Source organism: Steroidobacter sp. (assembly GCF_036402275.1).
Taxonomy (GTDB): domain Bacteria; phylum Pseudomonadota; class Gammaproteobacteria; order Steroidobacterales; family Steroidobacteraceae; genus Steroidobacter.
Map to the genome: position 1 here is coordinate 57,672 of NZ_DASWTF010000055.1, position 57,276 is coordinate 114,947.

Annotated in this window: 50 protein-coding genes and 4 tRNA genes (1 of these 54 cut by a window edge); 27 read left to right on the forward strand and 27 right to left on the reverse strand. The window is 61.5% G+C overall.

Annotated elements, in window-relative coordinates; all coding sequences use genetic code 11:
- Positions 1-673: 673 nt before the first annotated feature.
- The gene (locus tag VGD45_RS33375) at positions 674-1,048 is read right to left on the reverse strand and encodes a hypothetical protein (protein ID WP_331159744.1); all 375 of its coding nucleotides are present in this window, start codon (positions 1,046-1,048) and stop codon (positions 674-676) included.
- Positions 1,041-2,579, reverse strand: coding sequence for a sensor histidine kinase (locus tag VGD45_RS33380; protein ID WP_331159745.1), 1,539 nt, complete (start codon positions 2,577-2,579; stop codon positions 1,041-1,043). The genes VGD45_RS33375 and VGD45_RS33380 overlap by 8 nt, the downstream gene beginning before the upstream one ends.
- Before the next feature lie 744 nt (positions 2,580-3,323).
- Here VGD45_RS33380 and VGD45_RS33385 point away from each other — a divergent pair.
- Both VGD45_RS33385 and VGD45_RS33390 read left to right on the forward strand, forming a co-directional pair.
- Positions 3,324-3,665, forward strand: a complete 342-nt coding sequence (locus VGD45_RS33385; RefSeq protein WP_331159746.1) for a hypothetical protein — start codon at positions 3,324-3,326, stop codon at positions 3,663-3,665.
- A 40-nt stretch (positions 3,666-3,705) separates the two neighbouring features.
- The gene (locus tag VGD45_RS33390; RefSeq protein ID WP_331159747.1) at positions 3,706-3,933 is read left to right on the forward strand and encodes a hypothetical protein; all 228 of its coding nucleotides are present in this window, start codon (positions 3,706-3,708) and stop codon (positions 3,931-3,933) included.
- A gap of 32 nt (positions 3,934-3,965) precedes the next feature.
- On the opposite strand, the gene VGD45_RS33395 is transcribed toward VGD45_RS33390, so the two are convergent.
- A tRNA-Pro gene (locus tag VGD45_RS33395) sits at positions 3,966-4,042 on the reverse strand.
- A gap of 286 nt (positions 4,043-4,328) precedes the next feature.
- On the reverse strand, positions 4,329-5,078 hold the full coding sequence (locus VGD45_RS33400; protein ID WP_331159748.1) for a sulfite exporter TauE/SafE family protein: 750 nt from the start codon (positions 5,076-5,078) through the stop codon (positions 4,329-4,331).
- 195 nt (positions 5,079-5,273) lie between these two features.
- Here VGD45_RS33400 and VGD45_RS33405 point away from each other — a divergent pair, with 195 nt between their 5' ends.
- From VGD45_RS33405 to VGD45_RS33415, 3 genes are all read left to right on the forward strand, one after another.
- On the forward strand, positions 5,274-5,900 hold the full coding sequence (locus VGD45_RS33405; protein WP_331159749.1) for a PadR family transcriptional regulator: 627 nt from the start codon (positions 5,274-5,276) through the stop codon (positions 5,898-5,900).
- Positions 5,893-6,684, forward strand: a complete 792-nt coding sequence (locus tag VGD45_RS33410; RefSeq protein ID WP_331159750.1) for a siderophore-interacting protein — start codon at positions 5,893-5,895, stop codon at positions 6,682-6,684. Before VGD45_RS33405 ends, VGD45_RS33410 begins: the two co-directional genes overlap by 8 nt.
- A gap of 107 nt (positions 6,685-6,791) precedes the next feature.
- Positions 6,792-7,022 (forward strand): hypothetical protein, encoded by a 231-nt coding sequence (locus tag VGD45_RS33415; protein WP_331159751.1) that lies wholly within the window; start codon positions 6,792-6,794, stop codon positions 7,020-7,022.
- Here the strand turns inward: VGD45_RS33415 and VGD45_RS33420 are convergent.
- The 6 genes from VGD45_RS33420 to VGD45_RS33445 form a co-directional block, all read right to left on the reverse strand.
- Positions 7,019-7,420 (reverse strand): hypothetical protein, encoded by a 402-nt coding sequence (locus VGD45_RS33420; protein WP_331159752.1) that lies wholly within the window; start codon positions 7,418-7,420, stop codon positions 7,019-7,021. The two genes, VGD45_RS33415 and VGD45_RS33420, sit on opposite strands and share 4 nt — an antisense overlap.
- Before the next feature lies 1 nt (position 7,421).
- The gene (locus VGD45_RS33425; RefSeq protein ID WP_331159753.1) at positions 7,422-8,858 is read right to left on the reverse strand and encodes a DUF1501 domain-containing protein; all 1,437 of its coding nucleotides are present in this window, start codon (positions 8,856-8,858) and stop codon (positions 7,422-7,424) included.
- Between the two features lie 12 nt (positions 8,859-8,870).
- Positions 8,871-11,150, reverse strand: a complete 2,280-nt coding sequence (locus VGD45_RS33430) for a DUF1549 and DUF1553 domain-containing protein (protein ID WP_331159754.1) — start codon at positions 11,148-11,150, stop codon at positions 8,871-8,873.
- Between the two features lie 262 nt (positions 11,151-11,412).
- Positions 11,413-12,300 (reverse strand): transposase, encoded by an 888-nt coding sequence (locus VGD45_RS33435; protein ID WP_331159755.1) that lies wholly within the window; start codon positions 12,298-12,300, stop codon positions 11,413-11,415.
- Between the two features lie 18 nt (positions 12,301-12,318).
- Positions 12,319-15,039, reverse strand: coding sequence for a TonB-dependent receptor (locus tag VGD45_RS33440; RefSeq protein WP_331159756.1), 2,721 nt, complete (start codon positions 15,037-15,039; stop codon positions 12,319-12,321).
- A gap of 399 nt (positions 15,040-15,438) precedes the next feature.
- On the reverse strand, positions 15,439-16,551 hold the full coding sequence (locus VGD45_RS33445) for a sigma-54 dependent transcriptional regulator (RefSeq protein ID WP_331159757.1): 1,113 nt from the start codon (positions 16,549-16,551) through the stop codon (positions 15,439-15,441).
- 233 nt (positions 16,552-16,784) lie between these two features.
- Here VGD45_RS33445 and VGD45_RS33450 point away from each other — a divergent pair, with 233 nt between their 5' ends.
- Both VGD45_RS33450 and VGD45_RS33455 read left to right on the forward strand, forming a co-directional pair.
- Complete coding sequence (locus tag VGD45_RS33450) at positions 16,785-17,273, forward strand: rhodanese-like domain-containing protein (protein ID WP_331159758.1); 489 nt, start codon at positions 16,785-16,787, stop codon at positions 17,271-17,273.
- 46 nt (positions 17,274-17,319) lie between these two features.
- A complete protein-coding gene (locus VGD45_RS33455) occupies positions 17,320-18,210 on the forward strand; it encodes a dienelactone hydrolase family protein (protein WP_331159759.1) in 891 nt (296 codons plus the stop codon).
- A gap of 63 nt (positions 18,211-18,273) precedes the next feature.
- Here the strand turns inward: VGD45_RS33455 and VGD45_RS33460 are convergent, their stop codons facing one another.
- Positions 18,274-19,857 carry a chitinase gene (locus VGD45_RS33460; RefSeq protein WP_331159760.1) on the reverse strand — a complete coding sequence of 528 codons (1,584 nt, stop codon included), beginning with the start codon at positions 19,855-19,857 and terminating at the stop codon, positions 18,274-18,276.
- A 281-nt stretch (positions 19,858-20,138) separates the two neighbouring features.
- On the opposite strand from VGD45_RS33460, the gene VGD45_RS33465 reads away from it, so the two are divergent.
- From VGD45_RS33465 to VGD45_RS33500, 8 genes are all read left to right on the forward strand, one after another.
- Positions 20,139-20,223 (forward strand) — tRNA-Leu (locus VGD45_RS33465).
- Positions 20,224-20,271: 48 nt separating this feature from the next.
- Positions 20,272-21,564 carry a trigger factor gene (gene tig / locus VGD45_RS33470; protein WP_331159761.1) on the forward strand — a complete coding sequence of 431 codons (1,293 nt, stop codon included), beginning with the start codon at positions 20,272-20,274 and terminating at the stop codon, positions 21,562-21,564.
- A gap of 120 nt (positions 21,565-21,684) precedes the next feature.
- Entirely contained in the window at positions 21,685-22,311 is a 627-nt protein-coding gene (gene clpP / locus VGD45_RS33475; RefSeq protein ID WP_331159762.1) for an ATP-dependent Clp endopeptidase proteolytic subunit ClpP, read from the forward strand.
- 331 nt (positions 22,312-22,642) lie between these two features.
- Entirely contained in the window at positions 22,643-23,959 is a 1,317-nt protein-coding gene (gene clpX / locus VGD45_RS33480) for an ATP-dependent Clp protease ATP-binding subunit ClpX (protein WP_331159763.1), read from the forward strand.
- A gap of 276 nt (positions 23,960-24,235) precedes the next feature.
- A complete protein-coding gene (lon, locus tag VGD45_RS33485; protein ID WP_349263411.1) occupies positions 24,236-26,683 on the forward strand; it encodes an endopeptidase La in 2,448 nt (815 codons plus the stop codon).
- A gap of 192 nt (positions 26,684-26,875) precedes the next feature.
- Entirely contained in the window at positions 26,876-27,148 is a 273-nt protein-coding gene (locus VGD45_RS33490) for an HU family DNA-binding protein (protein ID WP_203167952.1), read from the forward strand.
- Between the two features lie 99 nt (positions 27,149-27,247).
- A tRNA-Val gene (locus tag VGD45_RS33495) sits at positions 27,248-27,322 on the forward strand.
- Positions 27,323-27,376: 54 nt separating this feature from the next.
- Positions 27,377-27,453 (forward strand) — tRNA-Asp (locus tag VGD45_RS33500).
- 584 nt (positions 27,454-28,037) lie between these two features.
- Here VGD45_RS33500 and VGD45_RS33505 read toward each other — a convergent pair.
- The gene (locus VGD45_RS33505) at positions 28,038-29,021 is read right to left on the reverse strand and encodes an alpha/beta hydrolase (protein ID WP_331159764.1); all 984 of its coding nucleotides are present in this window, start codon (positions 29,019-29,021) and stop codon (positions 28,038-28,040) included.
- A gap of 119 nt (positions 29,022-29,140) precedes the next feature.
- Positions 29,141-29,761, reverse strand: coding sequence for a TetR/AcrR family transcriptional regulator (locus VGD45_RS33510; protein WP_331159765.1), 621 nt, complete (start codon positions 29,759-29,761; stop codon positions 29,141-29,143).
- Positions 29,762-30,018: 257 nt separating this feature from the next.
- Between VGD45_RS33510 and VGD45_RS33515 the strand changes: the two genes are divergently transcribed.
- Both VGD45_RS33515 and VGD45_RS33520 read left to right on the forward strand, forming a co-directional pair.
- Positions 30,019-30,468, forward strand: a complete 450-nt coding sequence (locus tag VGD45_RS33515) for a GFA family protein (RefSeq protein ID WP_331159766.1) — start codon at positions 30,019-30,021, stop codon at positions 30,466-30,468.
- A gap of 5 nt (positions 30,469-30,473) precedes the next feature.
- Complete coding sequence (locus VGD45_RS33520; RefSeq protein WP_349263415.1) at positions 30,474-30,932, forward strand: Lrp/AsnC family transcriptional regulator; 459 nt, start codon at positions 30,474-30,476, stop codon at positions 30,930-30,932.
- A 54-nt stretch (positions 30,933-30,986) separates the two neighbouring features.
- Here the strand turns inward: VGD45_RS33520 and VGD45_RS33525 are convergent, their stop codons facing one another.
- Positions 30,987-31,346 carry a hypothetical protein gene (locus tag VGD45_RS33525; protein ID WP_331159768.1) on the reverse strand — a complete coding sequence of 120 codons (360 nt, stop codon included), beginning with the start codon at positions 31,344-31,346 and terminating at the stop codon, positions 30,987-30,989.
- Positions 31,347-31,690: 344 nt separating this feature from the next.
- On the opposite strand from VGD45_RS33525, the gene VGD45_RS33530 reads away from it, so the two are divergent.
- Positions 31,691-32,191: a hypothetical protein gene (locus VGD45_RS33530; protein ID WP_331159769.1), complete on the forward strand. Its 501-nt coding sequence runs from the start codon at positions 31,691-31,693 to the stop codon at positions 32,189-32,191.
- A gap of 96 nt (positions 32,192-32,287) precedes the next feature.
- Positions 32,288-33,169: a LysR family transcriptional regulator gene (locus tag VGD45_RS33535; RefSeq protein ID WP_331159770.1), complete on the forward strand. Its 882-nt coding sequence runs from the start codon at positions 32,288-32,290 to the stop codon at positions 33,167-33,169.
- Between the two features lie 35 nt (positions 33,170-33,204).
- Here VGD45_RS33535 and VGD45_RS33540 read toward each other — a convergent pair whose 3' ends face one another.
- Together VGD45_RS33540 and VGD45_RS33545 are read right to left on the reverse strand one after the other, a co-directional pair.
- Complete coding sequence (locus VGD45_RS33540; RefSeq protein WP_331159771.1) at positions 33,205-34,050, reverse strand: ketopantoate reductase family protein; 846 nt, start codon at positions 34,048-34,050, stop codon at positions 33,205-33,207.
- Positions 34,051-34,202: 152 nt separating this feature from the next.
- Positions 34,203-34,640 carry an ester cyclase gene (locus VGD45_RS33545; RefSeq protein ID WP_331159772.1) on the reverse strand — a complete coding sequence of 146 codons (438 nt, stop codon included), beginning with the start codon at positions 34,638-34,640 and terminating at the stop codon, positions 34,203-34,205.
- A 151-nt stretch (positions 34,641-34,791) separates the two neighbouring features.
- Here VGD45_RS33545 and VGD45_RS33550 point away from each other — a divergent pair, with 151 nt between their 5' ends.
- Positions 34,792-35,454, forward strand: coding sequence for a TetR/AcrR family transcriptional regulator (locus VGD45_RS33550; RefSeq protein ID WP_331159773.1), 663 nt, complete (start codon positions 34,792-34,794; stop codon positions 35,452-35,454).
- A 139-nt stretch (positions 35,455-35,593) separates the two neighbouring features.
- Here VGD45_RS33550 and VGD45_RS33555 read toward each other — a convergent pair whose 3' ends face one another.
- From VGD45_RS33555 to VGD45_RS33565, 3 genes are read right to left on the reverse strand one after another with little or no spacing between them, the layout of a single operon-like run.
- Entirely contained in the window at positions 35,594-36,178 is a 585-nt protein-coding gene (locus tag VGD45_RS33555) for a GNAT family N-acetyltransferase (RefSeq protein WP_331159774.1), read from the reverse strand.
- A 46-nt stretch (positions 36,179-36,224) separates the two neighbouring features.
- Positions 36,225-37,457: a carbohydrate porin gene (locus VGD45_RS33560; RefSeq protein WP_331159775.1), complete on the reverse strand. Its 1,233-nt coding sequence runs from the start codon at positions 37,455-37,457 to the stop codon at positions 36,225-36,227.
- Positions 37,454-38,314, reverse strand: a complete 861-nt coding sequence (locus tag VGD45_RS33565; RefSeq protein WP_331159776.1) for an alpha/beta hydrolase — start codon at positions 38,312-38,314, stop codon at positions 37,454-37,456. Before VGD45_RS33565 ends, VGD45_RS33560 begins: the two co-directional genes overlap by 4 nt.
- A 346-nt stretch (positions 38,315-38,660) precedes the next feature.
- Here VGD45_RS33565 and VGD45_RS33570 point away from each other — a divergent pair, with 346 nt between their 5' ends.
- From VGD45_RS33570 to VGD45_RS33585, 4 genes are all read left to right on the forward strand, one after another.
- Positions 38,661-39,260 (forward strand): TetR/AcrR family transcriptional regulator, encoded by a 600-nt coding sequence (locus VGD45_RS33570; RefSeq protein ID WP_331159777.1) that lies wholly within the window; start codon positions 38,661-38,663, stop codon positions 39,258-39,260.
- Between the two features lie 93 nt (positions 39,261-39,353).
- Positions 39,354-39,737 (forward strand): hypothetical protein, encoded by a 384-nt coding sequence (locus VGD45_RS33575; protein ID WP_331159778.1) that lies wholly within the window; start codon positions 39,354-39,356, stop codon positions 39,735-39,737.
- 103 nt (positions 39,738-39,840) lie between these two features.
- Complete coding sequence (locus VGD45_RS33580) at positions 39,841-41,622, forward strand: ATP-binding protein (protein ID WP_331159779.1); 1,782 nt, start codon at positions 39,841-39,843, stop codon at positions 41,620-41,622.
- On the forward strand, positions 41,623-43,872 hold the full coding sequence (locus tag VGD45_RS33585) for a tetratricopeptide repeat protein (protein ID WP_331159780.1): 2,250 nt from the start codon (positions 41,623-41,625) through the stop codon (positions 43,870-43,872).
- Between the two features lie 73 nt (positions 43,873-43,945).
- Here the strand turns inward: VGD45_RS33585 and VGD45_RS33590 are convergent, their stop codons facing one another.
- From VGD45_RS33590 to VGD45_RS33620, 7 genes are all read right to left on the reverse strand, one after another.
- A complete protein-coding gene (locus VGD45_RS33590) occupies positions 43,946-46,951 on the reverse strand; it encodes a TonB-dependent receptor domain-containing protein (RefSeq protein WP_331159781.1) in 3,006 nt (1,001 codons plus the stop codon).
- Between the two features lie 74 nt (positions 46,952-47,025).
- Positions 47,026-47,976 (reverse strand): cupin domain-containing protein, encoded by a 951-nt coding sequence (locus VGD45_RS33595; protein ID WP_331159782.1) that lies wholly within the window; start codon positions 47,974-47,976, stop codon positions 47,026-47,028.
- A gap of 30 nt (positions 47,977-48,006) precedes the next feature.
- Positions 48,007-49,029, reverse strand: a complete 1,023-nt coding sequence (locus tag VGD45_RS33600; RefSeq protein WP_331159783.1) for an SMP-30/gluconolactonase/LRE family protein — start codon at positions 49,027-49,029, stop codon at positions 48,007-48,009.
- 25 nt (positions 49,030-49,054) lie between these two features.
- Positions 49,055-49,480: a hypothetical protein gene (locus tag VGD45_RS33605; protein WP_331159784.1), complete on the reverse strand. Its 426-nt coding sequence runs from the start codon at positions 49,478-49,480 to the stop codon at positions 49,055-49,057.
- Between the two features lie 14 nt (positions 49,481-49,494).
- Entirely contained in the window at positions 49,495-49,824 is a 330-nt protein-coding gene (locus VGD45_RS33610) for a hypothetical protein (protein WP_331159785.1), read from the reverse strand.
- Positions 49,825-49,839: 15 nt separating this feature from the next.
- The gene (locus VGD45_RS33615) at positions 49,840-51,735 is read right to left on the reverse strand and encodes a pyrroloquinoline quinone-dependent dehydrogenase (RefSeq protein WP_331159786.1); all 1,896 of its coding nucleotides are present in this window, start codon (positions 51,733-51,735) and stop codon (positions 49,840-49,842) included.
- The gene (locus VGD45_RS33620; RefSeq protein WP_331159787.1) at positions 51,732-52,649 is read right to left on the reverse strand and encodes a cupin domain-containing protein; all 918 of its coding nucleotides are present in this window, start codon (positions 52,647-52,649) and stop codon (positions 51,732-51,734) included. The genes VGD45_RS33615 and VGD45_RS33620 overlap by 4 nt, the downstream gene beginning before the upstream one ends.
- Before the next feature lie 74 nt (positions 52,650-52,723).
- Between VGD45_RS33620 and VGD45_RS33625 the strand changes: the two genes are divergently transcribed.
- The 3 genes from VGD45_RS33625 (at position 52,724) to VGD45_RS33635 (ending at position 56,076) form a co-directional block, all read left to right on the forward strand.
- Positions 52,724-54,052 (forward strand): MFS transporter, encoded by a 1,329-nt coding sequence (locus tag VGD45_RS33625; protein WP_331159788.1) that lies wholly within the window; start codon positions 52,724-52,726, stop codon positions 54,050-54,052.
- Positions 54,053-54,155: 103 nt separating this feature from the next.
- Positions 54,156-55,301 carry a CaiB/BaiF CoA transferase family protein gene (locus VGD45_RS33630; protein WP_414717627.1) on the forward strand — a complete coding sequence of 382 codons (1,146 nt, stop codon included), beginning with the start codon at positions 54,156-54,158 and terminating at the stop codon, positions 55,299-55,301.
- A complete protein-coding gene (locus VGD45_RS33635; RefSeq protein WP_331159790.1) occupies positions 55,294-56,076 on the forward strand; it encodes an enoyl-CoA hydratase in 783 nt (260 codons plus the stop codon). The genes VGD45_RS33630 and VGD45_RS33635 overlap by 8 nt, the downstream gene beginning before the upstream one ends.
- Positions 56,077-56,124: 48 nt before the next feature.
- Here the strand turns inward: VGD45_RS33635 and VGD45_RS33640 are convergent, their stop codons facing one another.
- Positions 56,125-57,276: the 3' portion of an NAD-dependent succinate-semialdehyde dehydrogenase gene (locus VGD45_RS33640; protein ID WP_349263416.1), read on the reverse strand. Its footprint extends 333 nt past the window's final position; the window shows 1,152 of its 1,485 coding nt (coding positions 334-1,485); the start codon falls outside the window, past its right edge — the gene reads right to left on this strand; the stop codon is at positions 56,125-56,127.

The following is a 57,276-nucleotide window of genomic DNA, read 5'->3' on the forward strand; positions in this document are numbered from 1 at the left end:
CTCGGTCATTCTGTTCGGCTGGGTGCGGCTCTGAGCGCTGAGCCGCAGAGTATTACGGAGGAAGGCTCAGAGTAGCCAGATAATGAACGCGCATTGACATAGGTGTGCCGCCGAAAACTCAACATCGCAGCGCTGATGGTTCATGCAATTATCTCGTTGAAGGATGCAAAGCAACGATGTGCCGGCGTACGGCGGCCATGAGCTGAGTTGATGTGTACGGTTTCGCCAACACCGGCACATCCTCGAATCCCGCTCGCTGCTCCTTCGAGACATGTCCGCTCGCAAACAGAAACGGAATGTGGCGGTCGCGAAGTGCCGCAGCTATTGGCAGTGATCGCTCTCCGTCTCGAAGATGGATGTCCAGCACCGCACCGTCGATTGTCGAAGCTTCGATCAGCTCTAGAGCGCTCGCCACCGTGGCTGAGGGGCCAACGACTTGCCAGCCTGCATCCGCAATCTGTACTGCAGTCTCGCTCGCTATCAGCCACTCGTCTTCGACGATGAGCAGCCTCAATGCACATGGATTCGTCATACACGCACGCACTGATGCTGCGGAAGGTTGACACTAGCTTGCCAGCGCCCTGGGCCAGCGCAATCAACTGTGTTGTCTTTGCGCTGGAAATCTCGTGCTTGACGTAGGTTAATGAGGCAGTTTAGTGCGATGAGTGCGCCGTCAAGAGTTGCGAATCAGCCGCTGAATGCTCGACACGAGTGCTGACGCGTCGGTGGGCTTCTGGTAGCTGAGAATGTGCTCAAATCGCTTCGGAATGGCAGATCGGTCGTAGCCAGTGGTGAAGACAAACGGCACGCTGCGCTCCGTCAGTGCGTCGGCAATTGCAAATATCATCTCGCCCTGAAGATTTGCGTCGAGAATTGCAGCGTCGATCTTCGGCTGCCGATCGAGCAAAGCAAGTGCGTCCGTGACGCGGGCGACAGGACCCAGAACCACGGCTCCCGCCGCAGCAAGTTCGACTTCAAGCTCTTCGGCGACCAGATATTCGTCTTCTGCGACGAGAACACTACGGTCGCGGAGCATCGGTTCAGCCATTTGAGTTTTCCTCGTGAGTGCTGGTCGAGACCGGAACCGAGATCGTGCAAAGGAGGCCGCCGGCGCCCAAGTCGAAGTAGACCTTCGCGCCAAGCTGATATGGCAGCGCTCGCTCGATCAAGTCGCGGCCTTGGCCTCGGCTTGGGATCGCCCGGGCGGTTTTGCCCGAAGTGACTACACCGTCCTCTCGCCACTCGATGTGCAGCCAGGGGATGCCGTCGGCCGCCTTCGGTTCGAATCGCCAGGCGATTGCGAGCGAGGCTTGCGGCTGACTGAGCGCGCCGTATTTCACCGCGTTGGTCGCGAGCTCATGTAGCGCCAGAGCCAGAACCTGTACGGTCGACGAGCGCAGCCTCACGCCTCGCGGACCATCGAGCTTGACCCGCTCGGCAAATCCGTCCATGGCCGCGAGCTCAGAGCTCAGCAGTTCATCGAACGTGACCCGGTCCGTGTCTTCCAGCCGGGACAGCAAGCTCTGCACGCGCGCGAGCGCACGTAGACGATCGGCGAACCGAGCCTTGAAGTCCGGCAGATCCTTGCTCGCTCGGGCCGTCTTGTCGGCCAGGGAGTGCACAACCGCGATGAGATTTCGCGTGCGGTGCTGAAGTTCGCCGACAAGGATTTGCTGCCGTTCCTCCGATTCCCGCCTTGCAGTGACATCTTGACCGATCTTCATGAAGCCAGTCACTGCGCCATCGGGGCCCCTGAGCGCGGTGGTCTGACCATCGATAAAGACACGGGTGCCGTCCTTGCGAACGTGCCAGCGAACATTTGGGGCTTTGCCCTCACGACGAGCTGTATCTACTTCATACTCGGGTTGGCCCGCCGCCTGATCCTCGGGAGTGAACAGTATTTCAGCAGGCTTGCCCAGGATCTCTTCCGCTGTCCACCCCAAGATCGAGGCAGCGCCGGGTAGCCAATCGGTGATCTTGTCCTGCTCATCCGTGAGAACGATTGCGTAATCGCGCGCGTTCTCGACTATGAGCCTGTATCTCTCAGTTGTATGAGCCAGATCGCGGGCCTTGTTCATCCGATCGATCACTGGGCCGAGCACCATGGCGTAAGTGCGCAAAAACTGAATGTCCTCCTGCCCGAACGCGCGTGGCTCTCGCAGGTCGACCTGCAGCACTCCATAAGGCTCGCGCCCTGGCAGCAGGATGGGCACATTCACAAGCGCCACGACGCCGTGTTCCCGCATGAATCGAGGAAAGGTAAATCGTTTTTCCTTCTCGATGTCAGCACTGATGAGAGGTTCACCGGTCCTGATCGCATGGGCTTCTGAAGACCGCTCATCCAACTGAACGCGGGCGTGTCCTACGATGCCCGCGTTCCAGCCGACACCGGCGCGGACCAGGGCGGTGCCTCGCTCACGTTCGATTTCCAAGACCTTTGCCAGGTCGGCATTAAGGGCGGCGGCGATCAAGCGGCAACCTTCCGTCAGGATGGCCTGCAGGTCGTCATTGTCGAGCACGAATTGGCCGAAGTCCGCCAATACTTGCTGACGGTGAAGGAGCTCCGTTGCATTGATCATTGCCGTTCGCTCCGGAGGTGCTGACGACGATCCAGCCGAGCAGTATCCAGCATGCAGAGGCGGACATTTGAGAACACTGTGGCTCAAACGGTACGTTCCCACTATGGGTTCCCTTGGTCACCTCGTGCCCGGTAGCCTGGGTCTTTTCAATTTATCGGGCCACCTTTGGAGTGTTCAGCACCAAGCTGCGGCATCGGAACAATCCTGCATGAGCGTACAATCGTATGAGTGCTTACCCCCGGCTGAGCGATGGCTGCCACGATAAACAATAAATCTGAACTGGTATTTTTCACGCACCTTGTCGAGGGCGAGAGCCATGGGGCTTGGTATCGGCTGCTGCCCGCTGACTGCATTGAGATTCTTGCGGGGACTGATGCGAACCCTGCCGTTGGATGGGCGATGCCCAGAGGGAACTCGGAAGACGCTACGCACCGATCGCGGCCCTGATCCACATGCTTCCACAGTTTTTTCCTTCATCGCTGACACGACGGGAATGGTGGCAAGCACAGCGGACAACGCTTCAATGAAGCGAGACCGAGCAGCAGCGATCTCGCTCTAACGGAATTACTCGCTGGATACCTCACCTCTCGCTCCTGATACATCCGAGAGTGGGCGATCCTGTTCCGACGAAGCATGCTCTTCGAACTGTAGCGCTGGACCCAAGGGCAAGGTCAAAAGCGGCATCCACCAAGCCAGCAACATCGTGCTGCGCACTACGCTAAGTGAACACAAGCGGAGCCAGTCATGCTCGCACCTATTACTATGTTGCTCTCCCGTTCACTGGTGTCGCGACTGGCGATACCGAACGATTATCTTCAAGCTCGCCGCGCCGGGCTGTGTACCCGGACGCGGACTATCGGCGGCGACGGGCGAAAGGTTGCGACAGTCGCCGGCGCCGTCATCGGTGCGGTGATCGGCGGAAACATCGGTCGTCGCATGGATCGTGCCGACGACGGTTGCGCGTATCAGGCGTTCGAGTTTGCCTCACCGCGCGAGACGATCTTCTGGCGCAATCCCGATTCTCAAATCAAGTACGGCATCACTCCTGAGCGTCATACGTCGCAAGGACGGTCGCGAATGCCGTGATTACAAAGTTTCCTTCGCGGGCCCCGATCGGGTGCAAGCAATGGCCGCGGAGATGCATCGGCAGTACGTCCGCAGCATGGAGGCCAGCCACGCCCGATCGGCGGCGCGCCCAAGAGAACTCCAGGAACTTGATGCTCGACTTGACCGGCTGCGCGAACGACTGCGAGCCGGCGACCCCGACATGAAGCCAGATGAGATTCGCGGGGCAATTGAGCGTGCCGAGCAGAAGCGGCAGGAGCTTGCTGACTATTCGCCGAATACCGGCTAAACCCTGCAATCCTGCTCCAGGTGCAGGTCAGGTGGTCGGGGCAGCAGGATTCGAACCTGCGACCCTCTGCTCCCAAAGCAGATGCGCTACCAGACTGCGCCATGCCCCGACGGGACGCGCATGTTATCAGCTTGGCGTCAGGGTGCTACTGAAAACCCCTTCGGGCGGGCTAAGTACCTGAAGAACGGCGAAAATATGTCCAGACGCCGCCGGCGCCTCTGCGCCGTACATACCTCCGAAAAGTCGCACGCGGGTCGGACAGCCGATGGCGGCGGAGATTTCCGCGAGGTCGGCGATGTCGTCGACGTCGATGAAGGGCTCCGGTACGAGTTTGACGGGCAGGGAGCCGCCTCGGCCTGACAGCGTTTCGGACCGAGCCTTAAATGTCCTTGGCCTCAATTCAGCGCCTTGAACAGCAGCTGTACGCCAACGACGATCATGAGCACGTAGATGATCGTGATGAATCGCTCGGCGTCGACACGGCGGACGAGCCACACACCGAGCAAAGTGGATGCGATTGCAAGCGGCGTCAGCACCGCGGCTGCGAGCAGGTTCTGGTGCGTGAATTGGCCGAGCGCCAGATACGCAGGAATCTTGAACAGGTTGATGGCCGCGAAAAAGATGGCCGTAGTGCCGACCAGTACTTGTGGAGATAAGTTCTTCGGCAGCACCCACATCTGAAACGGCGGCTGCCCGGCGTGTGCGACCTGCGATGTGAATCCTGATGCGATTCCAAGCGCCACGCCGAGCGCGCGGGGTGCATTGCTCGACATCGGCACGCGACCGCCGCGCGAGATCCAAAGCCGGTAGCACGCAAACACAATCGAGATCGCGCCGAGCGTGGCGAGCACGATGGTCGCAGAGACTTTGGCCGCGAGGAGATACGCGGCGACGATGCCCACCACAGCGGAAGGAATCATCAACGCGAGCACCTCGCGGTCCCAATTCTTTCGGAAGGCCCACACGCCCACCGCGTCCTGCACGACCAGCACCGGCAAGAGAATGGCGGCGGCTTGCACCGGAGAAATTCGCAACGCGAGCAGGGGCAGGGCAATGGCGCCGACACCTGCAAATCCACCTTTGGCGAGGCCGAGCAGGATGACCGCGGGGATGGCGAGCAAATAGAAAGTCGGGTCGGTCAGCATGGAACAGGAGCACGCAGCGAGCACGCGCGCGGCTCGATTATTGGTTTGCCGGGGTTGCAGCGGCGCTCTGAGGCGAGCAACCAGCCGCCCGCATCTTGCCACAGCGCCGCAGCCATCGGCGGGAAGGGGGTTGAAAGCTATATCGTAACGATATATCGTTCGTAGCGTACTTAAGGGCCAGAAAAGGGTAAGGCCATGTTTCACAGGATGCTCAGAGGCTATTTCGTGGAGGGCTTCGGTCCCCATCACCGCTGCGGCGGTCGTGGCGGCGGGTGGGGCGGCCACCGATTGCGAGGCATGCTTGGCGGCGGGCCGATGGGTCGCGGCGGTTTCGGGCGAGGCGGCGGTGGCGGCGGTCGCCGGTTCGGGCCAGGAGACCTGCGATTGATTTTGTTGTCGCTGATCGAAGAGAAGCAGCGCCACGGCTACGAACTCATTAAAGATCTGGAGCTGAAGTTCGGCGGCGCGTACGCCCCAAGTCCGGGCTCCGTCTATCCGACGTTGACCCTGCTAGAAGAGCTGGGGCACGTTCGTTCGACGACGACCGAAGGCAGCAAACGTTTGTTCGAGATCACCGACGAAGGTCGGCGTTACTTGCGCGAGAACGAAGCGATGCTGACCAGCGTGAGGAAACGCATGGAGATGGCTGCACGCGCGGCGACGGGCGACATGCCGCCGGACGATGTGCTCCACGCCATGCACACCCTCAAGGCGTCTCTGTTATTTCATCGCGGCGGCTGGAGCGATGAAGAAATCGAACGCGTGCGGAAGATCATCGAGAGCGCCGCGGAGGAAATCTCTCAGGGGCCGCGCGATGAGTAACATTCCAACTATCACTCGTGTGCGCCACGAAGTGCGCTTGCGCCGTACGACGGTCACGAAAGTCGAGCAGCTCGCGCCTGGGATGAAGCGCATCACGCTTCAGAGCGATGAGCTGCGTGGGTTCACGTCGCTAGGATTCGACGATCACGTTAAGTTGTTCTTCCCAACGTCCGACGGTCAGCTGAATCTGTCCTTGCCGGGCACGGAAGGCGCGGCTGAAAGGATCATGCGGGATTTCACGCCCCGTCGCTTCGACGCGGAGAAAGGCGAGCTCGTCATCGAGTTCTTCATTCATGACGACGGTCCGGCGACGACTTGGGCGGCCAGCGCCGTGCCGGGTAGCGTGCTCGGCGTCGGTGGGCCAAGAGGTTCGTCGATCATCTCGACGGAAGGTATTGGCTTGCACTTGCTCATAGGCGACGAGACCGCGCTACCTGCGATCGCTCGTCGTTTGGAAGAGCTGCCGGCGAACACGAGCGCGATGGTCGTCGCCGAGGTGGAACAGGGCTTCGAGTTGCCGCTATCGAGCCGCGCGAACCTGCAAGTATTCTGGGCTCGGCGAAACAAGGTGAACGCGGCGCCCGGTGAATTGCTGATCGGCGCGCTGAACGATCTGCCCCTCATGAAGGAAGGTTGTTTCGCCTGGGCTGCAACCGAAACGCAGGCCGTGCGCGCGATCCGCCGCTATCTGCTCGAGAAGCGCGGTTTCGACAAGCGCTGGGTGAAGGCTGCAGGCTACTGGCAGCGCGGCGCCGTCGGCGAGCACGTGGTGGTCGACGATTAAGGAAAACGGCTGCACGGCGCGGTGACCGAAATGAAACGCCGGTGCGACTGAAATGGTGACTGTCGAGAGGCTAAACTCTCCCGACCTTCTCGACGAAGCCCGCCACCATGCAGCCGCTTCCTCAAACCACCGGACCCTGCAAGTCTCACAAGGTCGTGCCGATGGATGGGTACGTCCATAAATTCCGGTTGGAATCGAACGAGGAGGCGGCCGCCGATCGCTGGCCGCCATGGGACACGACGCCGACCGTCAGCCTCGGCTCTCTGCTTGGTAAATTTGTGCTGTCGGTGGTCGCTCTGGCAGGCATAGCGGCCGCAGGCGCGCGTGCGCTGATCTAGAGCGACGGCGGCTTATAGACGTCGTGACAGTTCCGACAGCTGCGTTTCAGAGCGCGGAACTCGAGGAAAGCGGCGTCGTAGTCCTTCTGCGTGAGGGCGTCGCCGAGTGCAGCGGCTGATTTCTGCGCAGTCTGCGCGTGTTGGACGGCGTCCGGTGCATTCCCCTTGTTCGCGAAATACTGCTCGGTCCATTTCAGATCGAGCAGCAATGCATCGATGTCGTAGGGCGCGATCGTCGGGTCCCGGCCGGCGATCACGGCGTCGATGGCCTTGGTGGTCTCATCCATGGCCTCCATGCGATCGTCCTCGAAATCGGCGAGATCGACGTCGGCGCACGCGAGTGCGCCGACCAGGCTGGCGATAGCGACAAATGTCAGCTGTGTGTGGTGCTGGTTCATATCAAACAATGATGTCTTCGATGACTTCGCCATACACCGTGGTCGCGCGCTCGGAGCGACCCTGATACTGATAAGTGAGCTTGAGGTGATCCAGCCCGAGCTGGCGCAGGATGGTGGCCTGCACGTCATAGGTATCGACGATGCCGCTGACTGCGCGCAGACCGATTTCATCGGTGCCGCCGTACGTGCCGGGCTTGATGCCGCCGCCAGCGATCCATGTCGTGTAACCCCACGGATTGTGATCGCGACCGTCACCGGTTTGGCCGTAGGGCGTGCGACCGAACTCCGATGTCCAGACCACCAGAGTCGTATCGAGCAGTCCCAGCGCGTGAAGATCGGCGAGCAATCCCGCGATAGGCTGATCGACCTGGCGCGACATCACCGAATGATTCTTTTCAATGTCACGATGAGCGTCCCAACTGTCGATGCTGTTGTCGGGCGCTCCGGAGATCACGTGGATGAATCTCACACCGCGCTCCACCAGTCGGCGGGCTCGGAGCAGGGCAGTTGCATACTCGCGCGTGGCCGGCGTCGAGGAATCGGCGATGCCGTACAACGCTTTCGTGGCTTGTGATTCCTTGGTGAGATCGACCGCTTCGGGCGCGGCAACTTGCATACGATCCGCAAGCTCATAAGAGCGAGCGCGTGCTTGCAATTCGGAGTCGAGGGGCCGGCCGGCGGACTGATGCTCGTTCAGATCGCGCAGTAGTTGCAGCATACCGCGTTGCTGATCCGAGCTGACCACGCTCGGACGATCGAGGTGGAGAATCGGCGAGTCGCCCTGCCGAAACGCCGTGCCCTGATAGGTGGCCGGCAAAAAGCCCGAGCTCCAGATGGTCGCACCGCGTCCGCCGCCGGCATTCCCGGTGCCCGTAGGCAGAACGACAAAGGCCGGCAGATCGCGATTCGCCGAGCCCAAACCATATTGCACCCACGCGCCGAGCGCTGGACGACCCGGCACCAGGCCGCTGGTGTGCAGCTTCAAAGATGAAATGACGTGCGTGCTACCTTCGGTCTTGCTGCCTTTCAGGAACGCGATGCGATCGACCTGCCTGGCGAGGTTGGGCAGCAGATCGGAGATCCACGCGCCAGTCTCGCCGTATTGTTTCCAGGTGCGATTGGTTGCGAGCAGCGCGCCGACGCCGCCATCCGTCGCGGTTTTCAGATTCTTGCCGAACGAATCCGGCAACGGCTGACCTCGCAGCCGCACCAGCTCCGGCTTGTAATCGAACAGGTCGAGCGAGCTCGGCGCGCCCGCCATGTGCAGCCAGATCACCGACTTTGCCTTCGGTGTGAAATGCGGAGCCTTGGGCGCGAGCGGATCGTCGAACGCATTGGCGCTGCTCAAGATGCCGCCTGGGATCAATCCATGCGCGGCCAAGGCGCCTGCGCCCAAACCCGCGGCGCTGAGGAAACGACGACGAGAAGTTTTGTTCATGAGGCAATCCCTTCAAAAGCGATAGCTGAATTCGTTGGAGTTCGCGACGGCATGCACGAGGTCGACGAAGGCCGACTCGCGCGGATCCTGCGGCGATGAGATTTGCACCGTAGAAACCTTCTGCATGCCGGGTTCCGCGGGCGCGGCGCTGTGCGTTTGACGATTGATCTGCTCCTGACTGTCGAGGAACGCGATCAGCTTTTGTTTTTCGATCGCATCCGGGCCACGCGAGAACAGGATCCGGAACAGCCGGTCGATGCGGGCGTCTTCGCTAGCGCCGGCCTCGCGAACCACGCGGCTTGCCAGGGCTTGTGACCAACCGTACACCAGGTCGCTGTTGATCAAAGCCAGCGCCTGAGGCGCCGTGGTCGTCACATCGCGACGACTGTGCACCGAGTTCGGATTGGCCATGTCGAATGTTTCCAGCAGCGGATAGGCCGTGTTGCGACGGATGAACACGTACACGCTGCGACGGTGATGATCTTCGGGATTGTTGGAGACCGTCCATGCATTTGGGTTCGCGCCGAAATTACCTGGCACCGGCGGAAACACCGCGGGGCCGCCCATCTTCTCTTGCAGCAAGCCGGCGCTTGCGAGCAACGAATCGCGAATCTGCTCGGCGTCCAGTCGCTGGCGCGGGAAGGACCAGAGCAGGCGATTGTGCGGATCGAGCGCATAGGCGTCCGGCCGATGCGCCGATGACTGCCGATACACTCGTGACAGCATGATCTGCCGCTGCAGCTTCTTCACGCTCCAGCCGTGCTCGTGCACGAACGTGTAAGCGAGATAGTCGAGCAGCTGCGGATTGATGGAGCGCTCGCCCATCTTGCCGAAGTCGCTGACGGTGTCGACGATGCCGTGGCCGAAGAACTGGTTCCAGACACGGTTCACGAAGACGCGAGCAGTCAGTGGGTTGTTCTCGCTCGCAATCCAGTTCGCAAGGGCAGTGCGACGGCCCGATGACGTTGCAGTCGGCACGATGTTCGGTTGCCCGGCCGCGAATGCGACCGGTACACCAGGCTCGACCACGTCGAGGCGGCGATCGTAAATGCCGTTGGCAAGAATGTGTGTCGGCGGCGACTCGGGCCCGAGCTCCACGATCGTCGAGATGTTGCCTGGATCCGTGGGCTTGATGCTGTCGAAGGCGGCGAGCTGTTGCTTCAGCTCCTGATATCGGGCATGCGCGGCCGGATCCTGTTCCTTCAGTCGATTCTCGGCGTTGCGCGTGCGGCCCACCATCGTCCACAACGACCGGTGATAAATCCAACGGTCATAGGCATCGCGTTGTTCTTCCGGTTTGGTGATGGAATCGCGCGTCGCCGGCACGAAGCCGAACACGCGATCGGCTTCCAGCTTGTCGACGATGGGTTGGAGAATCGCATCCATCTGGGTGCGCACGCTTTGCGTGGCCGCCTCATAAGCCGCGAGCTTCTGCCGGTACTGGCTGAGCTCGTTATCTTTCAGAGGCATCACATCGTCGCGTGCACTCGCATTCACGAAGTACGCCTGCAGCTGGAAATATTCCTTTTGCGAGATCGCGTCGAACTTGTGGTTGTGGCAGTTGGCGCAGCCCACGGTCTGGGCGAGAAACACCGCGCCGACGGTATCCGTCAGGTCGGTGGCGATCTCCTGTTTCTTCAAGTTCAGGTCGCGGGCATTGATCTCATCCGGGTAACTGCGCAAGAACCCCGTGGCGATCAACGCCTCATTGCTGTCCGGCCGCAGCTCGTCGCCGGCCAGCTGCTCCTTGATGAATTGGTCGTAGGGTTTATCGCGGTTGAACGCCTCGATGACGTAATCCCGATAACGCCACATGTTCGGGCGCGTGCCATCGGCGTTGTAGCCGTCGCTGTCGGCGTAACGCGCAAGATCCAGCCAGCGCCGCGCCTGACGCTCGCCGTAGTGAGGGGAGGCGAGCAGACGGTCAATCAGTTTTTCGTACGCCTTGGGCGAGCGATCGTTGACGAACGCCTCGACTTCCTCGGGCGTCGGCACGATGCCGATGGCGTCGAGCGTGGCGCGACGGATGAAGGTGGCTCGGTCGGCATCCGCAGACGGGCCGAGCTGTTTGCTCTCCAGTTGCGCGAGCACGAACTTGTCGATCGGCGTGCGCGCCCACTTCTTCTGGCGCACCTTTGGCGCGTCAGGTCGTTGCACTGGTTGGTAAGCCCAGTGCGGCGCTGGCGCGGCCCTGGCGGACTTCTCCGCATCGGGCGAGTCCGCCGCCAGAGCGGTTGCGAACAGGCCGGAGCTCAGCGCCAAGGCGAGCGCGGCTTTCCTCAATGGTGACATCGTCGGTTCCCCATTCGAAATGAACAAAAGCAGATTTCATGATTCAAGAGCAAACGGTGTGCCATACGACGCCGCCCGTTCGAGTGAGACGTTCTTGTAACCAGCGTAGTGAGCATCCGCCGCGTGTTCGCGAAATGCGTGCTACTGTCAGTAACAACAATGTGACCTGCGCGACGAGCTGAAATGGAGGCAGTGCTGACGGATGAGCAGCCGTCGTGCTCAATCGCGAGCAGCGCTGTCTCGGATTTGCAAGATTGCAAGTTCATTTACCGTAGCGCTCCGCTGCACGGGCGAGCGCTGAGGGGCTGCGATTGAGAAATTTCGCGATGTCTGCGAGCGTCGCGGCATATGCATCGCGGGCTCGCGCCGTTATCAACCCGCGGGCGCGCGAAAGCACTCGGTTCTGACGCACCGATCTCAGCTGGTCTGTCGTGATGCCAAGCTCGAGGCAGATCTCCTGGACGATCGCGGCGAGTGCCGGCGCTGCAGGTGCGGGCTGGCCACCGGCGGGTGGCCGCCACTGAAGCGTGGCAAGGAAACGATCGTCTCCGAGCACTCGTGGATCGTGTCTATGCCCGGTGTAGAGCGCGGGATCGCTGGCAGTACCGATCCCGGCGTCGATGAAATCGCGGTACAACTCGCGAGCTCGCTGTGGCTGCCAGTGAAGCAGCCGCAGCCCCAATTCGGTATGCAGCCAGGGATGAGGGACGCGACTCAGGTAGGCACGATGGCTGGTCCACCGCGATTGCTCCGGAATCGACACGATGCCCGAGCGCACCGGCCGCAAATGAAAGTCCCGCAGCAGATCGAGGAAGTAACTGTCTACGTCGACGATCCTCGCTTCGTATCGGTGCTCGAACAACTGACCTGAATCGCGCCGAGGCCTTTGCACTGCGCGCGCATAGCGAGTGCCTATGCGCTGCATGAACCGGCTCAACGGAACATCCGCGACCTGCACGAGCAGGTCGATGCTGTTGTTCAACCAGCAATACCCATGCACTCGCATCCGCGTGTGATGCAGAGCGCCGGCTACACATTCTTCCAGCAGACGGCGGTCAGCGGGGCGGAAGAAGATGTCCCGCCCGTGATGACCGCGCAGGACGACGTGGTAGCAGGCGTTCGCGATGTGCAGCCTTGGTAATCGCGGCATATCCCTCGCCTGCTGCGTTCAAAGAATCTTGCCGGTGAACATCACGCCGAACCAGCGCGGCACTGCCGGGGTGTAACTGTTCCAGGTCGTCGCCAGCGGCGTGTCGTCATCCAGCAGGTTCTTGGCGAGCAGGCTCACATCGTATCTCTCGTCCTGGGTGCCTACGCCGATGGCCAGATCGACCAACGTGCGTGCGGGCAGCCAGCTGTAGCTGGAGAGCGCGTTGTCGGAGTTGTTTCGCCCCGTGTAGGCGGCGTTGGCGCTGGTGTGAAACTCCAGGTTCGCAACCGTAGGCATGCGATAGTCGATGCCGAGGTTGAACGACCACTTCGCCGCACCAGGGAGCGCTTCACCGGAAACATCGCGATACGGTGGCGCGCTGGAGTAACCGTTCTCGGAGGGCTGTGCCGAGTTCGGGAATTCCTTGTAGCGGGCATCGTTGTACGCGCCGGAGAACCGCAGGGTGGTGTTCGGAATGCCAGCGTAGACGCCATCGATCTCCACGCCTTTGACTTCGACTCGGGGCACATTGCCCGTGGCGGAGGTGTAATAGAGCGTGCCGTCGTTGTTGAGATTGGTGGTGTACACGTCGAGCACGCGCACACCTTGCTGATAGTCCTTGATGTCCATGTGGAAGATCGCGGTGTTCAGCACCAGCGCCCCGTTCAACAGCGACGACTTGACGCCCCACTCGAACGCGCTGGTTTTCTCCGCCTTCACCAGGTTGGAAACACCGTTGGTGAGTTGCGAGATGCCGGCCTTTTCGCCGTACTGCCAGGAAAGATAGGTGCTCTGATCGGCGCTGATGGCGTAGGACTGGCTGATCACAAACGCCGGCTGATCGCTCTTGAACGGCTCGGCCTCGGTTCGGGCGAACACCACGCCCATTTGCGCGGCGCGAATCGCCTTGGCGTCGGCGACTTGCCGGAGCTGGTCCGGGGTGAGGCTGCGGTAGGCCTGTCCCGGTGTCGCCGTGATCGGCACGCCGAAATATTTGTTAGCGACCTGGTCGGCGAGACTCAGCTGCGTCGCCGAGTTGGCTCCATCGAGCAGCGCGCCCGTATTGCTGGATGCGAAGCCGCCGAGCTCCACGCCGTTGACGGCCACGGGGTTCAGCTCCGGCGCGTAGCCGTTCTCCCGAACGATGCTCAGGCCGGTGTTGCGTCGATCCTCATGCGTGAAGCGCACGCCAGTCGTCAGCGTGAAGCGACCGGGTAGATGCCAGTTCGCCTGCGCGAAGGCGGCGGCGCTTTTGTTTTCTATGTCCTGCACGCCGGCCGGTGAGTTGTAGGACATCTTCAAGCCGCTGAGTGAGTTCTGCATCAAGGTGCGACCGCCACTGATGCTGCCGTCGGGGTTCACGGCGACATCGAGTCGTCGATACTGCGTGGGGCTCGCAAACCAGGCGCCCGCGTCGTTGCCCCATTCGCGGCGGTAGTCGGCGCTGTTATCGACTTTCAGCAGGAACACACCGGTCTGGTAATCGACCAGGCCGCCGGTATCCGAGCTCAGACGCAGCTCCTGGCTGATCTGGCGATAGTCGTTCCAGAAGCCGCCGGAATTGCGGTGAATGTCGAACGGCGTGCCTTCGTCGTTGGTGGCGTTGAAGTGGTAATCCTTATACGCGCTGATGGAGGTCAGCTCGAAATTCTGCAGCTGCCAGTCCAGCTGCAGCGTGGCGCCGTTGCTGCCGGTCACCAGTGGGCGCGCGGCGTCGTTGTTCACGACGTTTTGCCCGCCGCCATATAGATAGTCGCGCTCGTAATCGAAGCTGCCGCGTTGAGTGAAGTAGGGCCGGGCCAGCCGGACCGCGGCGTCGGTGGAAAGATTGTTGATCGAGCCGTCGGCATAAACAGCGGGCGTCGGTGTGCGAATGGTTCTTCCGTTGGTCGTCTCGCCGCCGCGAGGTTGCGCATCGATGGCAAGACGCGCGCTGAAGTGCTCGGTCGGCGTGAAGAGCAACTGCACGCGGCCGGACACGCGATCTTTGTTCGTGTAGGTGACATCTTCGTTGTAGATGTTCCTGATATCGCCTTCGCCCTTGCTGACGCTGAATGCGCCACGCCAGGCGAGCACGTCGTCGATGACAGCTCCGCCGCCGGCGAGTTGGCCGACGAACGTGTCGTCTTGCCCGAAGGTGAGCGAGTAGGTAGCGTCCGGCGTGAACGAGGGACGTCGCGTCGTGACGTTGACCACGCCCAGGCTGGTGTTCTTGCCTAGCAGAGTGCCCTGCGGGCCACGCGTGACCTCTACCGTGTCCACGTCGGTAAAGTCGTAACTGGAGGTGAGTGCGTTATAGGCGTAGTTCACGCCGTCCACGATGATGCCGACGCTCGGATCCTGCGCTTCGGTCTGGCCTTGCTTGCCGACGCCCCGAATCGACAGGCTGCTGGTGCGCTGATTGCCCTGGTTCCAGGAAACATTCGCAGCGCGCAAGGTAAGCGCGGAGATGTCGGTGGCTTGCAGCCGATCCAGCTCTTCGCCGGTGACCAACGAAATCGACAACGGAACTTCCTGGAGAGGTTCTAGTCGATTGCGAGAGCGAACCACTGTGACGTTCTCGATGGGCGAGCCGCCATCCTCGGGGCTGGTCTCGGCGAGAGCGATGCGCTCGTTTGTTTCTGCCGATGTTTCTTCCGCTGCATCGACGGGTGAGACCGCGAACAGCAGGCCGCGGACCAACACAGCCAGCACTGGGCTGTTGGAATGAAGTCGATGGAACATAGAACGCGATGACATGGCCAGCTCCTGTTGCTTTCGAAGACGGGGAGCAAGCGCTATGCCAGCGCTTTCGTTGAGACGCGATTCAAACTCGCATGTCACCGACGCGGGCAGTCATCGCGCGAATTGCCCGGCGAGCGGGCAAGCGGCGGTCACTTTGTGTAACCGGCGATCGCGGGCTTGGATCGGGGAAATGCTGAGTAGCGAACATGCAGGCTGCTAGCGACCAAGCACCAGGGAGCCGGGTATGCAAGATTGCAAGATGCGGCGGATGGCGCCGTCTACGCAACCGAGCGTGGTAACTCTCGGGTAAATGCAAAGACTTCAGGCGGCGCCCGCTGGAATTACAGAAGCTGTATAAGAGCGTGCAGGGGCTGGGCAGCGGCGCACGCGGCTCGCCGGCGGCAGTGGGATGGTTCAGCTGACCGCGCGCGTGGTTTGCCCTGGCGCAACCAGCCGCAGATCTGGATATTCCTCGGCGGCAGTATCGCTGCTGATGAGGCCCAAACGTTTCAGCAGAGTGCGTAGCACATTGCGCGAGATGCCGAGCAGGCGTGCGGTCTGTACCTGATTATGGCTGCAGTGGTCGAACGCGCGACGCACGATCAGATCTTCGAGCGTTTGATACAGCTCAGCAGGCGCTGCTGCGAACAGTTGATCGAGCTGGGCGGCGATATTCTCGATCGGCGGCGCGGTGGGACCTGTCGTAGCGGTTTGAGGTGCAGCGGCGAATCGCAAATGTTCCGGGCGGACGTCGCCGTCGGCGGTCAGCAGCGCGAAATGAATGACGTTCTCCAACTCACGAATATTGCCAGGCCAGGCGTAGTGCAAGAGCGCTTGTCGCGTCGCCGGCGTCAATGCCGGGGGCTCGAGCCGCAGCTTCTCGCTGTACTTGAACAGGAAATGTTCGGCGAGCGGCATGATGTCGCCACGCCGATCGCGCAGGGGCGGCAAATCGAAAGTGACGACGTTGAGACGATAATACAGGTCCAAACGAAAGTGACCCGCGCTGACCGCGGCCGCCAGGTCGATGTTGGTCGCGGCCACGAGCCGCACATCCAGGGGAATGGCCTTGCGCGAGCCGACGCGGACCACTTCGCGCTCCTGCAACACACGCAGCAGTTTTACTTGCAGCGGCAGGGGCAGGTCGCCGATCTCGTCGAGAAACAGGGTGCCGCCGTTTGCGGCCTCGAACCAGCCGGCCCTGGTTTCATTCGCGCCCGTGAACGCGCCTGCCTGATGGCCGAACAGCTCCGCTTCCGCCAGCGTTTGCGACAAGGCGCCGCAGTTCACCGCGACGAACGCGCCTTTCCGCCGGCTCTGCGTGTGCAGGTGCCGGGCCACCAACTCCTTGCCGGTGCCGGTCTCGCCGACGATGAGCACCGGCGCATCCGCCGGCGCCACTCGATCCAGCTGATCGAGTAGCGCCTGCGATTTCGGGTCGGCAAAGATCGCCGCCTTGGCGCGGATCGACAGGGGATGAGCGGAGGATTCGGGATACACGAGGAGTCTTCCGGGTTGATCGCTCATGATGGCCGTCGCATTGCTGATGATTCGAGTATCGATGACCGGCAACGCTTGCACAAAGAGCGCGGCGGTATCAGCTCATTCGCAATCGGACCGTGACTGCTTTGTAACGTCGGCCGCGATTGTCGTCAGCGCGCTGCGTCGAACGTTATGTGTAGATGCAATGTTACCTCTCACACCCGCGCAGGGTGACTCGTAGACTGCCGTGACTTTCACCACCTCTGTTGGAGTCTGTCATGCGTTTGTCTCATTCCCGGTCGTTGCGTTCGTTGCCGGCGCTGCTGTTGAGCCTGGTGGCCTCGGTCGCGCTCGCTCAATCGGGCAATTTTCCCGCGGGAACACGGAAGGATGAATCGAAGACCCCCGTGTTGACGCGCGCTCAGTTCGATCAACTGCTCGCCAAGCCCGAGCAGTTGCTGATCGTCGACATCCGGCGGCCGGATGAGGTGACTGCCATTGGCGGCTTGCCCGTGTATCTGAGCGTGCAGCTCACCGATCTGGAGAAAAACCTGGCATGGATCCCGAAAGATCGGAAGATCGTCACCGTGTCCAATCACGCGGCTCGCGCCGGTCGCGCGGGCGATCTGCTGGCGGCGAAGGGCTTCAACGTGGTCGGCCGTGTCGGCGTGCAGAATTATGAGGAAGAGGGCGGCAAGCTCACCAAGATTCCTCCCAAAACGCCGGCTGGCCAGCAGAAAAATGCGCAGGCAGCGGCCAAGCCTTGAACCGTGTTATACAACGTACGTTTTGTCAGTTCGCATGTGAGGCGCCATGAGCAACAACGAAGCACAACAATTCCCACCGGAAGTATTCAAGCTGTTCGACAAGTACGTGCACGGCGCGATTTCGCGGCGTGAGTTCATCGATCGCGCTTCGGCTTATACCGTCGCTGGCTTGAGTGGTGCGGCGATCCTCGATGCGCTCAATCCGAAGTTCGCCGAAGCACAGCAGGTCGCGCCGACGGATGCTCGCATCAAGGCCGATTATGTGGAGATTCCTGCGCCAGGGTATGGGAAGCTCCGTGGTTATCTGGTGAAGCCGGCGTCGGCGAAGGGAAAGTTGCCCACGGTGCTGGTCGTACACGAGAACCGTGGCCTGAATCCTCACATCGAGGACGTCGCTCGTCGCGTCGCGCTGGAGAACTTCATCGCCTTCGCGCCGGATGCTTTGTTTCCACTCGGCGGCTATCCGGGTGACGAGGACAAGGCGCGCGAGTTGTTCCAGAAGCTGGATCAGGGCAAGACACGTGAGGACTTCGTCGCTGCTGCCGCATATTTGAAGAAGCTGCCGGAGGGCACTGGCCAAGTCGGCGTCGTCGGCTTTTGCTACGGCGGAGGTGTCGCCAACTTCCTCGCCACTCGCGTTGCCGATCTCGGCGCGGCCGTGCCATTCTACGGCAGCCCACCGGCGGTGGAAGAGGCGGGCAAGATCAAGGCGCCGCTGCTGCTGCAATTCGCTGAGAGCGATGAGCGCATCAACGCAGCGTGGCCGGCGTCAGAAGCTGCGCTCAAGTCTGCTGGAGTGAAGTATCAAGCATACATTTACCCCGGCACTCAGCACGGCTTCAACAACGACACCACGCCTCGCTACAACAAAGAAGCCGCCGCACTGGCCTGGAAGCGCACGATCGAGTTCTTCAAGGACAACCTTCGCGCGTCATGATGTAGAGGGTGCCCGCGCCGCTGATGAACAGGCGACGCGGGCACCCAAACTTTCACATCGCTATCATCGAGCCGCCGTCGTCGCCGGCAGCGAGTTCAACAGCGGCCGCACGCCGCGAGAGAACACGAAACCGTTGAACCGATCCCAGTTGATCGAGAACGTCATCACGCCGCGGAAATTGTTATATCCGCTGGCGCGACGGAGCACGTAGCGGCCGCCGTACGACTGACCGCGAACCAGATAATTGATGGCCTTGGCCACTTCAGCCGGCGGTGTGTAACCGCTGCCGGCGGCTTGCGGCGAGGAGGGCAGGCCGATCATCACTTGATCCTCACGCAGCGGCGGGAAGAAACGATCCGGGTTGCCGGCGACCGGGAAGCCGACCATCAGCATCTCCGCCATCGCCACTTGAAAATCCGCAGTAGCCGAGGCGTAAGCAACCCCATCCAACCCAAGCACCGTGCCCGTGTTGTAGTGCTGCACGTGAATGAAGTTGAGAATGTCACGCACGCCGTGAATCACGGGCAAGTACGCGCCAGCCGCGCCGCCATAAGCCTGGAAGCCCACCTGCACATAGAACGTTTCCGGCGCCATGGACAGGATGAAGTCATTGCCGAAGCGCGACTTCAACGCACGCAACGCCGAGATCAGGTTCACGACCTTCGGCGTCGTGGGAGAGCGGAAGTCGAGATCGCCCGCATTCAAGCTCAGCGAGCTGCCCTCGAAGTCGATGTCGACGCCATTCAATCCATATTGAGTGACAATCGCGGCCACCGAGTTGATGAAGTTCTGCCGGTCCGTCTCGTTGTTCAATTCGACGACCGTGTTCGCACCGCCGATGGACAGCAGCACTTTCTTACCTTCGCTCTTCAACTGCGCCACGTCCGCCTGAATTTCCGCCGCCGACGTGCGCGTGTCCGGAACGAATTGAATCAGCGAGCGGCTGCCCGGGGCCGATTCGGCGAACGAAAGATTGATCACATCGAAGTCGCGCGACACATCGCGCAGCCGGATGAATCCCGAGCCGTTCTCGAAGTTGTGCCAGTAACCGACGAACGTGCGCCCCGGCACACCGCCGCCACCACCACCGCCATTGTTTGGCAGCGTCGTCGCCGTGACCTGATTGCTCGCCGAAGAAAGATTGCCCGCCGCATCACGCGCGCGAACGGAGTAGGTGTAAGTCGTGCTCGGTGATAGGCCGCTCGATGTGAACGTCGTCGCCGTGGAGCCTGTTAACGTCGTTGCATTCTGAACAATCTCATAGCGAGCCACACCGACGTTGTCGCTCGATGCATTCCACGCGAGTGTCACACTCGATGAGGTCGTCGCCGTGACGCGTAAATTGGTCGGCGCAGTCGGCGCTTGCGTATCTCCACCACCGCCGCCGCCACCATTGTCAGCGCCAATGTTGAGCCACAAGGCCGGCGTGTTGACCGGCTCCCAAGTCACGATGGACGTGTGCGCCTGACGACATTGATACACCGATCCCTGGTAAGTCACCTGCGCGTTGACCGCGTACGCCGTGTTCGGCGCCCAGGCGGGAATCTGCTGGGCCTGAGCGGCTTGCATCGATGAGAACAAAGCGGTCGCGACCAGCAATAGCAGCGACAACAACCATCGCCGGTTGTGAGTAAGCGTGTGATTCATGGAAGTCCTCGATTGGGCAGGGGCCCCGCGCCGACCGGCTCGGGGGCCGCGTGGGCGTCAATGCCACGCCTACTTGAGTTCGTTCCCGGTCCCGGGTGCAGATGCGCCGGGGGCCGTGGGTAATCGGCGACGATTCACGCCCATCAGGGGCCCAAAAGGGCAGCTATCGGCGTTCTCGAATGGCGGGGGCCGCTCGGGTATACTCCGCGCCCCCGAAAGGGCGGCCGGCACTTCCAGCCCCGGAACTCATATATATGTATGGGGGGCAGGGCCGGGGACCCGCGAAAGTGGCGGAACTGGTAGACGCGCTGGATTTAGGTTCCAGTGGGTAACCCCGTGAGGGTTCGAGTCCCTCCTTTCGCACCAATCGGGCCGGCGTATTACTTCATTCGTGACTTGAGGCAGGTTTCGACCATGCAGGTTTCAGTTGAATCGACCGGGGCCCTGGAGCGCCGGATGGAAGTGCAGGTTCCGGCCGAGCGCGTCGAAAAGGCCGTCGACGAGCGGCTGCAGCGCATGAGCCGCACGGTGCGGCTGAAGGGCTTTCGCCCCGGCAAAGTGCCTGTAAAAGTCGTGCGCCAGCAGTTCGGTCAGCAGGTCCGCCAGGAAGTGCTGGGCGACGTCATGCAGAGCACGTTCAACGAAGCCGTCGTGCAGGAAAAACTGACACCGGCCGGCGGCCCGCGCATCGAGCCGATCAACCTGGAGCAGGGCTCGGACCTCAAGTACCGCGCGATTTTCGAGGTGCTGCCGCAGATCGAGCTGAAGGGCGTCGAGAGCCTCAGCGTCGAGCGTCCCACCGCTACCGTCGCCACGGGCGACGTGGATGCCATGATCCAGAACCTGCGCGAACAGCGTCCGACCTACTCGGTCGTGGAGCGCGAAGCGCGTGATACCGACCGCGTCACCATCGATTTCGAGGGCAGCATCGACGGCCAGCCCTTCGAAGGTGGTAAGGCGGAAAACTACCCGATCGATCTCGGCGCGGGGCGCATGCTGGCCGATTTCGAGGCCGGGCTGCGTGGCGCCAAAGCCGGCGACAAGAAGGACATCGAGCTCACTTTCCCGGCCAATTACGCCGCGAACCTCGCCGGCAAGCAGGCCAAGTTCGCGATCACCGTGCACAAGGTGGAAGAGCGGCAGTTGCCCGAGCTCAATGACGAATTCGCCAAGATTTACGGCGTGGAAGAGGGCGGCATCGACCGTCTGCGCTCGGAAGTGCAGGAAAACATGGAGCGCGAGCTCGGCGAGGCCATCAAGGCCCGCGTCAAGAAGCAGATCCTGGATGGCCTCTTGGCCGCCAATCCGATCGAGTTGCCGAAATCCATGGTCGACGCCCAGGTGCGTGAGCTGCAGCTCGACGCGGCCCGTCGCATGGGCGCTCGCGACGCCTCGCAGATTCCGCCGCCGGAAGGCTTCCAGGACACCGCCCGCCGTCGCGTGGCGCTGTCGCTCTTGATCGGCGAGATCATCCAGACCGCCAAGATCCAGGTCGATCAGGCCCAGGTGCAGGCGCGCTTCGAAGAGCTGGCCGCGCAATATCCGGACCAGGGTCAGGCCCTGCAGCAGTACCGCTCGAACCCGCAGTTCCGCCGCCAGATGGAAGCCGCGGTGCTGGAGGATCAGGTGATCGACTGGCTCACGCAGCGCGCCCAGGTCGCCGACAAGCCGTCGTCTTTCAAGGAAATCATGAATTTCGGCGCCTGATTAGACACCGGACAAAGGAGCGGGCGCGCGTGCGGCGGTCGCTAGTAGAGGGGCACTTGCCTCTTCTAAACTAGCCCCCACACATCGCCCACTCCCCTTACTCAAGATCAGCACTCACAGATGGCCACCATGAATCTAGTCCCGATGGTCGTCGAGCAGACCGCTCGCGGCGAACGCGCATACGACATCTACTCGCGGCTGCTGAAAGAGCGCGTGATCTTCATCGTGGGCCCGATCGAGGACCACATGGCCAACCTCGTGGTGGCGCAGCTGCTGTTCCTCGAATCGGAGAACCCTGACAAGGACATTTCGTTGTACATCAACTCGCCGGGCGGCTCGGTCAGCGCCGGTTTGTCGATCTACGACACCATGCAGTTCATCAAGCCCGACGTGAGCACCATGTGCGTTGGCCAGGCGGCCAGCATGGGCGCGGTGCTGCTGGCGGGCGGCGCCAAGGGCAAGCGTTATGCGCTCCCGCACTCCCGCATGATGATCCACCAGCCGCTGGCGGGCTTTCAGGGCCAGGCCTCGGACATCGACATCCACGCCCGCGAAGTGCTGGAAACTCGCGAGCGCCTGAACCGTATTCTGTCCAAGCACACCGGCCAGACGGTGGAGCGCATCAGCAAGGACACCGACCGCGATAACTTCATGGGCGGCGAGGCGGCGGTGGATTACGGGTTGATCGACCGCGTGATGGAAAGGCGCGGCGAGCCGGCCCTGGTGGCGGCGGCCAATATCCGCTGATTCGAGCCGTTGCTTGGGAGCCCATTGAAGGCTCCCTCTGACGACCTCATGAAGGTCTTGAGCAGACGGGCTGGAGTCGCTGACTAACCCCTTGGGGCAGGTAGGGTTTTCCCTGCCGCCCAAGCAAGGGGATCAACCTGCAAAAAGGCCGGAAAGGGCGTCTTTGCAGCCTGATGGCAGCGCGTGCTATATAGCCCGGACGCAATAGTGTCGCGACGGTGACGCGATTTCGTAACACGCTGGGGCGGCCCCAAAGGATCCATCCGATCTTGCGGGGACTTGATGAGCAACTGTGAAGTAGTTGATTCGCCTTGGCTTTCGAGGGTAATGCATGTCCGACGATTCCCGCGGCAAACACGACGACGGCAAGCTTCTGTACTGCTCCTTCTGCGGCAAGAGCCAACACGAAGTGCGCAAGCTCATCGCCGGCCCGTCGGTGTTCGTCTGCGACGAGTGCGTGGAGCTCTGCAACGACATCATTCGTGAAGAGCTCGAAGAACGCGCCGAGCGCACGCGCGACAAACTGCCGCGCCCCCACGAGATCAAAAAGGTTCTCGACGAGTATGTGATCGGCCAGCCGCGCGCCAAGAAGGTGTTGTCGGTCGCCGTTTACAACCACTACAAGCGCCTGCAGACGAAGACCTCCGAAGCGCGCGCCAAGGACGAAGTGGAGCTCGCCAAGAGCAATATCCTGCTGATCGGCCCGACCGGCTGCGGCAAGACGTTGCTGGCCGAGACGCTGGCGCGTCTGCTCAATGTTCCGTTCACCATCGCCGACGCCACCACGCTGACCGAAGCGGGCTATGTCGGCGAGGACGTCGAGAACATCATCCAGAAGCTGCTGCAGAAGTGCGATTACGACGTCGAGAAGGCGCAGACCGGTATCGTCTACATCGACGAAATCGACAAGATCTCGCGCAAGTCCGACAACCCATCCATCACTCGCGACGTGTCCGGCGAGGGCGTGCAGCAGGCGCTGCTGAAGCTCATCGAAGGCACGATCGCCTCGGTGCCGCCGCAGGGCGGTCGTAAACATCCCCAGCAGGAATTCCTGCAGGTGGACACGACCAACATCCTGTTCATCTGCGGTGGCGCGTTCGCGGGCCTGGAGAAGATCATTCTCAATCGCACGCAGAAGACGGGCATCGGCTTCACCGCCGACGTGCGTCAGACCAGCGAGCGTCCGCACGGCTCGGATGTGTTCCACGACGTGGAGCCCGAGGATTTGATCAAGTTCGGCCTGATTCCGGAGTTCGTCGGCCGTCTGCCCGTGGTGGCGACGCTGGACGAGCTGGACGAGGCCGCGCTGGTGTCGATCCTGCTCGAGCCCAAGAACGCGCTCAGCAAGCAGTATCGCAAGCTGTTCGACATGGAAGGCGTGGAGCTCGAGTTCCGCACCGATGCGCTCAAAGCGGTGGCCAAAAAGGCCATGCAGCGTAAGACCGGCGCTCGCGGCCTGCGCACGATTCTCGAGAACGTGCTGCTCGAAACCATGTATGAATTGCCGTCGTTGCGGAACGTCCAAAAAGTCGTGGTCGACGAGCAGGTCATCCTCGGAGAGAGCAAGCCGTATGTGCTGTACGGCAACGCCGACGATGGTCGTCTCGCGGCCGTCGAAGAACGCCGTCCCACCGGCAGCGACCACTGATCGTTAATCCTTTTGGCTCACCTCTTCGAAGTGGAGAGGTGAGCCTGCTTGCCCCGGCCGCACGTTTTTCCGAACGCAATAGGCCCAACCCTGCAATTCGCACTCGTCGCGACACGCATCCGCTCACGGATTTTTTGCGACATCGGAAAACCCGATGGCATTTGCGTGGCACAGAACTAGCAGGGCTGCGTTGCTTCCGGTATTTTCGATTGCGACTTCATTTTCGTTTTCTCGGCGTCGGTAGATCGTGCCGGCGCTTCACACAAGGTACTGCGCGTGAGCACCGACATCCCTGAAGCTCCCGAATCCGACAAGACGCCGCCGGCAGCGCTGCCTGTCCTGCCGTTGCGCGATGTGGTCGTCTATCCCCACATGGTCATTCCGCTGTTCGTCGGCCGCGAGAAATCCATTCTTGCGCTCGATCAGGCCATGCGCTCCGGCAAGCAGATTCTGCTGGTCGCGCAGAAACAGGCCGACGTCGACGATCCGAGCGCGCAGGATCTGTATCGCCTCGGCACCGTCGCGACCATTCTGCAGTTGTTGAAACTGCCCGACGGGACGGTGAAGGTGCTGGTGGAGGGCGCCGAGCGCGCCAAGATCGAAAAGCTGGTGACTGGCCAGTATTTCTCCGCCGACATCAGCCCGTTCAAGGACATCGAAAATTACGACGAGCGCGAAATGGACGTGCTCGCCCGCTCGGTCACCTCGCAGTTCGAACAGTATGTGAAATTGAACCGCAAGGTGCCGCCTGAAGTGTTGACGGCGCTTGCAGGTATCGAACAGCCGGGCCGCCTCGCGGACAACGTCGCCGCGCACATGTCGCTGAAGCTCGATGCCAAGCAGAAGGTCCTGGAGATCCAGGACGTGCGCAAGCGTCTCGAGCACATTCTGGCGCTGATCGAAGGCGAGATGGATGTGCTGCAGATCGAGAAGCGCATCCGCGGCCGCGTCAAACAGCAGATGGAAAAGAGCCAGCGCGAGTACTACCTGAATGAGCAGATGAAGGCCATTCAGAAGGAGCTGGGCGAAATCGAAGACGCGCCGAACGAGCTCGCCGAGCTCGAGCAGCGCATTCAGAAAGCCGGCATGCCGAAGGAAGCGCGTGACAAGGCGATGAGCGAGCTCAACAAGCTCAAGCTCATGTCGCCCATGTCCGCCGAAGCCACGGTGGTGCGTAACTACGTCGACTGGCTGGTGAAGGCGCCTTGGAAAAAGAAGACCAAGGTCCACAACGACATCAACCTCGCCGAGAAAGTGCTCGACGAGGATCACTACGGCCTCGAGAAGGTGAAGGAACGCATCGTCGAGTACCTCGCCGTCCAGCAGCGCGTGAAGACGCTCAAGGGCCCGATCCTGTGTCTGGTCGGTCCGCCGGGCGTGGGTAAGACGTCGCTCGGTCAGTCGATCGCGCGTTCCACGAACCGCAAGTTCGTGCGCATGTCATTGGGTGGCGTGCGCGATGAAGCCGAGATTCGCGGTCACCGCCGCACGTACATCGGCTCCATGCCCGGCAAGATCATCCAGAACATGGTCAAGACCGGCGTGCACAATCCGCTGTTCCTGCTGGACGAGATCGACAAGATGGCCATGGATTTCCGTGGCGATCCGTCATCGGCGTTGCTCGAAGTGCTGGATCCGGAGCAGAACTCGACATTCAACGATCACTACCTCGAAGTGGACTTCGATCTGTCCGAGGTGATGTTCGTGTGTACCGCGAACAGCCTGAACATTCCGGCGCCGTTGCTGGATCGTATGGAAGTGATTCGTCTGCCCGGTTACACCGAGGACGAGAAGAGCGCGATCGCGCAGCGTTATCTCATCCCGAAGCAGATGAAGCAGAACGGTCTGAAGGACAACGAGCTGAAGGTCACCGAAAGCACCGTGCTCGACACCATTCGTTACTACACGCGCGAGGCCGGTGTTCGTAACCTCGAGCGCGAAGTGTCGAAGCTGTGTCGCAAGGCCGTGAAGCAACTGCTCACCAAGGGCGAACCCGACCACATCACGATCACGCCGAAGAACCTGTCGAAGTATCTGGGCGTGCGTCGCTTCCGATATGGTCGTGCCGAGGAGCAGGATCACATCGGTCAGGTCACGGGCCTGGCCTGGACCGAAGTGGGCGGCGAGTTGCTGACCATCGAGTCCGCCATCGTCGCGGGCAAGGGCAAGCTCACGCACACCGGCCAGCTCGGCGAAGTGATGCAGGAGTCCATCCAGGCCGCGATGACCGTCGTGCGCAGCCGCGCCGCCGTGCTCGGCCTCGACCCGGACTTCTATCAGAAGTGCGACGTGCACATTCACGTGCCCGAAGGCGCCACGCCCAAGGACGGCCCGAGCGCCGGTATCGGCATGTGCACAGCGCTGGTGTCGGCGCTGACCAAGGTGCCGGTGCGGTCCGATGTGGCCATGACGGGCGAAATCACCTTGCGCGGACAGGTGCTCCCGATCGGGGGCTTAAAGGAAAAATTACTCGCCGCGCATCGCGGTGGAATCCGCACCGTGCTGATCCCGGACGACAACACCAAGGACCTGGCGGAGATCCCCCAGAACATCAAGGACAACCTGGAGATCAAACCGGTCAAATGGATCGACGAGGTGTTGCAGGTAGCACTCAAACACATGCCCGCGCCGGTTCCGGCCGCTGCCGAGCCGTCGCGTGGCAATGACAAACCGCGGGCCCGGAGGGTCGCAAAGCGGGCGAACAAGCAGGTTCGCGCCCACTGATCGCAGGCGAAAATGAGCCCGGAGCTGTCGTGAAAAGCGCAGCTTCGGGCCCGATCGCCCGCCTTCGCCCTTGAATCAACCGACAGCGTTCGCGGCATTGCGCTTCCTTTCTACGCCGCTCGCTGCTATAACGCGCCCCCGTTCCTGACGTAAGGTCTGGAGCGAGGCTGTTTACAAGAAGGAAACCCGGATATGAACAAAGCGGAACTGATCGACGCCGTGAGCACGAAGACGGGCCTGCAGAAGGCCGAGGCCACGCGTGCCGTCGATGCGGTTTTCGACGCCGTCACCGAGGCCCTGAAGGGTGGCGACTCCGTGTCGCTGCTGGGCTTCGGCACGTTCGTGGTGAAGGCCCGTGCGGCCCGCGCCGGTCGTAATCCGCGCACCGGTGAGACGATTGAGATCGCCGCCACAAAAGTTCCTGGTTTCAAAGCTGGCAAGGCGCTGAAGGATGCTGTAAATTAGCGCGCCTTCGAAACGGGGGGCGTAAAACCCCTCGCTCGTCAGGGTACTGCCAAGGTACTGTTTGAGCGTAGGTTCACGAATACTTCCCAAGTAATCGTCGGGTGCTTAGCTCAGCGGTAGAGCGTCGCCCTTACAAGGCGAATGTCGTGGGTTCGATCCCCTCAGCACCCACCACTCTGTTGTGACATCAGAGTGTCTCAAGCGTCAAAGTCACAAAGGTTCCAGCGCGGAGCGGTAGTTCAGCTGGTTAGAATACCGGCCTGTCACGCCGGGGGTCGCGGGTTCGAGTCCCGTCCGCTCCGCCAGTCCTTTGTGAGTACTTGCGCCAACTCAGGCGTCCCCAGCCACCCTCTAGTGGCAAATCAGTGCCAAAATTCTGGGGACGCGAGGGAACGAAGCCCGTCGTGGCTCGCTGCCGAGTAGACCGGCTCCGGTGATCGTTCCATCGCTTGCTTGATCCATACAACGTGGTAGCGAAGCTGCCGCGACTCCAATCCGCGTGAGACGTCGCGATGATTTTCTTTCCCTCCTCGATCACGAGGGGGGTCGATCGGCGGGCGATCTTTTTTCGAGAGTAGGTGACCTCCTCGGACGCGTCATCTCCAATGGCGCGCGTCCACACCGACTCCAGAATCCTTCGGTACTCGTTGACCGTGGAGAAGGCGAGGGCGTTCATCTCCACGAGCATGTTCATGTCGCGTGGCTCGGCACCTGAAACGGGCTGCGCGCTCAAAGAAGCAGTCTGGTGGACCGAAGCTCGTGACATCTTTTGGCAATGAATCGTTCTGCCTTTCACTCCTTGCCATCGCGCTGTATGTCCCGCGCTGCCGATCAGCCCCTGCGCTTCGCCATCGAGGCCTCTCTACATCGGCGACAGGTCCACCTGGGATCAGCGGGGGCTCGGGCGACCAGGCAGTTGTCGCCAGAAATCGGCGACGGCGCGCGTGAATTCGCTCGGACATTCTTCGAGCAGGTAGTGCCCGCAGTTCGCAATCACCTCACCGCGAACGTTCTCTGCGAGCGGCTGCAAATTCAGCCGCATGTTCGGGCCGAGACTGCCATCCGCCCCAAGCGTGAGAATCGGCATCGGCAGCTTGCGTCCCAGCCTCGCCTTCATCTGCGACATGCCTGAAGCGTTGAAGGCTTCGCGATAGTAGTCGAAGCCAGCACGGGCCGCGCCGGGAAGAGAGAAAACGCGAACATACTCATCGAGAGCGGCCGGATCGATCGTCCACCCTCGAACGGACTTGTTGGCAAACAGCCAGGCGAGATATGCGCGTTCGTGACCTTGCACCAAGATCTCGGGCAGGTCGTTCAAACGATTGAAGCCAAAGTGCCAGGACCTGGTGTTCTGCGCATCGCTTGGCGTCGCTGCGGCCGGAGCCGTCCAAGGAATCAAGGCCTCGCTCAAAACCAAGCTACGCACGTCTTCGGGATGAGCGCTCGCATGTGCGTAGGCGATCCATGAGCCGACATCATGCGAGACGATGTCGATGCCGCTGGCACGTGCCAGGCCGGCTGCCTGGATAAATGCATGCACATCGTCAGAAGCAGTCGCAAGATCGTAACCGCCCGCCGGCTTTTCGCTGTCTCCGAACCCACGTGGATCGAGCGCGTAGACCTCCCGCCCCGATGCTGCCAGATCTTTCATGACGAAGCGCCACGCATACCAACTCTGCGGCCAACCGGGTAACAACAACACCGGCTCGCCCTTGCCGACCGTCACGTAATGCAGTCGCACGCCGTTCGCGATCACTGAGTGGTCTGCAAAGCCGAACGAAGCCGCCACGGAAGTGGGCGCCGCGCTGGCGATTCTCGGAGCGACAGCAGATAGGGCTCCCACGACCGATAGCGCAGCCGCTGTGATTGTCATTGCGACGCTGCCCGGGGTACCGGATTTCTGACGTTCAGACATTTCTATTCCGAAGATTAAGAGGCTCGCACGCGAAGATGCGCGCGAAGGGGCGGTGAGCGTCCCTAAAAGAGTAAATATCAGGCGAGCAGCCGCAACGCCTGATCCACGGCGGCCAACATCTCGGTACGGGTACGCCCAGCCTTGCCGACGACGCGGAAACCTTGCAGCAGGCACAGCAGGGTACGAGCCAAGGCATCGGCATTGATTCCAGGAGGGATGGAGCCATCGGACACGCCGAGCCGGATGAGATCGCGCAACAAGGTCTCGAGTCGCCGCAAAGCCGTGGTGACGCGAGCACTCGTCTTTGCATCGAAGGTAGTGAGGTGCGTCAAGCTGCCTACCACGAGGCACCCGCGCCGGCCTTCGAGGTCATGTGACACCTCGGCATAGAAGCGCAGCATGGCTCGAACCTTGTCGAAGCCGGTCTTCTCGGCATCCAGCAGCTTTCCCAACTCAGCATGGCGCCGATGCGTGTAGTGGTCGAAGGCGGCTAGAAAGAGCGTGCGCTTGTCATTGAACGCCTTGTAAATGCTCCCAGCAGTGAGTCCCATCGCAGAACCGAGTTCGCCCAGCGACGCGCCGTGATAGCCGTGCTCACGGAACACCAGCAGTGCCCCGTCCAGCGCTGCTTCCATGTCGAATTCGCGCGGACGCCCAGGGCTGCGGCGCAGCTGCGTGTTTTTCGTGGATTTCACCATGCGCCCATAATAGGAGGAGATCGTTTCCTAAATCAAGTGACGTGGCGAAGTCGGTGCGAACAACCGCAAGACCTATGTGATCGAAGGCAAAAGATAGTGAAGCCTGGAGGAGAGCACCGCGTGCTACAAATCCGTTCAATTGAGCATTCGCCTGCCAATATGCAAACCGCGTGCGGCATTTGAGCGAGCAAATTGCCGGATGAGGAGCGTAGAATTTCGTTCCAACGATCGAAACGTGAACGAAGGATGCGAGAGATATGAAACGGATGTTTCAGGGCGGCTGTCAGTGTGGTTCGGTGCGCTACCGCTATGAAGGGGAAGTGCTGAACATCTTCGCTTGCCACTGCACCGAGTGCCAGAAGCAATCCGGGAGCGCCTTCGGCATGGGCCTCTGGGTCGAAGCGAGCGGTCTCGAACGTCTTTCCGGGACGCTGCTCAAGTGGACCCGGCATTTACCCACGGGCGAAGACATGGTGTGCGAGTTCTGCGACCGATGCGGCACGCGCGTATTTCATGTCTCCGAGAGTTATCGAGCCAAAGGCATCGTGAGTATCAAGCCCGGCACGATCGACGACACCAGTTGGGTTCAGCCTCGTGCTCAAATCTGGCTCGAGCGGGCACAGTCGTGGCTGGCGATCAAACCGGGTTCCGTTACATACCCACGAAATCCGCCGAGCATCGCTGCTCTTGCCGACCTTCCCGAGTGATGTCCATCAAGATCGACCAGATCGACAGGCGTATCCTTCGAGCGTTGCAAAAAGACGGCCGTCTGCAGAACGTGGAGCTCGCAAAACGAGTAGGACTGTCTCCATCGCCGTGCCTGCGGCGCGTGCGTCGACTCGAAGAAGCGGGCGTCATCGATCGCTATGCCGCGCTGCTCGACGCATCGAAGATAGGTGTCAATCTAACTGTGTTCGCGCGCATATCGCTGATCTCACAGGACGCGGAGACGGTTGAACGATTCACCAATGCCATGCGGAATCTTCCGCAAGTCGTCGAGTGCTACGTCATGGCTGGCGAATGCGACGCGCTGCTCAGGGTGGTCGCCGCTGACCTGGACGATTATCGTCGCTTCCAGAGTACGCACCTGACGCGAGTCAACGCCGTGCAGACGGTGAAGACAGATATTCCCCTGCAGAAAATCAAACTGTCCTCCGAGCTGCCCCTGTAAACCGACACAGAACGATAGATTCATCGTCTCCCGCACGCGCAGACGAAGCGGCGATCAGCGCGTGACCAAGGCAGCAATAATGAGCACGCAAAAGATCCCGACGTTGAGCTTTGGTTCCCAGTACTCCATAAAGAGGAAGGTAATCGCGAGCCATCCAAAGGCCGCTGCAATGGACAGGATCAGTGCAGGTGTCTCGCTGAGCAGGTTCATGGCCCGCCAGGCTAGCAAGAGCCCCAGCAATCCGAATGCAACCTGTCCCAACGCAAATGCGGAGTTCAATCCGTAGTACAGAGTCGTCTCCAAACCGGGCGCGCGTTTGCCCCGCAGATGCTGGGACACCACATCAACGACGAAATGCAGTATGCCGGTCAGGGCGAGCCAGCCGTAGGCTGCGTAGACAATGTACTTGTGCATGGTTGATTGGCGTGCAAATCGTCAGTTGGCCTTGCGTTCGCGTCGCTGCAAGGACCGATGTTATAAAGTCACGCTGGCGGGTGCCATCTTCATCAATGGCGCGAGACAGGTAGCGTGTCATGGCGGCATGTTGCCGGTTCGGGTTTTAAAAACTCTTTAATCGCTCTTATGCCAAAGTCGCCTCCCTGGAAGCCGCAGTCCGCATTTTGTTAGTTGCAGACGACGTGATGTTGGCCGAAGCGGTGCAAGCCCGCAGCGCCATTCGCCTCTGACATTAGTTCGACTGCGCTGTCCATTAAACTTGCGTCGACTTACAACGCAGCAACCCATGGAGGGCGACCCCTTTGTCAATATTCGGCGTCCGCGCCCGAGCATTGCTTTCCGCAGCTCTTTTTGTTCCGCCGCTTGTTTCCTTCGCTGTCGATCCAGGAGCACTCTGGGCCGAATACCCAGGAATCTTGTTCCACCTTTCGTTATTGCTACTCGTGCCCTTGCTGAACGCACCGACGTGGGCGAGAGCCGCAGGCTACAGCTGGCTTGCCATCGACGTGCTCGCAGGCGCTTTGCTGATCAACAACGTGTCGCACGACATTGCGGATCCTGTCCGTCTGGGCGGCCATATCCTGGGCGGGCTCTGGGTCGCCGTCGCATCGTTTCATAGCACATCGCTGGCGATTCGCGTCGTGGGGATGGTCGGCGGCCTATGGCTCGGCGGATATACGTTTGTGGCGACTATCGCGCCAGAGGGCGCACTGGCCCCAGCGGGCATTCTCATTACAGTTTGGCTGATCTTACTGGCCGTCATCGGTGTGCCTCAGCGTGCCAGCTTCCCTATGAATTTGTAGTGAGCGGTGTTGCAGAGGTCGCGGCATCGAGTCGACGATTTTTGCTCCGTGCGTGCCAAATCGCGTTAGTGGCCCGCATGTGGTTGAATTGCCCATATGCACGCCGATCCGCCGATCTGGGACGACCTTCGCGTTCTGCTTGCCGTTCATCGCGGTAAGAGCTTCCTTGCTGCAGGCAAAGCCCTTGGTATTGCGACCTCCACCGTCGCACGCCGGCTGCAAGCGCTTGAGCGCGCGTTGGGTCGGCCGCTCGTCCAGCGTGGGAGCACTGGCGCCACGATAGAAGCCGACGCGCTCAGCTTGATCGCCCTCGGCGAGCATATGGAGCTCGAGTTGGAGGCTTCGCGTCGTGCTCCGGATATCAAACGCATTTCAGGAACGGTTCGCGTGTCCGCGAGCGAGGGCTTCATGCGTCCGCTCACCCGCGTGCTTGCGCGCGTACAATACAAGCATCCGGCGCTTGCATTGGAGATCTCATCAGAATCGCGCCTCGCGGATCTTGCCCGGCGCGAAGCCGACATCGGCGTTAGAATTGCGCGTACCACCTCGGCTGCGGTGATCGAGAAGTTCATGGGGCAAGCGAGGGTCGCGGTATTCGCAGCTCGCAGCTATATGGAGCGCCGACTGCCTGGAGCGCGGCTGCCCCGAGACCTGGCCGGGCAGCACGACTGGATAGCTTTCGATCGCACGCTCGATGGCCTGCCGACGCAGCAGTGGATGCGCGCCTACGGAGCGACGCGTTTCGTTTTGCGCTCGACGTCACCTACGGCGTTAGAAGAAGCAGTGGTCGCAGGGATGGGGCTCGGCATCCTCGGCGAAGCACACGGCGCCACGCTCGATCTGGTGCGTATCGAAACGGAAGCGATGCCGCCGCCAGTGGATGTGTTCCTCGCGTTTCACCGGGAGGTGAAGAACGTGCCTCGCATCCGGGTGGTAGTGCGCGAAATCGAGGCCGAGATTCGACGCGCGTTGGCGTGAACTGGAAGTTGGGCCCGCAAGCGATCGAAGTCGACTCACGGACGAATCGCTGCGATCGGCGCTGCAAGCTCCGGCGCAGCCGCACTCATCATTTCCGCGAGCATGCGGGGTTCCGCAGTGCCGAGTGCTCCCAGATCGCGGCTCATCTGAGTGCGGCTCATCGCCCAGAACAATCCGGCCAGGATGAAGCGCGGCAGTCGCTCGAGCTGAGCGATAACACGCGGGCGCACGTCGTTTCCTAATGCACGCACGATGCGCATGCCGGCATAAAGCGCATCGGCGTGCTGTCCTGCTTCGCGCCACGAGATGCCAGCGCCTCGTGCAAATGATCGAACCCCGATTGACATGAGAGGTAGGACCATCGCGGCGTGCGAGCGGAGCCAACTCTGCATGTCGTGCTCGACCACGGTGGGAATTCCGGCGGCAGTGAACAGGGGTGCCCAGGCGGGATCGCTGACCGTCGTGCCGCGACGAATCTGCGGCGCGATGCGGCCGGCTTTGATTAGCGTGAATACTCCGCGAGGGAATCCGAAAGCGAAGCGCTCGGCGCCGACCGCCTCGCACAGCGGATCGATCATCTCAAAAGTGTTGAACATGAACATCACTTTGCGCGCGCTGGAATCCCTGAGGGAGGGCAGAACGGCCGCTACCTGAGGCGCCAGCACCGTGACGAGTACAAGGTCGAACTCGATAACAGCGTTGAGTTCTGTGGCGACGGCGACGGCAGAGCGCTCTTCGGTGTCAAGGACGATGGCGCGATCCCGTGAAATCTGTTCGAGGCGAGCGCCGCGAGCCACCACGGTGACATCGTGACCCGCTTTGGACAGTTGGAAGGCGAACGTACTGCCGATGGCGCCGGGCCCGACGATTGCGATTTTCATGGCGCCACAGACTGCATCGGGGCGTGAAGGCGCACAATGCACATGCGTCGAAAGTGGCTTTGCGCCCGTGCAAAGCGCGACCTGATGCCAGGCATCGCCTTGGAAACAATCGCTTTCCGGCCAGCGGTGCGAGAACCACACGGTTGATCACTCTAAGCAACCGACTCCCGGTCAACGTCCGCTCCAGCAGTGCCGACTTGGCTGCGCAGCTGAGCCCCTGCGGTGGTGGCGTCGATCAAGAACCACATGTCGACGAATAGGCCGTCTTCGACGCGGTATGAGCCATATTCCATGATGTTGAGCGCAGCGCCGGTGGGCTCATGTCCCAAGAACGGCTTTACAGGAGTGCCGGTGTCCTGAAGCCTGGCAGCGATGCGATTCTCGTCTGTGAAAAGGTCGTGGACGGTCCAGTAAAAGTCGGGCACGGCATCGGCGATGCCTTTGAGCGCCGCGATGACATTTTCACGCTTGTAAGCCGTACCGTTCACGTGAACATCGCCTGCAATCAGCTTGCCGACAGTGTCCCAATCGCGAGTGTTGAGCCCAGCGATGTAGCGGCCATAGAAATCCTTAAGATCGATGTTTGACATTGATTTTCCTTCTTTCGAATCGGCGAGCCGGAACGGCCATCAGCGCTCGTTTACCCGTAAGATTGCACATCGCGAACTTATTTATGCAGTGATCGTTACGTATATCTTAGGATCGCTGCGCATGAGCGTCAATGAAATAATGTAGTGATCGATGCAGAAAAATGATCTGAGTGTATCGGGTACCGCTTCGGCCCGTCGTGGACGCGGACGGCCGCGTGCGTTCGACCGTGAAGCCGCGCTGGCGGAGGCCATGCGGCTGTTTTGGATCAAGGGCTATGAGGCGACATCAATCGCGGACCTGACTGAGGCACTGGGCGTCGGTCCTACCAGCCTCTACGCCGCCTTTGGCTCGAAGGACGATTTGTACGCCGAGGCGTTGCGGCATTATTCCTCGACCTACGCGCATTTAACGCTTGGGCGGTTCCGCGAGGCTGCCACGGCGCGCGACGCCGTGATGGCCTTTCTGTATGACTCGGCTGCTGCCATGACGGGGGCGGATTGCAATCTTCCCCACGGCTGTATGGTGACGCTCGGAACAGTGGGTAGCGATGGTCACGCCGAGCTCGCCAGTTTGATGCGATCGACGCGAGGTGGCGCGTTCGACTTGCTCACGGCCCGTCTCAAGAAGGGGGTTGAGGATGGAGAGCTTCCAAGTTCCCTTGATATCACCAAGCTCGCGAGATTCCTGCAGACCGTGCAGAGCGGGATGGCAATCCGTGCTCGCGATGGTGCCGAAAGAGCCGAACTCCAGGGTGTAGCCGAAATCGCGATGGCTGGATGGGACGGGTTTGTCGCTGGGGCCGGATCAAGATAGACGCCGTTCGCGGGCAACCAAGAAACATGCGTGGAGAGTCCGCGCTTCTTTCCCACGTCGCGTGCAAGCGTTTGTTAGCAACGGTCTTCACAGGCACCTGCCCGCACCGGCTGCATGCATCGCTGCTCTTTGGGCTCGGTCATCGGCACAATTCCAGCACGTAACCCGATGCGGCGAACGCTTCGTTGCCGGTCATCCGCCCATCCACGCGTTTCAGAATCTTGAAGCCTTCCGCAAGATATAACCGGAGCGCCGGCTCGTTTCCCACCAGCACCTCGACCGAGATGGTGCCTTTACATGAACCAATGGCATGTCTCACCAAGGCTCTGCCAACGCCGCGCCGATAAGCTGCCGGATCGACGTACAGCCATGTCAGCTCGTCGTCCTTGATCGCTACGAACCCGAGCACTCGTTCGCCATCCTCCGCAACGGTCACAGAGCACTCAAACAGCCCTTCATTCTCTGCAGCTTGCTCCAGCGTCAGGAAGGCCTCGGTGAGACCGCTGGCACGCAACTCGTCCATGCGAGCGCTGTCGTGAATGGCGCACAGGCGCGGCCAGTCCTTGGTTTGATAGGGGCGTAGTCGCATATGGTCGATCTGCGGTTTTTCTTCAATATATCCATTGTAGACGATGGTGCATCCGTCTGGCCCCGAAAGAAGAGGGCTTGATAGAGACGTAAAATCAGTAAGACACGCGATGGCTGCCTCCGAATCTGCCTGCAAGAACTTCCAGCGTTGGATGAGCTCGCGCGCAGCCGCCGTGCGCTGCTCAATCGAAGGAAGCCGTCACCCGTAATCCGATGATGCCAGCGTCGCTGCGATCCGAGTATCCGCCGGGCGCGACGATATATTGCACGTTGGGTTGCACTGTCAGCCACGGCGCCACCACCCAGCGCACGAACGCCTCGGCGAGGTATTCGGTGTCCGCAGCGTGCTCGGCGTGATCGAGCAGATGTTTATATCGTGCGAATCGACTGTTGACGTGCGTCGCCGTGACGGCAACGCCGTATCCATCGAGCGCGCTGCCAGGTGACGGATTGGTGTAGGTCAGGCCGATGCCGATCTGCCGATCAAGTTTGCTCGCGCGTTTCTCGGCCTGCACGACATTGAGGAATACCGCGAGGCCGTCCGTTGTCAGCTGCTGACGTATTTGCGCATATGCGCCGTAGCGGCCATGCCGTTGGAGTGCAGGCAACTCGCTGAGCGCGCGGGGTGCACCGTCGACATCGAGAAAGGCATCATCCGCCGTGGAGGTGTCGTACCAAGCACCCAACTTGTAGGTGCCGGGTAAGAGGCTCGCGCCGAGCGTAGGCGTGAATGCGACTTCCACCGGCAGGAGCACGCCCGTGGCGCCACTGAACCGACCGATGGTGAAATTCTCCTCCAGGTTCTTCGGATTGACTTCGAACGCGCCGATTTGGGCATAGCCGGTCGTCACACGATAGCGCCAGCGCATGCCCCATTGGCTGATCGGCCAGTTGTACCAATAGTCGCTGACCACGCTGCCGGGTCGCGCGCCGCACAGACCGAGGTTCATGAAATCGCACGAGAACGCGGCGAAGTCTTCACCGGCCGTCAGCCGGCCGAGCTTTACGTCCACCCGGCCTTCCGCGAGTTGCTGCTGATACCAGAATTGCGTGAGCCGCGTGGTCTGGCCACGGCCGTAGTTCGCCTGCACCAGTTCAAGCGTATCGAGCCCAGCGTCGCTGACGAGATTGTCGCCGCGACGCCAGGTCACCATGGCTTGAAACGTTCCGCCACGAATACCGAAGAGCTTGTCCATATCGAGCCGAGCCCCGACGTCAAGCTCGCCTGTCTCACGCAGTACTCGGTCGGCGCCGCCAGTCACATTGGCGGCCGCCTCGGATATATAAGTTACGTGTGGTTCGATACCTCGCTGTCGGATCTCGTGCTTCAGAGCGTCCTGAGTCCACGCCGTCGATGTGCACAGCGTGGAGCCCAGGGCGAGGGCGAGGCGAGCGGATTGTAGCGAGCAGCTCATCGCCGACCTTCTTGCAGGAAGGGCAGCAGATCGGTCAGCAACGCTTCGGGGCATTCCTCGGGCGCAAAGTGACCGCACCCCGGCAGCACGCGTCCGCGTACTTGAGTAGCCACCGGCCGCAACATCGTCTGCGGTAGATCGCGGACGCCATGATCGCCACCGAGCACGAGCACCGGCATCGTGAGCTTGCGCTTCGCGCGCTGCTCGTCCTGGCGCATCGTTTCTGGAAACGCGCGGTAATACTCCATTTGCGAGCGAATGCCACCGGGCACGGCATAGGTCTCAGCGTAAACATCGAGGGCGATGCGCTCGGGTCGGTACGCCCATTTGTCGAACAGATAGCTCATGAACGCGCGCTCACGGCCCTGAATCAGCAGCTCTGGAAGATCGGGCTGCTGGTTGAACATGAACTGCCAGAAGAACGCGCTCTGCGCCTGCGGCATCAACACTTCCGGCGACGGTTTGAGCAGACCTGGAATGCCGCCCTCGATGAGCGCGACGCGCTCCACTGCCGCCGAATGGTCGGCCGCCATTGCGTAGCCGATCCACATCCCGATGTCGTGCCCGACGACGGAGTAACGCTGATGCCCTAGCTGCTGCATCAACGAGTGCAGATCTCGAGCGAGTTGGCCGGTGTCGTAACCGGCTGCCGTGCGACTGGAATGACCCATTCCGCGAGGATCGACGGCGATGACGCGGAAGCCCTGATCGGCAAGGGCCGGCATGACGCTGCGCCATGCGTACCACGTCTGCAGCCACCCAGGGATGAGTAGCACCGGCGGCCCCTCGCCGCCGCTCACGTAGTGAAGCTTCAGATCGCCGATCTCTGCGTATTGATCGCTGAAGCGGCTATCCACCGCGGCTCCGAGCGCGACGTGTCCTGCTGGAGCAGATATTCCTGGGGCGCTGGCGTTAGTTGTTTCAATCGCGCTCGAGAGTAAGGCAGCAGCGATTCCAGCTGCTACCAGGCGGGGCGCGAATCTCTTGATCGTCATCATCGGCGTTTCATCCATTGTTGAACGGGCGACAAAGAATTGCCGAGGCTTCGGCCGGCCGTCAAGCATTATTTGTCGAACGTTCAAAAATGACGCGATAATTGCGCGCCCGATCGAGGGCGGGCGAACGCCTCAGGAGCCTGTCTGCTCTTGCAAAAGCGGCGCGCAACGTCGATTATTGGTGGCATGACAAAGAATGAGACGGAGCATGGCCGGCAGACCCCGTGAGTTCGATCGAGACGAGGCGTTGGCGCGCGCCCGGGATGAGTTCTGGTCGCGCGGCTATGAAGGCACGTCGATGGCGGATCTCGTCTCGGCGCTCGGGATTGCATCGGCGAGAATCTATGCAGCGTTCGGCTCGAAGGAGGATCTGTTTCGGGAGGCGGTGGGCCTCTACGAGTCCGGCGAGGGCGGCTTCGCCAGTCGGGCGCTCGCGGAAGAGCCCACTGCGCGACAGGCAATCGAGCGGATGTTGCGCGATGCCGTGGAGACCTATACGAGGCCGGGAAGACCGCGCGGCTGCATGGTGGTGTCAGCGGCCATCAACCTGGCCACGGGGAACGATCAGGTGCGCGAATGGCTGTCGAAACGGCGCAAACAGCAAACGACTTCGATCATCGATCGGCTCAAGCGGGCGGTGAGCGAGGGTGAGTTGGCATCTGGAACCGATCCGCAACTGCTAGGCGACTACTTCACGGCCCTGATGCATGGGCTCTCCGTACAGGCTCGCGACGGAGTGCCGAAGAAGCGACTACACGCCTTGTGCGCCCTGGCGGTCGAACAAACGTTCGGCAAGCGCCGGAATTAGCAGCGCGGGCGAACTGGTTGTTAGAAACGGTCCCTGCCGTCGTAGCAATCCTCAAAACCAAGTAAGCGGTCGCACGAGGGGCGTTAGAACGTCGTGGATATCGCGGTTCGCATTAAACGAGTGCTCATCACATCAGCTGTGTTACTCGGCGCCGTCGTCGCATTCTGCTTCGTTGGTCTGCTCGTGATCGTCGGTTCTGCTATCGCTTTCAGTGGTTCGACTGGTAGCGCCTGGCGCGCCTTCCTGCAATCGCTGGCCCCCCTTGCGCACTTCGGAGCAGGGGCAGTCGCGGCGGGTGGTCTCGTTGCTCTCGTTAGCGCCGCCGCGGCATCGCATGGCTTGTGGGCAAGGTCCATTGCCGCAGGCTCGGTCGTCGGTGGCATCGTTTCGGTACTCATTCCACCCCTCGGCAACGCCTTGCTTTCGCTGTCCAACCCCATTCTCGCCGTGTTGGGCAAAGTCTTTTTGAACAAGTGAGCCAGGCCGGTCTCGCTCGATTTCTTTGCGCCGGATCATGGAATGGGCGGGCAGTCCTTTTTAGACTGCGCGTTCACATCCAAAGACCGAGGCCCAAGGAAACATGACGGCCAGTCTGCAGAAGACCAAGGTGGATTTCGCCGGCCTGATGCGCGTGCTCGGCGAAGCTTTGTACTCGACCCCGCAGGTCGCCATCCGGGAGCTCGTTCAGAACGCGCATGACTCCTGCACCCGAAGATCGCTGGAGGCGCCCGATAGCTTCGAACCGGCGATCGAGGTGACGGCCACACCGGGCACGCTCACCATCACCGACAACGGCGCCGGGCTGACTGCCGAAGAAATCCATTCGTACCTCGCTACGGTCGGCGCGGGGTACACGCGAACTCTGCGAGAAAAAGGCGCCGAAGGCTTGATCGGCTACTTCGGTCTCGGATTTCTTTCTGCCTTCGCGGTCAGCGAGCGGGTGGAAGTCTGGACCTGTTCCTACCAGACGCCGGAGGTTGCACACCGGTTCGTGAGTCGCAGCGGCGAAACCTACACCGTCGAACGCGCCGAGCCTCGTCCTATCGGCACGCAGCTTCGCCTGATCTTGCGCCCGGCGTTTCCAGAGCTGGGAGATGCGCAGGTGGTGCTGAGCCGACTGCAGCGATACTGCTGCCTGCTCAAGTATCCCGTCTCTCTCAACGGTGGCACACCGGTGAATATTGCCGGTGCGCCGTGGCGCCAGCCCAAGCAGACGAGTCCTTTGCGGTTGCGGACCCTGTCGCTCGAGTTCGCGCGGCGATTCGAGCGAGTCTTTCAGCCAATTGCCACGGCGCCAGTGGCGAGTCCCGATAACGCGCTGTCTGGCCTGCTGTGGATTCAGGACGGAGGCAGCTATGCGACCAGCGATAACCGCAACATCTCCGTCTTCGTGCGAGGCATGCTGATCGGTGAGGATGAGCGGGATTTGTTGCCGCGATGGGCCGGGTTCATCGGCGGGGTGATAGAAAGTAATGTTTTGCAGCCCACCGCCAGCCGCGAGTCGCTCAGAAAAGATGAGATGTACCAAAGCACCGCTACGGCGCTGCGCGAGTGCCTGATCCGCGCATTGTTCGATCTCGCGGAGCAGGAGCCGGCAACGTGGCGCCGCGTGCTTCTCCGGCACAACGAAGCGTTGTTGGGCGCGGCGCTCGTCGACGAAGAGTTGTTCAAGCTCGTCGGGGACGATGTGACCGTGCCGACGACGGAAGGCGATTTCACGCTTCCTGCTCTGCTGGATCGCTGCGAAGGCAAGATCTACGTCACGCAGAGCGATCGCGCCGGCGTCGAGTCGATACTGTTGCGTGCGTTGAAGTTGCCAGTAGTGCTCGGCACGCGCTATGCAGCTGCACCTTTCTGCACGAGGTACACGAGCAGCCGCCGAGGTCAACTCGTGCTGCTCGGAACGCAGGGCGGCGACCAGACCCTGTTCAAACCTGCCGATCTCGGCGAGGCACAGTGCGAATCATTGCGCGCCTGGTTTGCCATGCCAGACCGACAGGTGCTGGTGCGGCGGTTCGATCCGGCATTCCTGCCGTTTGCGCTGGTCGTCGATCGTGACGTCGAGCTCAAGCGAAGTCTCGACAGCGACGAAGCCGATCGCCGCATCGGGCAGGCTGTGCTCGGGCTGGCCCGGCAGTTCACGAAGAAGATCGCTGCCGATGCGAGCGTGCGCATGTACGTGAATGCGGCCAACCCTGTCGTGCTCGCGCTGTTCGATCTCTCTGAACGGCAACGCAGCCGCGCGCTGGCGTTACTCAAGCCGCTGGCGACGCTCACCTCGGGAGCCCAAGGTGAGCACGACATCGAAGGCGCGATGACCGCGTTCGGCGATTCATTGCTGAACGTCCTCAAGGAGGGATGAGTGGATATTTGGGAGTGGGTCTATCAAACGTGCGACGATTTGCGCGAGGCAGGCCACGAGCGCCTGGCGTTCATCGTCGACGAGTTGCCAGGGCTGATCTGCGGCGACCAACAACTCGAGGCCGAGGCATTGATCCCCGAAGGCCTGGCGCTCGCCCGCAGCATCGATCATCCGTGGCTGGAGGTATATCTGCGGCACTGGCTGGCGCAGAGCCGCGTCGTACGTCGCCGTGACGTGACGGGCGGCCTTGAAGAACTGATTCATCTGCTCGACTTCGCTCACGGTGAACGTACCGCGGCTTGTCCGCAAAGCGTCTGCGTCACGCAAGACGTCTGCATCGCTTACGGCGCCGTCGATGGACCCGGCTATGCGGAGGAGCGCCTGGCCGCATCCGCTGAAACCATCGAGCGCATCGATGTCACCTGGCCCTGCTTTCAATGCATCAGCGCTGAACATGCGGCAGCGTTGCTGGACGCCGGACTCTACCAGGATGCAGAAAGCTATTGCCGAACTCAGCTGGAGAAGGCATCGACGGCGGGACAAGGTACGTTGTGGCAGGTGAAATGGCATCTCGTCGATGCACTGGCGCGGCAAGGCCGGCATGAGGAGGCGCTGGCATTGCTGGATCCCGAGGGCTGCCGCGGAATGGACGAGGAGGAGAGCAGGCGACACAGTCTGCACCATGCGCGCGAGCTTGCCGTAGCCGGCAAGCTCGATGAGGCGGTGTCGATCCAGATGCAGCCCTTGGGCTTGAAGCCCAGCGAGTACATCTTATGGCTACGTGCCGAGATCGCCTTTTGCGAGCGCGTTCCCGAACGCAACGACTTCCAGTTGGGCAAAACGTTACGCAGATTATTCACAACGTTGCGCGATCACGGCGCGCTCTACGAGCAGGCCGAGATCGGCATGGCGGCCGCGAAGCTTGCTTTGGCGCGCGGCAGTTCGGTCGTGGCGACGATGTATTGGGAGGAAGTCGAAGCAGTCGTGCCCCGTCTTCGCCGCCCGCAGAGAATCATCGAAGAGCTGGAAACGCAGCGACGGTCGCTCGCGCCCAAGGCGGCAGCACCGATGGCGGAATCCTCTCTCATCGACGCGCTCACGGATAATCCAGAGCGCAATCTCGAGTTGCTGCAACAGGCCACGACGGAAGCGGCAAGCAGCGAAGCGATCCTGCTGGCTCGTTGCGAGGCGTATCGAGAAGCAGGCTTCTCCAATCGAGCGAAGTCCGAGCTTGAAGAATTCGTTGCGCGGTATCCCGAATCGGTCCCGGCACTGGATCAGTTGCTACGCGTGCTGCTTGCAGCCGTCGATGAAGCGGCAATGCGTTCGCTGGTACAAAAGATAGACGAAGCACGACGGCCGCGCGCTTTGTTCTATCAAGCTCGGCTTTATCAAGGCCAGCGGCGCTGGCAGGAAGCGGCCGCGGCGCTCGAGGTTGCGCGACGCCTCGAGCCGGATGTTCCAGTGCTCGCGAGCGAGCTGGCAGTCGTCTACCGTCACTTGGAACGTTACGAAGAGGCTCTCACCATCCTCGACGAGCTGGTCGCGTCCGAACCGGAAGCTGGCGATGTCGACTGGGAGCGCATGGTCGTGGCCACCGCGCTGGGCCGGTTCGACGAAGTGCGACACAGCGCGCGCCGTCTCGAGTTCGATTTTGCGGGCGAAGGTCCCATCGATCAGCCCTATGCCTACTGCGACATCCTTCTCAAAGACGCAGCAGGCCGCGAAGTTCCTCATCGCGCAGAGCGCATCAGCCCAGTCGTCGCGCGAATTCTGCAAATGCAGGCTCCGGCGGTCCCATCTGTGTTTAGGGATGAGATCCTGTTCGATCCTGTGTCGCTGAATCCGCCGCCGGAGCAGGGCAGCGATGAGCGCCCTATACTGCGCTTTCGACCAATCAAACAATTGCGTGCCGGAGGCTACCGCGTGTACGACATCGACGGTGTCCATCCCGGTGACGAATCTGTGGAAGGTCTCAGAGCGGCGCTGCGCGAGCTGGGCGTGGTGCTGTCCATCCGCAGCTCAGAGGAATATCAGATCGAGGTGGACCCGGAACAAGAACCGGTGCGCGGCCTCTACGCCTTTCTGGCCGTGCCCGGCGAGGTGACCTCGGCGGAGGTGCTGGCCTGCGTGCAGTCGTGCACAACAAACTGGCTCGGGCCCATGACTTATCGCGGACTGCTGAAAGAGTTGGGCATGGCTGAACAGTTGGCGCGGCAGGAACAGTGGGCCGATCAGGTGCAGCTATAACGTCAAAGCGGCGATCAGTCATCGCTCAGGCCGCCCGGCGATGCCGGGCGGCCGCTCTGCTCGAATCCTCCCGTCACATGCGAGCGCGCATGGCAAGCGTGACCAAACGACCCAAGGGGTTGGACACGAAGCCGTTGTAGCCCCAACCCGCGGCATTGCCGAAGATGCCGGAGGTATTGCCGTTGTAGAACGGCGGCTCCTCGTCCGTGAGGTTGCGGACATTCAGCGACACGATCCAGCCGTTGAACCTGCTGCCGTTGCCGAACGTGTACTGGAGGTTCAAGTCGAACGTGTTGTCGGCGTCCACGTCGTCGCCGCCGCCGGTGGGGATGCCGGATTGGACGATGATGGGATTGACGCTGGTGGACGACCAGTTCTTGTAGCTGCCGGTGTGATTCCAGAACAGGTCGGCGGAGAAGTCGTTCCATGCCACGCCCAACTGCGCGCGATGTTTGAATCGCACCGATGGAAACGTGGTGTTGAAGCCGGACGTGTCGAGGATGTCGAACTCCGTGCCGCCACCGAAGTTCTGTGTGTACTTCGTGAAGTACGATGCCGAGTCTCCCACCGTGAAATCGAAGGCGCCCACCGAGAATTCGTAGGCGAAGGTCGCATCGATGCCCTCGAGCAGCAGATTGAGCGCATTACGCGAGCTCTGATCGATCATGTAATACACCGTCGACGGGATCGCGCCCGAGATGGTTGCGCCGTTCGCCACGTTCGCGAACTCGAGGATCTGCGCTTCGGTGCATCCGCTCGGGCAGATGGTCAGCAGGTTGTTGAGCCCACGGTTGTTGACGATGGCGGTAGGGCTCGGCGAGCTGACGCCGCCGATGAATTTGTTATGAAAGAACGTGACCGCACTGTTGAAGCCCGGCAGCCACTCGGGGGCGAAGTCGAAGCCCACCGACCAGCTGCGACCCTTCTGCGGCACCATGTTGCTGAACCCGCCGCCGAGTTGCCGACGCATCGCGAGGTTGCCCTGGCCGATGGTGCAAACATCCGAGGAGGCCGTGCAAGGTGTGTTGGTATTCTGTACCACGGCGCCCGGCACGTTGACGACTTCGGGATAGTTTGCGACCGGAACGTTGATGGTGCCCGTTGGGCCCACGCTGCCCGATGCATACAGAAAGCCCTGCGTCGAATCGCCGATCACCGCCAGCGGCGGCGCCACGAAAGCGCTGGCATAGTTGGCGCGCACCCGGAAGCCTTCGGTGATGTCCCAGTTGAACGCGTACTTGGGATTTTTCGTGTCGCCCACGTCGGAGTACTCGTCATAGCGACCGGAGATATTCACGTCGAGTCCGTGCACGAACGGTACGTCCATCTCGGATGAGATCACGGGGATCAGCACCTCGGCGAACGCCGACTTCACGCTGCGATCGTAGTTGTAGACACGGAAGGTCGAGCCGGTGCTGGTGGGCCCGGTGTTGTTGCTGCCCGAGATCTTCTGCTGCTGTTCATGCCAGAAGTATTCGGCGCCCACCGCGACCTTCAGTTCGCCGGCCGGCATGTTGAAGACCGGCCCCTGGAAAGTGAGCCGCGTCTGGTTGGTCGTGTTGTAATTGGTGTTCTCGGTGTTGGCCGAATAAATCGAACGCAGCACCGTCGGCGAGGTCAGATTCGAGCCCAGCGGATTCCAGACATCGAGCGCGTTGCTCGTGGTGAGCGGCAGATTGAGGGCGATGACGTTCTGGCCGGCGATGGAGGACGCAGTGGTGCTGCCGTTCGCTTGCGCCGTACCGTTCAGAGCCAGTGTCGCACAGGTGGCGCAGAACGTATTGATCGCGTTGCCCGCCGAGCGGTTCCACCCGAGCCCGTCTTCGAGAGACACCGACCAGTCGTTGCCGAGCTCGTAGTTGACGTTGAATGTGGCGTAGGCCACGTCCGCTTGCGTTTCAGCGATGCCGTAGTTGCCATCCTCGCGCAGCGCGAGCCACGTAATGCTTTCGCGATTTGCATTCGGCGCGCCGGCCGGCGCTCTGAAGAACGGATTTGTTTGACCCGGTGCGCCCACACCTGGTCCGAACGCGGTCACGCTGGTCAAACCCCCCGGCGCCTGCGCCGATTCGCCTTTGGTTCTGTTGAAGTTCACCGTGCCGACCACCGTCAGTCGGTCGCTGAAGTCGTTGACGATTTTCACCAGGCCGTTCAAGCGGTACGCTTCCGGCACGAGCGTGGCGTAAACTGAGTTGTTACACGGTGCGTTGCTGGGGGTGTTCGGCACGGCGCTCGAGGCGTCCGGCGAGAGGAACACGCCGGAGGGCACGGCGCCGCCCGATACTCCCGTCACCGTCATGGTCGACGGGCTGCACTGGAAGCTGTTGTTGTTCGAGCCGGTGGGGCGATAGTCGCCGCGGCTGCTGAAATCGCGATCGCGCGCCATCAGCTCGCTCGAGGTGTTGTACTGACTGGCGAAGTACACGCCGCCGGTGTCCCACGTGTGGCCCCAGATCATGTTCAGATCCAGAGCGTCGTAATCGTCCGCAAAGCCGTACGAGACGTTACTTTCGAAGCCGTCGAAGGTGCGGCGGGTGATGAAGTTCACCACGCCGGCGACAGCGTCGGAACCGTAGACGGACGAAGCGCCGTCGGCCAGCACCTCGACGCGCTGGATCGCCGAGATCGGAATGATGTTCGGGTCGGATTGATTGAACTGCGTGCCGCCGCCGGGAATGCGCAGGCCGTCGGCCACCACCAGCGTAGTGTTGGATGAGGAGCCGGCGAGACTGTGAATCTGTGGAGAATAATAAGAGAAGACATTCTCGCCCTGGGCGAGCGAGCCCGAGGTCGAGATCGCAGGCACCGTGTTGACCAGCGTCGATAGGTTGATCGCGGCGGTCTTTTCAATGGTGTCCTGGCCCACGGCAACCATGTTGGAGCCGACCGGTACGGCGCCTCGAATGCTGGTGCCGGTGACGAGCACGGTCTCGAGCTCGGAGAGTTCGGAGAGCTCGTTGGCCGGCGTGGGCGTGGCCTGATTCGCTGTCTGGTCCTGAGCGAATGTTGGGCCGGCCGACAGCGAAGCGGCGGCGAGCGCCGCGAGCACCGAGGCGCGAAGTGAGCGAGATGCTGGCATTGTCGAGTCCCCCTATCTGAGCGTTGTTGTGAGCTATCAAACGAACTTTTTTCCGGTCGGTGTGAGCACGAGGCTCAGTGGGCCTCCGGCGGTTGGAAGTTATGCATGCCGTCAGGGCGCGGATTGATGGCGAGGCGAGTGGCCATGCCGTTGCCGCCAAAGCTGGCTCGATGCCAACGGCCCTGCGGCGCGTAGACCACGTCGCCGGGCTCGGCGGTGAACAAAGGAACGCCTTCGATCAGGTAGTCGATCTTGCCTTCCAGGACGAGCCAGAATTCGGAGTAGCCGACGTGAAAGTGGCCGAGGTCGGTGGGCGGCGGCGGCGCCTTGCCCGGACCGCGGATCATGTTGGCGAAAGTCTTGTCGTCCTTGACGAAGGGGCCGCCGCGTCCGTTGGCCTCGACGACCGCTTTGTTGAAATCGAGATAAGGCTTGTTGATGTCGTCGTAAGCGCCGCGGCCGGTGTAGCTCACCTTCACATATTTCTTGCCTTCGAGCGGCGTCGGCGTTTCATCGATGGGGTAGAGCGGCACCGCCTGCGCGCCGATGACTTCGAAGCGCAGCGAAGGCTCGGAGCCCAGCGTTTCGATGCTGTAGGGCGTGCGATAGGGCACTTGCACCATGAAGCCCGGCGTCGCGTCGAAGGGTTCCTGTCCATCGATGCTCACGCGCATGCGACCCGATTGCACTCTCCAGAAAACCCGGTCGTCGGCAAAGAATTGCCGCTTGGTTTTTTCTCCGGGCGCCATGGAAATGTAGCGAGCCACGAAATCGCGGTCGCTGACGATGTCCTCCTGCCAGCTGCGCTGGCCCGAATGTTTCGCGAGCACCTCGGAAAGTTTCCAATGCGGCTTGTTAGGAGCGATCCAGGCGGTTGCCTGCACTGGCTGCGCCGACCAGGCCACGATGGGTTGTGGCCTCTGCGGTGGCGAGGTCTGTTGGGCGAGCGCGCCGCTCGCGTACATCAGCGATCCGGCCAGCGCGCACGTAAGCTGCTGGATCATCGACCGGTCGAACGTTCTCATCGGCGTCTCCGTAATGCGTGTCTATCGAGCTCAGCGTTGGTAGAGCGGCATCGTCCCGGCCGTGCGCAGAGCGATCTTGTAGATGCTCGAGGTGGCGGTGATGTAGGCGACTTTGCCTTGCTCCGCGAATGCCAAGTTCGCGGCCACTTCAGGGAGCACCAACTGTCCCAGCACTTTGCCTCGTGGCGTGACGATGCGAATGCCGCCGGGGCCGGTGGTCCAAATGTTTCCTGCGCTGTCCACCTTGATGCCGTCCGGCCCGCCGGTTCTCTTCTCGTCTGCGCCGTACTGAATCAACATGCGAGCGTTACCGACCGCGCCATCGGCTCCGATGTCGTAAGCCTTCACGAATCGCTCCGGTCCAAAATTTGCGACGTACAACGTCTTGCCATCCGGTGAGAAGGCGAGGCCGTTTGGCAGCGTCAGGTCCTTGATCGCCGCGTGCAGCTTGCCGTCGGCGTAGCGATACACCCCGTTGAACGACAGTTCCTTCGCAGGATCCTTGTCCATGCCGCGCAGGCCGAACGGTGGATCGGTGAACCACAGTGAGCCATCCGGCGCAAACACCAGATCGTTCGGGCTGTTCAACTTCTTGCCTTGGTAGCGATCCAGTACCGTGGTCGGCTGGAGCCGCGCATCGAGACGGACGATCTTACGTCCCCCTTGCTGAACCAACAGCACCGAGCCGTCCTTGTCGGTGGCCATCGCGTTGGATCCGAGATACGAATCGACAGGAAAGGGATCGAGACCGCCGGCGCGCTCGATCAGCAACTCCACTTTCCCGTTGGGGCTCACCGCGAACACTTTGTTGTCGCGCAGATCCGAAAACCAAAGACGGCCTTCGCGCCACATCGGGCCTTCAGTGAACTTGAAACCAGTCGCGACGCGTTCGATTGCTGTCCCCGGCGCGATGATTGCGTCGAGCGCTGGATCGAGGCGCTCGACGCGAGTGGCGGGGCCATCCGAGGTTGCGGCGCTCGCCGTAGCGATGCCTGCCACGCCCATCAGCATCGTCTGCCGGGCGCGACGAGCCAGGTTCATTATGTTTCTCATGCGATCCCCCTGATCTTCGCAACGGTTAAACGGCGTCGGTGAGCAGCACCAGGTAGCCTTTGTCGGTAACAGTGTTCTCGATCATGGGCCAGTACTTCGCGTGGTCTGCCGAGGCGATCCATTTCTGGCGCAGCTCTTCGCTTTCGTAAGTCAACTGGAATCGGTAGTTGACGCTCTTCGCCGGCGCGGGCCCGCCCTGAATCACCTGGCGCAGTTTGAGCATCTTCAGATCGATGTAGCCGCGATGCTTCTGTGCGACGGGCTTGAAATGGTTGCGATAGGCATCGAGCATTTCCTGCTCGCGAGCGGGATCCACGGCGAGATCGCAGTAGAGAACGATGGGCTTCGTGGCGTCGCGCGCAGCGCCCGCCGAGCGAGCGATTGGAGTGGCAGCTACGGCGCCGCCAGCGGTGAACCACGCGAGCGATTGCAACCAACGTCGTCTGTTCATGGGTGTTCCTCGATTCAATGCTTGGATGCGGATTGTTGTTGGGCGGCCCTAGCGCCGCTCGGTGAGAAGTTCTGTGAGAGATACTCCGCGATGATCTGCATCTCGTCCGGCGTCACTTCGGCGCCGCGAGCGGCCATCAGATCCATGACCTCCGCCCACTGCTCTGGCGTCTTGCGCTTGGTGGTGATCATGTAGATGTCGTGGCAGCTCACACAGCTGCGCTGAATGAGCTCGAGGCCGGGCCCCGCGGGTGGCTCCTCCGACGCTTGTTGAGCGAAGAGGGGCACGCTCGCCAGGATCGACAGTCCGACGAAGAGTGTTGCGTGTGTTGTCCAACGAGACATGTGCGACCTGCTTTGTCAGGGCAGCGAGAACGCGGTGACCGTGTCGCTCTCGACCGGACTGCCCGCAAACCCGCCGGTGTTAACCGCGGCGACAAACTGCTTGCCGCTCTTGCCGCGATAGGTGATGGGTGTGCCATAGATCGAGGCCGGCAGCTTGAAGCTCCACAACTCGGCGCCCGTGCGCGTGTCGAAGGCGCGAATGCGGTTGTCGTCCGTTGCGCCGATGAAGGTCACTCCGCTGGCGGTGAGGATCGGCCCGCCCGCGCTGATCCGGCCGGTGTTCTGGAGATGCGCGGGCAGGTTATCGCTAACACCCAAGGTCGAACGCCATGCGATCTTTCCAGTGTTGACGTCGACGGCGACCAGGCTTCCCCAGGGCGGCTGCTGACAGGGCAGACGCGTTTCGTGGTTCCAGAAATAGACGTAGCCGTCCTTCAATCCCCACGATCCGTCCGGCCGCTTCGCGAGTTGCTGATGGCTTGCGAGCTCGTTGATGTTCACGATGAAAAGCCCGAGCTTGGGATCGAATGCGCCGCCACCCCAATCGATGCCGCCGAGGCTGCCGGGGAAGCTCGCAACCGCGGAGTCGCCGCGAAGCGGCTGGAACGGGCGGCTCTCGACGATGTTTTTCTCGCGGATCAGTTGTTCGCAGAACGCACGGTGTTCCGGAGTGAGATCTGCAAGATCGGACATCTTGAACTCCAGGCGCGCAAGCGGTGGAGGCGCAACAGGCATCGGTTGCGTGGGCCACGGTTTTTCATCGGGAATGTCCGTCTCGGTCGGCACCGGCACTTCTTTGACTTCGTAAAGCGGCTCGCCCGTGAGGCGATTGAGCAGGAACAGCATCGCGGTCTTGTTCATGACGGCGATGGCGGGAATGGTCTTGCCATTCCTCTTCACGTCCACGAGCGTGGCGGAGGGCAGATCGAGATCCCAGATATCGTGATGCACCGTCTGGAAGTGCCAGAGATATTTGCCGGTGGTCGCCTCGACGGCGACGATGGAATTACTGAAGAGATTGGCGCCTTTGCGATCGCCGCCCCAGCGGTCGAAGGCCGGTGCGCCGACGGGCAGATAGACGATGCCGCGCTCGGCATCCAGTACGAGCGACGTCCACACGTTCACGCCGGAACGATGTTTCCAACTGTCGCCTTCCCAAGTGTCGTGACCGAATTCACCGGGACGCGGCACTGTGTGGAAGGTCCACACGAGCTGCCCGGTGCGCGCATCCCATGCACGCACGTCGCCTGCCGCACCCAGGGTTGGCGTTTCCTGGACACGCGATCCTGTGATGATGAGATTCTTATAAGTAAGAGGCGGCGAGCTCATGCCCAACGGCGCACGCGGATTGCCGTTCATCACCTCGGGCGTCTTCATGTCGACGATGCCGCCGTTGCCGAAGCTCGCGATGGGCTTGCCCGTGGCGGCGGACAGTCCGATGAGCTTCCCGCTGCGCGTACCGAAGAAGATCGCGGGTTCTGCATCGTCGATGCCAGGCCAATATTCGACACCGCGCGTGGAGGGCTGGTCGTGATTGGGCAGTTCGTACACCCACAGCTCGCGACCATCGTCCGGATCCAGCGCGACGACCCGTCCATAGGGCGTCGATACAAACATTCGTCCGTTCACGACCAGCGGTGTTGCCTCGGAGGGAATGAAACGGCTACGCCGGATCGGTATTTCCTCGTCGACATCGCTGGAAGGCGGCGCGGGCGTCGCGCTTTGCGGGCGCATGTGGTACGTCCAGGCAGGCTGCAGCTTCGAGACGTTGGCCGGCGTGAGTTGATCGAGAGGCGAGAAGCGGGTGCCGCCGGCATCGCGGTGATAAGTCGGCCAGTCGACCGAGACGGGCGTGCTCGTGCACGCAGTCACCAGAAGACCAAGGGTAGTGATGGCGATCGTTCGCTTCATTGTTGCTTCCGAGGGGGGCGGGGCTGCTGGAGCAGGGCTGTCTTTGCGGCCATGTCGCGCGCAACGCCGACGATCATCAGCTCCAGAGGAGCGGCGGTTTCATTGCTGAAGGATTTCGTCTGGTCGAGGTCGACGGGGATGGCGTCGCCACTGCGAATGTTCGCGCGCTCGGCACCTATGTTTACTGTGCCGGCGCCGGCGATCACGTAATGAACCTCGCTCATATCCGTCAGGCGCTCGGGCCCGACGCTGGTGCCCGGAGGAAGGAGCAGATGATCGACGTAAGACCAGGTCGTGAAGAACACGCTGGGCTCGAGCACGCGCCGATACTGCACGCGCCCTTTGCCGCCATTCATCGCCTCTACAGGCTTCAGCAACTCGCGATCGAGCCGCATCGAGATGAACTGTGGCACCTTATCGAGCGGGACGCCGACACGAGCGTCGCCGAGATCGAATGCGTCGTAGGTCTTCGAAGTGCCTACGTTGATATTCAGCCACTGCACCGGTCGATCGGTGGGGTTGTAGATCGCGTGCGAGTGCCCCTGCCGATTCGGCGCGCCGGCCGGAGCTTTGAGCAGGGAAGTGCGCCCGTCGATGGTGAACTCGGCCTCGCCATCGAGGATGACGAACATCTCCTCGCAGTAGTTATGGAAGTGCTGGCCGATGCCGCTGCGTGGCTGGATCACGCCGCGATGGAGAAAGATGAAATTGGTGGCGAGCGCGGTGTTCCCGAGTAGCACGCCGAACTGCATCGAGCCGGCGCCGCCGTGCACTCCGTTCAAAGAGCGGAAACTTGCAGGGTCCGTATGCGCAATCCGCTGTTCCAACGCAGTGCTGGGTGGCGGCCGCGACGTGTCGGCCGCAACCGTTGCGGCGGACACTAGGATGGATGCAATGAAGGCCCGGCTGATCACGGCTCTTCCCCCTAAGCCGCAGATCTGCGTCCGCGGCGTTGTTGTCCAATACCATATCCGATAGCATATACGATATGACAGCCACGGCAACAAAAGTCCGACAATCCGTTCGCCCCGGCGTGGTCCCGGTCCGCTTCTTTTTAGTGTTTTTGCTGTTTCTGCTGAGTACGGTCGCCTTTCTCGACCGCACCAACATTTCCATCGCCGGCGTCGGGCTCGCGCAGGAATACGGGTTAACCCAGATCCAGTTGGGTTGGGTGTTCAGCGCCTTTCTGATTGGATATGCGGGATTTCAGATTCCGGCCGGCTGGCTCGCCGTGCGCCTGGGGCCGAGAAACATCCTGACATTGGGGGTTCTGTGGTGGGGCGTGTTCACCGCGCTGACCGCGATTGTTTCGCCCGCGGCAAGCCATGCATTGATCGCACTGATCCTGGTGCGATTGGGATTGGGCATCGGCGAATCGGTGGTGTATCCGGCTGCCAATCAGTTCGTGGCCCGCTGGGTCCCCGTGCAGGAGCGCGGCAAAGCCAATGGTTGGATCTTCGCTGGCGTCGGCGCGGGCGCCGGTCTCACGCCTCCCATATTAAATGCCATCATCGAGTCGTACGGCTGGCGCGCGTCGTTCTGGTTCTGCGCCGTTGTCGGATGTATCGCGGGCTTGATCTGGTACATCGCTGCCCGCGATCGTCCGGACGAACATCCGCACGTGTCGGACGCAGAGCTCGAGTACATTCAAGCGGGCATTGACTCTTCCACGCCCGCGGCTCGACCGCCCATTCCGTGGCGGCGAATCTTTTCGAACCGGGACGTGTGGGCGCTCACTGTCAGCTATTTCACATTCGGCTACGTGGTGTGGATTTTCTTCAGCTGGTTCTTTATTTATCTCGCGGAGGTGCGCGGCTTGAATCTCAAGACCAGCGCGCTTTACAGCATGCTGCCGTTCATCGCCATGACGATCTGCTGTCTGCTCGGCGGAGTCATCAACGATGCCATCGTCAAGCGCTACGGGTTGCGACTGGGGCGCTGCGGGCTGCCGGTGATCGCGTTGCTGTTGACCGCGATCTTTCTGGTTTTCGGATCGATCGCCGACAGCGCCGCGGTGGCGACACTGGTGCTGGCTGGCGGAGCAGGGGCCATCTATCTTTCGCAGAGCGCATACTGGTCGGTCACCGCAGACTTCGCCGGCCCGCATGCGGGCGTCGTCTCCGGCGTGATGAACATGGGCTGTCAGGTGGGAGGCGCGATCACGGCTTCGCTGACGCCCTGGATTGCCGCCGAGCTCGGCTGGAAATCCGCGTTCTTCGTGGCCGCGGCGCTTGCGGTCGTGGGCGCCTTGGCCTGGCTGCTGGTCGATCCGACACGGACGCTCGAAGAACGGCGCCTGTCGCGATCGGCGTCATAGATGAACATCGTTGCAGAATGAGGGGATAGTGGATACATCGACTCCGAACGACAACGCGAGCCTGCCATTGGCGGGCATCCGTGTGCTGGACATCACGCAGGTCATGGCCGGGCCATTCTGCTGCATGTTGTTGGGCGACATGGGCGCGGATGTGATCAAGATCGAGCCGCCGAAGCTGGGCGATTCCACGCGCCACTCGATGGGCTTCCGCTTGAAAGGCGAGGACAGTCCCGGCTTCCTCGCGTTGAATCGGAACAAGCGGAGCATCGCGCTCGATTTGAAGAATCCCGAAGACCGCGATGTGCTCTATGCGCTGGTGAAAACCGCGGACGTCTTGGTGGAGAACGCACGCCCGGGCGTCGCCGCTCGCCTCGCCATGGATTACGAGACGCTGTCGGCCATCAATCCGCGACTGGTCTACGCGAGCATTTCGGGGTTCGGTCAGACCGGTCCCTGGGCGCAACGTCCGGGTTTCGATCTCATTGCGCAAGCGATGTCCGGAGCGTTGAGCGCCACGGGATTGCCCGGCTACGAGCCGGTCAAGAACGGCATTCCGGTCGCGGACCTCGGTGCAGGTTTGTTTGCTACATACGGCATTCTGAGCGCGCTGATGGGTCGAGAGAAATCCGGCCGTGGTCAGTTCATCGACGCCTCTCTGCTGGAAGCCGCGCTCGGATTGTCGGTGTGGGAGACCACTGAGTTGTGGGGCACGGGCAAATCTCCGCAGCCGATCGGCAGTGCGAATCGCATGTCCGCCCCTTATCAGGCCGTACGTGCCTCCGACGGCTATTTCGTCATCGGCGCTGCGAATCAGAAGCTGTGGCTTACTTTCCTCGAAGTGGTGCAGAGACCCGAACTGAATGCGGATCCGCGCTTTGCCACCAACGCATTGCGGGTCGCCAATCGGATCGAGTTGATCGAGGAACTGCAGCCGACATTAGCCAAGCGCACCGTGCACGAATGGGTCGAGGCGTTGTTGGCGGCCGGCGTTCCGGCGGGCCCGATCTACAACTACGAACAGGCGCTCGCGACCGATCACGTGGCTGCACGCGAGATGGTGATGAATATTCCACATCCGGTCGAAGGCTCGTTCCGAGCGTTGGGATTTCCGGTCAAGATGCGCGGCACGCCGCAGCGGGTGCGCCATGCGCCGCCCTTGCTCGATCAGCACGGCGAGGAGATTCGTCGCGAACTGATCGAGAAAGGTTTGCTAACCTCCTCAGGACAACGGGCCGTCGGGCATGAGTGAAGGCAAGCTGGTCTACGAAAAGCGCGACGCCGTCGCGCAGATCCGGTTCGACAACCCATCTGCGCACAACGCGCTGACGCACCAGATGTGGTGCGACCTCCGCGATATCTGCAGACAAATCGCGCAGGATGCGAGCGTGCGCGTGGTGACATTCCGGGGCGTGGGCGGCAAGGCGTTCATATCCGGCACGGATATCAGCGGCTTCGTCGGCTTCACTTCGGGTCGCGACGGCATTGCCTATGAACGACACATCGATGAGTGCATGGCCGCCGTCGATGCGTTGCCCGTGACCACCATTGCGATCATCGAGGGCTGGGCCGTGGGCGGCGGTCTCAATATTTTCAGCGCCGCCGACTTTCGCATTGCCACCCCCGATGCGCGCTTCGCCTCGCCATTGGGTCGCACCATCGGCAATTGCCTGTCGATGAGCAGTTGCGCCCGCATCGCTGGCGCGATCGGCGTCACGACGGCTAAGCGGATGCTGTTGTTGGGGGAAGTCATCTCCGCACAGGAGATGATGACCAGGGGAGTGCTGTACAGCGTGGTCGAGTCAGCGGGGCTGGACGCGGCGGTGAATGCACTGTGCGAGCGCGCGGCTGCAAACGCGCCGCTCACGACGCGCGCCAGCAAAGAAATGATCCGTCGGTTGAGCTACGCAAATCTGCCGAACGTCGATGACTTGATCGAGCAGGTCTATGGCAGTGAGGACTTCAAGCGAGGCGTGCAAAACTTCCTCGCGAAGACCAAGGCCGTGCCGCAATGGAGCGGCAGTTGAAGCGTCGGTGAGGGCGGCCACGACCATCGGACGTGGCCGCCACTTCGATTACCACTCGACGGCGATGTACTTCGCTTCCGTGAACTCGCGAATGCCGTGATGTGATCCTTCGCGCCCCAGGCCGCTCTGTTTGACGCCGCCGAAGGGCGCCGCGGCGTCGGACACGAGCCCGCGATTCAGGGCGATCATGCCGCTCTCGAGCCGCTCCGAAACGCGCAAACCGGTTTTGAGATCGCCCGTATAGATGTAGGCGACGAGCCCGTACTCGGTATCGTTCGCGAGCGCGATCGCCTCATCGACTGAATCGAAGGGAACGAGCGCGGCGACCGGCCCGAAGATCTCCTGTTTCAAAATCTCGGCGCCCGCCGGGACGTCTGCCAGGACGGTCGGCGGGTAGAAGAAGCCCGGGCGCGTCGGCGCGGAGCCGCCCAACAGTACGCGAGCGCCTCGCTTCACGGCATCCGCCACGAGCGATTCGATCTTTGCTACCGCTGCACGATTGATGAGAGCCCCGCAGCCAGTGTCGGGCGAGCAGCCTTCACCGAGCTTCACGGCCCCCATTCTGGCGACGAGCTGCTTGGTGAATTCCTCGTATACGCCACGTTGCACATAGAAACGATTCGCCGCGGTACAGGCTTCGCCGCCGTTGCGCATCTTCGCGATCATTGCGCCCGCGACTGCCTCTTCGATGTTCGCATCGTCGAGCACCAGGAAGGGCGCGTTGCCACCGAGCTCCATCGAGGAGTTGATGACGGTATCGGCGGCTTCACGCAGCAGCAGCCGGCCCACTTCGGTCGAACCGGTGAATGAGAGTTTCCGGATGCGGCCCTCGTGCAGCATGGCTTTCACCACGGCGGCCGGATCTCCGGTCGTGATCACATTCACGACGCCCGGAGGAATGCCGGCTTCCAGCATGATCTGCGCGACGGCGTAAGCGGTGAGCGGTGTTTCTTCGGCGGGCTTGAGAATGCAGGTGCAGCCTGCGGCCAGTGCGGGAGCGATCTTGCGCGTGGCCATCGCCGCCGGGAAATTCCAGGGCGTGATCAGCAGCGATATGCCGATCGGCTGATACATCACGACGATGCGGTTGGCGCCGCTCGGCGCCACGCTGACTTCGCCTTCCAGGCGGACGGCTTCCTCCGCATACCAGCGGAAGAACTCGGCCGCATACAGCACTTCGCTCTTGGCATCGGCCAGCGC

Bases quoted from the DNA above. Each gene is read 5' to 3' on its own strand.
- VGD45_RS33375 (WP_331159744.1), bottom strand. From the start codon at position 1,048: ATGGCTGAACCGATGCTCCGCGACCGTAGTGTTCTCGTCGCAGAAGAC.
- VGD45_RS33380 (WP_331159745.1), bottom strand. From the start codon at position 2,579: ATGATCAATGCAACGGAGCTCCTTCACCGTCAGCAAGTATTGGCGGAC.
- VGD45_RS33385 (WP_331159746.1), top strand. From the start codon at position 3,324: ATGCTCGCACCTATTACTATGTTGCTCTCCCGTTCACTGGTGTCGCGA.
- VGD45_RS33390 (WP_331159747.1), top strand. From the start codon at position 3,706: ATGGCCGCGGAGATGCATCGGCAGTACGTCCGCAGCATGGAGGCCAGC.
- VGD45_RS33400 (WP_331159748.1), bottom strand. From the start codon at position 5,078: ATGCTGACCGACCCGACTTTCTATTTGCTCGCCATCCCCGCGGTCATC.
- VGD45_RS33405 (WP_331159749.1), top strand. From the start codon at position 5,274: ATGTTTCACAGGATGCTCAGAGGCTATTTCGTGGAGGGCTTCGGTCCC.
- VGD45_RS33410 (WP_331159750.1), top strand. From the start codon at position 5,893: ATGAGTAACATTCCAACTATCACTCGTGTGCGCCACGAAGTGCGCTTG.
- VGD45_RS33415 (WP_331159751.1), top strand. From the start codon at position 6,792: ATGCAGCCGCTTCCTCAAACCACCGGACCCTGCAAGTCTCACAAGGTC.
- VGD45_RS33420 (WP_331159752.1), bottom strand. From the start codon at position 7,420: ATGAACCAGCACCACACACAGCTGACATTTGTCGCTATCGCCAGCCTG.
- VGD45_RS33425 (WP_331159753.1), bottom strand. From the start codon at position 8,858: ATGAACAAAACTTCTCGTCGTCGTTTCCTCAGCGCCGCGGGTTTGGGC.
- VGD45_RS33430 (WP_331159754.1), bottom strand. From the start codon at position 11,150: ATGTCACCATTGAGGAAAGCCGCGCTCGCCTTGGCGCTGAGCTCCGGC.
- VGD45_RS33435 (WP_331159755.1), bottom strand. From the start codon at position 12,300: ATGCCGCGATTACCAAGGCTGCACATCGCGAACGCCTGCTACCACGTC.
- VGD45_RS33440 (WP_331159756.1), bottom strand. From the start codon at position 15,039: ATGTCATCGCGTTCTATGTTCCATCGACTTCATTCCAACAGCCCAGTG.
- VGD45_RS33445 (WP_331159757.1), bottom strand. From the start codon at position 16,551: ATGAGCGATCAACCCGGAAGACTCCTCGTGTATCCCGAATCCTCCGCT.
- VGD45_RS33450 (WP_331159758.1), top strand. From the start codon at position 16,785: ATGCGTTTGTCTCATTCCCGGTCGTTGCGTTCGTTGCCGGCGCTGCTG.
- VGD45_RS33455 (WP_331159759.1), top strand. From the start codon at position 17,320: ATGAGCAACAACGAAGCACAACAATTCCCACCGGAAGTATTCAAGCTG.
- VGD45_RS33460 (WP_331159760.1), bottom strand. From the start codon at position 19,857: ATGAATCACACGCTTACTCACAACCGGCGATGGTTGTTGTCGCTGCTA.
- tig (WP_331159761.1), top strand. From the start codon at position 20,272: ATGCAGGTTTCAGTTGAATCGACCGGGGCCCTGGAGCGCCGGATGGAA.
- clpP (WP_331159762.1), top strand. From the start codon at position 21,685: ATGGCCACCATGAATCTAGTCCCGATGGTCGTCGAGCAGACCGCTCGC.
- clpX (WP_331159763.1), top strand. From the start codon at position 22,643: ATGTCCGACGATTCCCGCGGCAAACACGACGACGGCAAGCTTCTGTAC.
- VGD45_RS33490 (WP_203167952.1), top strand. From the start codon at position 26,876: ATGAACAAAGCGGAACTGATCGACGCCGTGAGCACGAAGACGGGCCTG.
- VGD45_RS33505 (WP_331159764.1), bottom strand. From the start codon at position 29,021: ATGACAATCACAGCGGCTGCGCTATCGGTCGTGGGAGCCCTATCTGCT.
- VGD45_RS33510 (WP_331159765.1), bottom strand. From the start codon at position 29,761: ATGGTGAAATCCACGAAAAACACGCAGCTGCGCCGCAGCCCTGGGCGT.
- VGD45_RS33515 (WP_331159766.1), top strand. From the start codon at position 30,019: ATGAAACGGATGTTTCAGGGCGGCTGTCAGTGTGGTTCGGTGCGCTAC.
- VGD45_RS33525 (WP_331159768.1), bottom strand. From the start codon at position 31,346: ATGCACAAGTACATTGTCTACGCAGCCTACGGCTGGCTCGCCCTGACC.
- VGD45_RS33535 (WP_331159770.1), top strand. From the start codon at position 32,288: ATGCACGCCGATCCGCCGATCTGGGACGACCTTCGCGTTCTGCTTGCC.
- VGD45_RS33540 (WP_331159771.1), bottom strand. From the start codon at position 34,050: ATGAAAATCGCAATCGTCGGGCCCGGCGCCATCGGCAGTACGTTCGCC.
- VGD45_RS33545 (WP_331159772.1), bottom strand. From the start codon at position 34,640: ATGTCAAACATCGATCTTAAGGATTTCTATGGCCGCTACATCGCTGGG.
- VGD45_RS33550 (WP_331159773.1), top strand. From the start codon at position 34,792: ATGCAGAAAAATGATCTGAGTGTATCGGGTACCGCTTCGGCCCGTCGT.
- VGD45_RS33560 (WP_331159775.1), bottom strand. From the start codon at position 37,457: ATGAGCTGCTCGCTACAATCCGCTCGCCTCGCCCTCGCCCTGGGCTCC.
- VGD45_RS33570 (WP_331159777.1), top strand. From the start codon at position 38,661: ATGGCCGGCAGACCCCGTGAGTTCGATCGAGACGAGGCGTTGGCGCGC.
- VGD45_RS33580 (WP_331159779.1), top strand. From the start codon at position 39,841: ATGACGGCCAGTCTGCAGAAGACCAAGGTGGATTTCGCCGGCCTGATG.
- VGD45_RS33590 (WP_331159781.1), bottom strand. From the start codon at position 46,951: ATGCCAGCATCTCGCTCACTTCGCGCCTCGGTGCTCGCGGCGCTCGCC.
- VGD45_RS33595 (WP_331159782.1), bottom strand. From the start codon at position 47,976: ATGAGAACGTTCGACCGGTCGATGATCCAGCAGCTTACGTGCGCGCTG.
- VGD45_RS33600 (WP_331159783.1), bottom strand. From the start codon at position 49,029: ATGAGAAACATAATGAACCTGGCTCGTCGCGCCCGGCAGACGATGCTG.
- VGD45_RS33605 (WP_331159784.1), bottom strand. From the start codon at position 49,480: ATGAACAGACGACGTTGGTTGCAATCGCTCGCGTGGTTCACCGCTGGC.
- VGD45_RS33610 (WP_331159785.1), bottom strand. From the start codon at position 49,824: ATGTCTCGTTGGACAACACACGCAACACTCTTCGTCGGACTGTCGATC.
- VGD45_RS33615 (WP_331159786.1), bottom strand. From the start codon at position 51,735: ATGAAGCGAACGATCGCCATCACTACCCTTGGTCTTCTGGTGACTGCG.
- VGD45_RS33625 (WP_331159788.1), top strand. From the start codon at position 52,724: ATGACAGCCACGGCAACAAAAGTCCGACAATCCGTTCGCCCCGGCGTG.
- VGD45_RS33630 (WP_414717627.1), top strand. From the start codon at position 54,156: ATGGCCGGGCCATTCTGCTGCATGTTGTTGGGCGACATGGGCGCGGAT.
- VGD45_RS33635 (WP_331159790.1), top strand. From the start codon at position 55,294: ATGAGTGAAGGCAAGCTGGTCTACGAAAAGCGCGACGCCGTCGCGCAG.